Origin of the sequence: Enterobacter sp. 22466, from assembly GCF_052044775.1 — a bacterium.
GTDB lineage: Bacteria > Pseudomonadota > Gammaproteobacteria > Enterobacterales > Enterobacteriaceae > Enterobacter > Enterobacter dissolvens.
Genome location: NZ_JBQENX010000001.1, coordinates 804,528 through 859,993, shown reverse-complemented (window position 1 = coordinate 859,993; position 55,466 = coordinate 804,528). Strand labels below are relative to the sequence as shown.

The 55,466-nt window shown below is 57.7% G+C and carries 58 protein-coding genes, 2 tRNA genes, 1 pseudogene and 1 riboswitch (2 of these 62 cut by a window edge); of the genes and pseudogenes, 26 read left to right on the top strand and 35 right to left on the bottom strand.

All coding sequences use genetic code 11. From position 1 onward, the window contains the following. The 6 genes in view from rutB to rutG are tightly spaced (at most 21 nt apart) and all read left to right on the top strand, a layout consistent with a single transcriptional unit that may run on beyond the window. Nucleotides 1-269 carry the final stretch of a pyrimidine utilization protein B gene (gene rutB / locus ACTJJI_RS04055; RefSeq protein WP_014831387.1) on the top strand. It extends 421 nt beyond the left edge of the window, so only the last 269 of its 690 coding nucleotides appear in the window; its start codon lies off the left edge, out of view; its stop codon occupies nt 267-269. An 11-nt stretch (nt 270-280) separates the two neighbouring features. Then, nucleotides 281-667 carry a pyrimidine utilization protein C gene (gene rutC / locus ACTJJI_RS04050; RefSeq protein ID WP_013097195.1) on the top strand — a complete coding sequence of 129 codons (387 nt, stop codon included), beginning with the start codon at nt 281-283 and terminating at the stop codon, nt 665-667. A gap of 7 nt (nt 668-674) precedes the next feature. Beyond that, nucleotides 675-1,475 carry a pyrimidine utilization protein D gene (gene rutD / locus ACTJJI_RS04045; protein WP_047024040.1) on the top strand — a complete coding sequence of 267 codons (801 nt, stop codon included), beginning with the start codon at nt 675-677 and terminating at the stop codon, nt 1,473-1,475. 9 nt (nt 1,476-1,484) lie between these two features. Beyond that, nucleotides 1,485-2,075 (top strand): malonic semialdehyde reductase, encoded by a 591-nt coding sequence (locus tag ACTJJI_RS04040; RefSeq protein WP_334751802.1) that lies wholly within the window; start codon nt 1,485-1,487, stop codon nt 2,073-2,075. Between the two features lie 9 nt (nt 2,076-2,084). Next, the gene (gene rutF, locus ACTJJI_RS04035) at nt 2,085-2,579 is read left to right on the top strand and encodes an NADH-dependent FMN reductase RutF (RefSeq protein WP_047024038.1); all 495 of its coding nucleotides are present in this window, start codon (nt 2,085-2,087) and stop codon (nt 2,577-2,579) included. Nucleotides 2,580-2,600: 21 nt separating this feature from the next. Further along, nucleotides 2,601-3,929, top strand: coding sequence for a pyrimidine utilization transport protein G (rutG, locus tag ACTJJI_RS04030; protein ID WP_048972202.1), 1,329 nt, complete (start codon nt 2,601-2,603; stop codon nt 3,927-3,929). A 35-nt stretch (nt 3,930-3,964) separates the two neighbouring features. On the opposite strand, the gene ACTJJI_RS04025 is transcribed toward rutG, so the two are convergent. Together ACTJJI_RS04025 and ACTJJI_RS04020 are read right to left on the bottom strand one after the other, a co-directional pair. Then, nucleotides 3,965-4,858, bottom strand: a complete 894-nt coding sequence (locus ACTJJI_RS04025) for a DMT family transporter (protein ID WP_440653131.1) — start codon at nt 4,856-4,858, stop codon at nt 3,965-3,967. 117 nt (nt 4,859-4,975) lie between these two features. After that, the gene (locus ACTJJI_RS04020) at nt 4,976-5,146 is read right to left on the bottom strand and encodes a general stress protein (protein WP_013097201.1); all 171 of its coding nucleotides are present in this window, start codon (nt 5,144-5,146) and stop codon (nt 4,976-4,978) included. 391 nt (nt 5,147-5,537) lie between these two features. On the opposite strand from ACTJJI_RS04020, the gene wrbA reads away from it, so the two are divergent. Next, complete coding sequence (gene wrbA, locus ACTJJI_RS04015) at nt 5,538-6,134, top strand: NAD(P)H:quinone oxidoreductase (RefSeq protein WP_013097202.1); 597 nt, start codon at nt 5,538-5,540, stop codon at nt 6,132-6,134. Between the two features lie 18 nt (nt 6,135-6,152). Then, a complete protein-coding gene (locus ACTJJI_RS04010; protein ID WP_008499832.1) occupies nt 6,153-6,380 on the top strand; it encodes a YccJ family protein in 228 nt (75 codons plus the stop codon). A 32-nt stretch (nt 6,381-6,412) separates the two neighbouring features. On the opposite strand, the gene agp is transcribed toward ACTJJI_RS04010, so the two are convergent. Next, nucleotides 6,413-7,654: a bifunctional glucose-1-phosphatase/inositol phosphatase gene (gene agp, locus ACTJJI_RS04005; protein ID WP_014831381.1), complete on the bottom strand. Its 1,242-nt coding sequence runs from the start codon at nt 7,652-7,654 to the stop codon at nt 6,413-6,415. Nucleotides 7,655-7,806: 152 nt separating this feature from the next. Between agp and ACTJJI_RS04000 the strand changes: the two genes are divergently transcribed. Together ACTJJI_RS04000 and ACTJJI_RS03995 are read left to right on the top strand one after the other, a co-directional pair. Next, a complete protein-coding gene (locus tag ACTJJI_RS04000) occupies nt 7,807-8,250 on the top strand; it encodes a winged helix-turn-helix transcriptional regulator (RefSeq protein ID WP_013097204.1) in 444 nt (147 codons plus the stop codon). A 125-nt stretch (nt 8,251-8,375) separates the two neighbouring features. After that, entirely contained in the window at nt 8,376-9,170 is a 795-nt protein-coding gene (locus ACTJJI_RS03995) for an SDR family NAD(P)-dependent oxidoreductase (protein ID WP_046889744.1), read from the top strand. 1 nt (nt 9,171) lies between these two features. Here ACTJJI_RS03995 and ACTJJI_RS03990 read toward each other — a convergent pair whose 3' ends face one another. Then, a complete protein-coding gene (locus ACTJJI_RS03990) occupies nt 9,172-9,531 on the bottom strand; it encodes a winged helix-turn-helix transcriptional regulator (protein WP_014831379.1) in 360 nt (119 codons plus the stop codon). Nucleotides 9,532-9,631: 100 nt separating this feature from the next. Here ACTJJI_RS03990 and ACTJJI_RS03985 point away from each other — a divergent pair, with 100 nt between their 5' ends. Continuing rightward, nucleotides 9,632-10,381: an SDR family oxidoreductase gene (locus tag ACTJJI_RS03985; protein ID WP_014831378.1), complete on the top strand. Its 750-nt coding sequence runs from the start codon at nt 9,632-9,634 to the stop codon at nt 10,379-10,381. 1 nt (nt 10,382) lies between these two features. Here ACTJJI_RS03985 and ACTJJI_RS03980 read toward each other — a convergent pair whose 3' ends face one another. Further along, on the bottom strand, nt 10,383-10,886 hold the full coding sequence (locus ACTJJI_RS03980) for a DedA family protein (RefSeq protein WP_192544232.1): 504 nt from the start codon (nt 10,884-10,886) through the stop codon (nt 10,383-10,385). Between the two features lie 156 nt (nt 10,887-11,042). Next, nucleotides 11,043-11,212: riboswitch (M-box (ykoK) riboswitch) on the top strand. A 59-nt stretch (nt 11,213-11,271) separates the two neighbouring features. Between ACTJJI_RS03980 and ACTJJI_RS03975 the strand changes: the two genes are divergently transcribed. Beyond that, nucleotides 11,272-12,273 carry a magnesium transporter gene (locus tag ACTJJI_RS03975; protein WP_046889746.1) on the top strand — a complete coding sequence of 334 codons (1,002 nt, stop codon included), beginning with the start codon at nt 11,272-11,274 and terminating at the stop codon, nt 12,271-12,273. A 42-nt stretch (nt 12,274-12,315) separates the two neighbouring features. Here the strand turns inward: ACTJJI_RS03975 and ACTJJI_RS03970 are convergent, their stop codons facing one another. Next, a complete protein-coding gene (locus ACTJJI_RS03970; protein ID WP_063411297.1) occupies nt 12,316-13,392 on the bottom strand; it encodes a LacI family DNA-binding transcriptional regulator in 1,077 nt (358 codons plus the stop codon). 269 nt (nt 13,393-13,661) lie between these two features. On the opposite strand from ACTJJI_RS03970, the gene ACTJJI_RS03965 reads away from it, so the two are divergent. Then, nucleotides 13,662-14,927 carry a maltoporin gene (locus ACTJJI_RS03965; protein ID WP_043951598.1) on the top strand — a complete coding sequence of 422 codons (1,266 nt, stop codon included), beginning with the start codon at nt 13,662-13,664 and terminating at the stop codon, nt 14,925-14,927. A gap of 102 nt (nt 14,928-15,029) precedes the next feature. On the opposite strand, the gene ACTJJI_RS03960 is transcribed toward ACTJJI_RS03965, so the two are convergent. The 6 genes from ACTJJI_RS03960 to ACTJJI_RS03935 form a co-directional block, all read right to left on the bottom strand. Further along, nucleotides 15,030-15,272, bottom strand: coding sequence for a PTS transporter subunit EIIB (locus ACTJJI_RS03960; RefSeq protein WP_014831373.1), 243 nt, complete (start codon nt 15,270-15,272; stop codon nt 15,030-15,032). Nucleotides 15,273-15,812: 540 nt separating this feature from the next. Then, nucleotides 15,813-17,870 carry a beta-galactosidase gene (locus ACTJJI_RS03955; protein WP_440653124.1) on the bottom strand — a complete coding sequence of 686 codons (2,058 nt, stop codon included), beginning with the start codon at nt 17,868-17,870 and terminating at the stop codon, nt 15,813-15,815. 29 nt (nt 17,871-17,899) lie between these two features. Next, nucleotides 17,900-19,102, bottom strand: a complete 1,203-nt coding sequence (locus ACTJJI_RS03950; RefSeq protein WP_440653122.1) for a glycoside hydrolase family 53 protein — start codon at nt 19,100-19,102, stop codon at nt 17,900-17,902. A 2-nt stretch (nt 19,103-19,104) separates the two neighbouring features. Then, nucleotides 19,105-19,956, bottom strand: coding sequence for a sugar ABC transporter permease (locus tag ACTJJI_RS03945; RefSeq protein WP_050860760.1), 852 nt, complete (start codon nt 19,954-19,956; stop codon nt 19,105-19,107). Nucleotides 19,957-19,967: 11 nt separating this feature from the next. Further along, entirely contained in the window at nt 19,968-21,272 is a 1,305-nt protein-coding gene (locus tag ACTJJI_RS03940; protein ID WP_014831369.1) for a carbohydrate ABC transporter permease, read from the bottom strand. A gap of 57 nt (nt 21,273-21,329) precedes the next feature. Continuing rightward, nucleotides 21,330-22,544, bottom strand: coding sequence for an extracellular solute-binding protein (locus tag ACTJJI_RS03935; RefSeq protein WP_014831368.1), 1,215 nt, complete (start codon nt 22,542-22,544; stop codon nt 21,330-21,332). Between the two features lie 321 nt (nt 22,545-22,865). Between ACTJJI_RS03935 and ACTJJI_RS03930 the strand changes: the two genes are divergently transcribed. Continuing rightward, nucleotides 22,866-23,981: an ABC transporter ATP-binding protein gene (locus tag ACTJJI_RS03930; RefSeq protein ID WP_334751791.1), complete on the top strand. Its 1,116-nt coding sequence runs from the start codon at nt 22,866-22,868 to the stop codon at nt 23,979-23,981. Here the strand turns inward: ACTJJI_RS03930 and hpxK are convergent. The 7 genes from hpxK to hpxU form a co-directional block, all read right to left on the bottom strand. Continuing rightward, complete coding sequence (gene hpxK, locus ACTJJI_RS03925) at nt 23,978-25,216, bottom strand: allantoate amidohydrolase (protein ID WP_440653119.1); 1,239 nt, start codon at nt 25,214-25,216, stop codon at nt 23,978-23,980. The genes ACTJJI_RS03930 and hpxK overlap by 4 nt on opposite strands. Further along, nucleotides 25,213-26,454, bottom strand: a complete 1,242-nt coding sequence (locus tag ACTJJI_RS03920; protein WP_063425034.1) for a pyridoxal-phosphate-dependent aminotransferase family protein — start codon at nt 26,452-26,454, stop codon at nt 25,213-25,215. Before ACTJJI_RS03920 ends, hpxK begins: the two co-directional genes overlap by 4 nt. Nucleotides 26,455-26,467: 13 nt before the next feature. After that, nucleotides 26,468-27,205, bottom strand: coding sequence for an amino acid ABC transporter ATP-binding protein (locus ACTJJI_RS03915; protein ID WP_046889772.1), 738 nt, complete (start codon nt 27,203-27,205; stop codon nt 26,468-26,470). Next, nucleotides 27,186-27,842, bottom strand: a complete 657-nt coding sequence (locus ACTJJI_RS03910; protein WP_014831364.1) for an amino acid ABC transporter permease — start codon at nt 27,840-27,842, stop codon at nt 27,186-27,188. Before ACTJJI_RS03910 ends, ACTJJI_RS03915 begins: the two co-directional genes overlap by 20 nt. Beyond that, entirely contained in the window at nt 27,842-28,507 is a 666-nt protein-coding gene (locus tag ACTJJI_RS03905) for an amino acid ABC transporter permease (protein ID WP_014831363.1), read from the bottom strand. Before ACTJJI_RS03905 ends, ACTJJI_RS03910 begins: the two co-directional genes overlap by 1 nt. Before the next feature lie 4 nt (nt 28,508-28,511). Next, the gene (locus ACTJJI_RS03900) at nt 28,512-29,294 is read right to left on the bottom strand and encodes a transporter substrate-binding domain-containing protein (protein ID WP_046889770.1); all 783 of its coding nucleotides are present in this window, start codon (nt 29,292-29,294) and stop codon (nt 28,512-28,514) included. Nucleotides 29,295-29,486: 192 nt separating this feature from the next. Further along, entirely contained in the window at nt 29,487-30,326 is an 840-nt protein-coding gene (gene hpxU, locus ACTJJI_RS03895) for a MurR/RpiR family transcriptional regulator HpxU (protein ID WP_046889769.1), read from the bottom strand. Nucleotides 30,327-30,471: 145 nt separating this feature from the next. On the opposite strand from hpxU, the gene hpxW reads away from it, so the two are divergent. Genes hpxW through hpxZ form a run of 4 tightly spaced genes read left to right on the top strand, consistent with a single transcriptional unit; the run spans nt 30,472 to nt 34,034 of the window. Beyond that, entirely contained in the window at nt 30,472-32,055 is a 1,584-nt protein-coding gene (gene hpxW / locus ACTJJI_RS03890) for an oxamate amidohydrolase (protein ID WP_047362245.1), read from the top strand. Between the two features lie 10 nt (nt 32,056-32,065). Continuing rightward, a complete protein-coding gene (gene hpxX, locus ACTJJI_RS03885; RefSeq protein WP_014831359.1) occupies nt 32,066-32,254 on the top strand; it encodes an oxalurate catabolism protein HpxX in 189 nt (62 codons plus the stop codon). Beyond that, nucleotides 32,251-33,648: an AtzE family amidohydrolase gene (locus ACTJJI_RS03880; protein WP_440653115.1), complete on the top strand. Its 1,398-nt coding sequence runs from the start codon at nt 32,251-32,253 to the stop codon at nt 33,646-33,648. The genes hpxX and ACTJJI_RS03880 overlap by 4 nt, the downstream gene beginning before the upstream one ends. Next, entirely contained in the window at nt 33,645-34,034 is a 390-nt protein-coding gene (gene hpxZ, locus ACTJJI_RS03875) for an oxalurate catabolism protein HpxZ (RefSeq protein WP_219279233.1), read from the top strand. Before ACTJJI_RS03880 ends, hpxZ begins: the two co-directional genes overlap by 4 nt. A gap of 228 nt (nt 34,035-34,262) precedes the next feature. Here the strand turns inward: hpxZ and ACTJJI_RS03870 are convergent, their stop codons facing one another. From ACTJJI_RS03870 to ACTJJI_RS03850, 5 genes and pseudogenes are all read right to left on the bottom strand, one after another. Then, a complete protein-coding gene (locus ACTJJI_RS03870; RefSeq protein ID WP_219279232.1) occupies nt 34,263-34,469 on the bottom strand; it encodes a DUF4926 domain-containing protein in 207 nt (68 codons plus the stop codon). 9 nt (nt 34,470-34,478) lie between these two features. Beyond that, the gene (locus ACTJJI_RS03865; protein ID WP_440653112.1) at nt 34,479-35,609 is read right to left on the bottom strand and encodes a DUF6883 domain-containing protein; all 1,131 of its coding nucleotides are present in this window, start codon (nt 35,607-35,609) and stop codon (nt 34,479-34,481) included. Nucleotides 35,610-35,799: 190 nt separating this feature from the next. Then, nucleotides 35,800-36,699 (bottom strand): allantoinase PuuE, encoded by a 900-nt coding sequence (gene puuE / locus ACTJJI_RS03860; RefSeq protein ID WP_254893513.1) that lies wholly within the window; start codon nt 36,697-36,699, stop codon nt 35,800-35,802. Further along, nucleotides 36,617-37,493: pseudogene (gene hpxA / locus ACTJJI_RS03855) on the bottom strand (allantoin racemase). Before hpxA ends, puuE begins: the two are co-directional and overlap by 83 nt. Then, nucleotides 37,493-38,209, bottom strand: coding sequence for a GntR family transcriptional regulator (locus ACTJJI_RS03850; RefSeq protein WP_083021130.1), 717 nt, complete (start codon nt 38,207-38,209; stop codon nt 37,493-37,495). Before ACTJJI_RS03850 ends, hpxA begins: the two are co-directional and overlap by 1 nt. A gap of 144 nt (nt 38,210-38,353) precedes the next feature. Here ACTJJI_RS03850 and ACTJJI_RS03845 point away from each other — a divergent pair, with 144 nt between their 5' ends. Both ACTJJI_RS03845 and guaD read left to right on the top strand, forming a co-directional pair. Beyond that, the gene (locus tag ACTJJI_RS03845; RefSeq protein WP_440653110.1) at nt 38,354-39,862 is read left to right on the top strand and encodes an NCS1 family nucleobase:cation symporter-1; all 1,509 of its coding nucleotides are present in this window, start codon (nt 38,354-38,356) and stop codon (nt 39,860-39,862) included. Then, nucleotides 39,862-41,178 carry a guanine deaminase gene (gene guaD, locus ACTJJI_RS03840; protein WP_096928484.1) on the top strand — a complete coding sequence of 439 codons (1,317 nt, stop codon included), beginning with the start codon at nt 39,862-39,864 and terminating at the stop codon, nt 41,176-41,178. Before ACTJJI_RS03845 ends, guaD begins: the two co-directional genes overlap by 1 nt. Here guaD and uraH read toward each other — a convergent pair. Further along, on the bottom strand, nt 41,158-41,481 hold the full coding sequence (gene uraH, locus ACTJJI_RS03835; protein ID WP_013097234.1) for a hydroxyisourate hydrolase: 324 nt from the start codon (nt 41,479-41,481) through the stop codon (nt 41,158-41,160). The genes guaD and uraH overlap by 21 nt on opposite strands. Continuing rightward, nucleotides 41,478-41,978 (bottom strand): 2-oxo-4-hydroxy-4-carboxy-5-ureidoimidazoline decarboxylase, encoded by a 501-nt coding sequence (gene uraD / locus ACTJJI_RS03830; RefSeq protein WP_203462098.1) that lies wholly within the window; start codon nt 41,976-41,978, stop codon nt 41,478-41,480. The genes uraH and uraD overlap by 4 nt, the downstream gene beginning before the upstream one ends. 240 nt (nt 41,979-42,218) lie before the next feature. Here uraD and hpxO point away from each other — a divergent pair, with 240 nt between their 5' ends. Genes hpxO through ACTJJI_RS03815 form a run of 3 tightly spaced genes read left to right on the top strand, consistent with a single transcriptional unit; the run spans nt 42,219 to nt 45,378 of the window. Further along, nucleotides 42,219-43,373, top strand: a complete 1,155-nt coding sequence (gene hpxO, locus ACTJJI_RS03825) for an FAD-dependent urate hydroxylase HpxO (protein ID WP_046889761.1) — start codon at nt 42,219-42,221, stop codon at nt 43,371-43,373. Between the two features lie 17 nt (nt 43,374-43,390). Further along, nucleotides 43,391-44,425: a molybdenum cofactor-independent xanthine hydroxylase subunit HpxD gene (gene hpxD, locus ACTJJI_RS03820; RefSeq protein WP_096928482.1), complete on the top strand. Its 1,035-nt coding sequence runs from the start codon at nt 43,391-43,393 to the stop codon at nt 44,423-44,425. Nucleotides 44,426-44,436: 11 nt separating this feature from the next. Further along, the gene (locus tag ACTJJI_RS03815) at nt 44,437-45,378 is read left to right on the top strand and encodes a PDR/VanB family oxidoreductase (protein WP_440653107.1); all 942 of its coding nucleotides are present in this window, start codon (nt 44,437-44,439) and stop codon (nt 45,376-45,378) included. Nucleotides 45,379-45,437: 59 nt separating this feature from the next. Here ACTJJI_RS03815 and ACTJJI_RS03810 read toward each other — a convergent pair whose 3' ends face one another. Genes ACTJJI_RS03810 through ACTJJI_RS03795 form a run of 4 tightly spaced genes read right to left on the bottom strand, consistent with a single transcriptional unit; the run spans nt 45,438 to nt 50,355 of the window. Next, entirely contained in the window at nt 45,438-46,013 is a 576-nt protein-coding gene (locus ACTJJI_RS03810; RefSeq protein ID WP_440653105.1) for a DJ-1/PfpI family protein, read from the bottom strand. Between the two features lie 22 nt (nt 46,014-46,035). Then, a complete protein-coding gene (locus ACTJJI_RS03805) occupies nt 46,036-47,226 on the bottom strand; it encodes a glycoside hydrolase family 88 protein (RefSeq protein WP_047362256.1) in 1,191 nt (396 codons plus the stop codon). Nucleotides 47,227-47,239: 13 nt separating this feature from the next. Continuing rightward, entirely contained in the window at nt 47,240-48,520 is a 1,281-nt protein-coding gene (locus ACTJJI_RS03800; protein ID WP_014831344.1) for an oligosaccharide MFS transporter, read from the bottom strand. Further along, nucleotides 48,517-50,355, bottom strand: coding sequence for a DUF2264 domain-containing protein (locus tag ACTJJI_RS03795; protein ID WP_440653102.1), 1,839 nt, complete (start codon nt 50,353-50,355; stop codon nt 48,517-48,519). The genes ACTJJI_RS03800 and ACTJJI_RS03795 overlap by 4 nt, the downstream gene beginning before the upstream one ends. A 228-nt stretch (nt 50,356-50,583) precedes the next feature. Here ACTJJI_RS03795 and ACTJJI_RS03790 point away from each other — a divergent pair, with 228 nt between their 5' ends. Beyond that, nucleotides 50,584-51,450 carry an AraC family transcriptional regulator gene (locus ACTJJI_RS03790; RefSeq protein WP_014831342.1) on the top strand — a complete coding sequence of 289 codons (867 nt, stop codon included), beginning with the start codon at nt 50,584-50,586 and terminating at the stop codon, nt 51,448-51,450. Between the two features lie 54 nt (nt 51,451-51,504). Here ACTJJI_RS03790 and ACTJJI_RS03785 read toward each other — a convergent pair. The 3 genes from ACTJJI_RS03785 to ACTJJI_RS03775 form a co-directional block, all read right to left on the bottom strand. Continuing rightward, nucleotides 51,505-51,592, bottom strand: a tRNA-Ser gene (locus ACTJJI_RS03785). Between the two features lie 133 nt (nt 51,593-51,725). Further along, nucleotides 51,726-51,813, bottom strand: a tRNA-Ser gene (locus ACTJJI_RS03780). Between the two features lie 144 nt (nt 51,814-51,957). Continuing rightward, nucleotides 51,958-53,586, bottom strand: a complete 1,629-nt coding sequence (locus ACTJJI_RS03775) for an ABC transporter substrate-binding protein (RefSeq protein WP_046888180.1) — start codon at nt 53,584-53,586, stop codon at nt 51,958-51,960. 269 nt (nt 53,587-53,855) lie between these two features. Between ACTJJI_RS03775 and yccA the strand changes: the two genes are divergently transcribed. Further along, the gene (yccA, locus tag ACTJJI_RS03770; RefSeq protein ID WP_013097244.1) at nt 53,856-54,515 is read left to right on the top strand and encodes an FtsH protease modulator YccA; all 660 of its coding nucleotides are present in this window, start codon (nt 53,856-53,858) and stop codon (nt 54,513-54,515) included. A gap of 87 nt (nt 54,516-54,602) precedes the next feature. After that, on the top strand, nt 54,603-54,932 hold the full coding sequence (gene tusE / locus ACTJJI_RS03765; protein ID WP_013097245.1) for a sulfurtransferase TusE: 330 nt from the start codon (nt 54,603-54,605) through the stop codon (nt 54,930-54,932). Here tusE and yccX read toward each other — a convergent pair. Together yccX and ACTJJI_RS03755 are read right to left on the bottom strand one after the other, a co-directional pair. After that, a complete protein-coding gene (yccX, locus tag ACTJJI_RS03760; protein ID WP_221346125.1) occupies nt 54,929-55,210 on the bottom strand; it encodes an acylphosphatase in 282 nt (93 codons plus the stop codon). The two genes, tusE and yccX, sit on opposite strands and share 4 nt — an antisense overlap. 11 nt (nt 55,211-55,221) lie before the next feature. Continuing rightward, nucleotides 55,222-55,466, bottom strand: partial view of a helix-turn-helix transcriptional regulator gene (locus tag ACTJJI_RS03755; protein WP_440653098.1) — the 3' end only. Its footprint extends 544 nt past the window's final position; only the last 245 of its 789 coding nucleotides appear in the window; its start codon lies off the right edge, out of view; the stop codon is at nt 55,222-55,224.

Here is a 55,466-nt window from a genome sequence, read left to right as displayed (position 1 = left end):
ACACCCCGCTCGACAGCCTGCTGCGCAGCCGCGGTATTCGTCATCTGGTCTTTACCGGCATTGCCACCAACGTCTGCGTGGAGTCGACCCTGCGCGACGGCTTCTTCCTGGAATATTTCGGCGTGGTGCTGGAAGACGCCACCCATCAGGCGGGGCCGGAATTTGCCCAGAAAGCGGCGTTGTTCAATATCGAAACCTTTTTTGGCTGGGTCAGTAACGTCGCCGATTTTTGTGACGCCCTGACGCCACCGTTAGCCCGTATCGCCTGAGGAGAGAGACCATGCCGAAATCCGTGATTATTCCACCGGGCACCAGCACGCCGATTGCGCCGTTTGTCCCCGGTACGCTCGCCGATGGCGTGGTGTACGTCTCCGGCACCCTGCCGTTTGATAAAGACAACAACGTGGTGTTTATCAATGACCCAAAGGCGCAAACGCGCCACGTGCTGGAGACGATCAAGACCGTGATCGAAACCGCGGGTGGCACGATGGAGGATGTGACGTTCAACAGCATCTTTATCACCGACTGGAAAAACTACGCCGCGATTAACGAGATCTACGCGGAGTTTTTCCCCGGCGATAAACCGGCCCGCTTCTGCATTCAGTGCGGGCTGGTGAAGCCGGACGCGCTGGTTGAAATCGCCACCGTTGCGCACATTGGAAAGTGAGGCTGCCATGAAGCTCTCCGTCTCACCGCCCCCGTTTGACGGCGCGCCCGTCGTGGTGCTGATTGCCGGACTCGGCGGGGGCGGCAGCTACTGGTTACCCCAGTTAGCCGCGCTGGAACAGGAGTACCAGGTGGTCTGTTACGACCAGCGTGGCACCGGCAATAACCCTGACACCCTGCCGGAAGATTACACCCTGGCGCAAATGGCCGGTGAGCTGGCACAGGCCCTGGCCGCTGTAGGGATCGCCCGCTACTGCGTGGTCGGCCATGCGCTGGGGGCGCTGATCGGCCTGCAGCTGGCGCTCGACAACGCCGATGCCCTCACAGCGCTGGTGTGCGTCAACGGCTGGCTGACGCTGAATGCTCATACCCGACGCTGCTTTCAGATCCGCGAACGGCTGCTGCATGCCGGTGGCGCGCAGGCGTGGGTAGAGGCACAGCCGCTGTTTCTCTATCCGGCAGACTGGATGGCCGCCCGCGCGCCGCGTCTGGAGGCGGAAGAAGCGCTGGGGCTGGCGCACTTTCAGGGTAAAACCAACCTGCTGCGCAGGCTGAACGCGCTGAAAAAGGCCGACTTCAGCCGCCATGCCGCCCGCATTACCTGCCCGGTGCACCTTATCTGTTCCGCCGACGACATGCTGGTGCCGTCTGTTTGCTCGTCCGAGCTGCAGGACGCGATCCCGCACAGCCGCAGCGCGGTGATGCGCCAGGGAGGGCATGCCTGCAACGTCACCGAGCCTGAGACCTTTAACACCCTGCTGCTGAACGGGCTTGCCAGCCTGCTGCACAGCCATGAACCCGCTTTATAAGGAGTTTAGATGAGCGAAGCCATTACCTCTGCCGCGCTGGATTCACTGTTCACCGGCGCACGCACCCACAACGGCTGGCTGGACATACCGGTCAGCGACGAGACGCTGCGCGAGATCTACGACCTGATGAAATGGGGGCCCACCTCCGCCAACTGCTCCCCGGCCCGTATTGTGTTTGTGCGCAGCGCAGAGGGAAAAGAGAAGCTGCGCCCGGCGCTCTCCAGCGGCAACCTGGAGAAAACCCTCACCGCACCGGTCACCGCGATTGTGGCGTGGGACACGGAATTCTATGAGCGTCTGCCTGAACTGTTCCCGCACGGGGATGCGAAGAGTTGGTTTACCACCAGCCCTGCGCACGCTGAAGAGACCGCCTTTCGCAACAGCTCCATGCAGGCCGCTTATCTCATCTTGGCCTGTCGCGCCCTGGGGCTGGACACCGGCCCGATGTCCGGTTTTGACCGGCAAAAAGTCGACGAAGCCTTTTTCACCGGCACGCTGCTGAAAAGCAATCTGCTGATCAATATCGGCTATGGCGATGTGGGCAAACTCTACGGCCGTCTGCCGCGCCTGGCCTTTGAAGACGCCTGCGGGCTGGCGTAAGGAGCCATCATGACGACACCCGATAAACAAACCTTTCGCGATGCCATGGCCTGTGTGGGCGCGGCGGTCAATATCATCACCACCGACGGCCCTGCTGGCAGAGCGGGCTTCACCGCCAGCGCCGTATGCAGCGTCACCGACTCGCCCCCGACGCTATTGGTGTGTCTTAACCGCGGCGCGTCCGTCTGGCCGACGTTTAGCGAAAACCGCACCCTGTGCGTCAACACCCTGAGCGCCGGACAGGAGCCACTCTCCAACCTGTTTGGCGGCAAAACGCCGATGGAAGATCGCTTCGCCGCTGCCCGCTGGCAGATGGGTGAGACGGGCTGCCCGCGTCTGGAGGAGGCGCTGGCCTCGTTTGATTGCCGTATCAGCCAGGTGGTCAGCGTCGGCACCCACGACATTCTGTTTTGCGACATCGTGTCCATTATCCGCCACCCCGCCCCGCAGGGGCTGGTGTGGTTTGACCGCGGCTACCACGCGCTTATGCGACCCGCCTGTTAACCTTTCTTAAGGAAGCAGCTCATGGCAATGTTCGGATTTCCCCACTGGCAGTTGAAATCGACCTCTACAGAACCTGGCGTGGTCGCGCCGGATGAACGGCTCCCGCTCGGGCAAACCCTGGTGATGGGCGTCCAGCACGCGGTTGCCATGTTTGGTGCAACGGTGCTGATGCCGATGCTGATGGGCCTTGATCCCAATCTCTCCATTCTGATGTCGGGTATTGGCACCCTGCTGTTCTTTTTTGTCACCGGCGGGCGCGTGCCCAGCTATCTGGGCTCCAGCGCCGCCTTTGTTGGCGTGGTCATCGCCACCACCGGGTTTAACGGTCAGGGGATCAACCCCAACCTGGGCGTCGCCCTCGGCGGCATTATCGCCTGTGGTCTGGTCTATACCCTGATTGGCGTCGTGGTGATGAAGATCGGAACCCGGTGGATCGAGCGAATGATGCCGCCAGTGGTTACCGGCGCGGTGGTGATGGCGATTGGCCTGAACCTGGCGCCAATTGCCGTGAAGAGTGTCTCCGGCTCGCCGTTTGAGAGCTGGATGGCGGTGATCACCGTGCTGTGTATCGGTCTGGTGGCGGTATTCACCCGCGGCATGGTTCAGCGTCTGCTGATTCTGGTCGGGCTGATTGTGGCCTGTCTGATCTACGCCCTGCTGGCCAATGTCTTTGGCTTCGGCAAGCCTGTCGACTTTACCCTGCTCCATCAGGCTGCCTGGTTCGGTCTGCCGCAGATCACGTCGCCAACCTTTAACACACAGGCCATGATGCTTATCGCCCCTGTCGCGGTGATCCTGGTGGCGGAGAACTTAGGGCATCTGAAGGCCGTGGCGGGCATGACCGGGCGTAGTATGGATCCGTATATGGGGCGCGCGTTTGTCGGGGATGGCCTGGCGACGATGCTCTCCGGGTCGGTGGGCGGCAGCGGTGTCACCACCTACGCCGAGAACATTGGCGTGATGGCGGTAACGAAAGTCTACTCCACGCTGGTGTTCGTGGCGGCGGCGGTCATGGCGATGCTGCTCGGCTTCTCACCAAAATTTGGTGCGCTGATCCACACCATTCCCTCGCCGGTCATCGGCGGCGCATCGATTGTGGTGTTCGGGTTGATTGCCGTGGCGGGAGCGCGCATCTGGGTACAGCATCGCGTCGATCTCAGCCAGAACAGTAACCTGATTATGGTGGCGGTCACGCTGGTGCTGGGTGCAGGTGATTTTGCCCTGACGCTGGGCGGATTTACGGTTGGCGGGATTGGTACGGCGACCTTTGGGGCGATCCTGCTTAATGCCCTGCTGAGCCGCCGGAAGGGGGATGAAGCGCAAGGGGAAGCCATCACCCCCTCCACCTGATATAAAGGCCCCTTTCTTGCCGGGTGACGCTGCGCTTACCCGGCAATCGCCTTACGTCGTTTTTTGAGCTTTAGCTCACTCACCAGCACCCCAACAACGATAAACGCCGCGCCGACCAGCGCCAGCAACGGTAAGCGTTCTCCGGCAATGCGTCCAAAAATCCCCGCCCAGACCGGTTCACCGGTGTAGATGACCGTCGCCCGCGTCGGCGACACGCTGCGCTGTGCCCAGTTCATGGTCACCTGAATAATGGCGCTGAAAATACCCAGCCCCAGTGCCACCACCACCAGCCCGGCAGACATCGGCGGAACCGACTCCCCTGCCGGAACCATCGTCGCGAACGCCACCAGCGACGCCGTGGCAAGCTGTACCACCGTGACGCGCTTTACGTCGACCTTCCCGGCCCAGGCACTGATGAGGATAATTTCTGCGGCAATCGCAATGGCTCCCACCAGGGTAATGATCTCGCCCGGCCCCAGCGCCAGCAGGTTATTTTCCGGCCCGGCCAGCAAAATCAGGCCGATAAACGCCAGCACAATACCAATGCAGGACATCACACCCGGCAGGCGTCCCAGACACAGCCATTGCAGTAGTGGCACCAGCGGCACATACATGGCGGTGATAAAGGCCGATTTACTACTGGAGATAGACTGCAATCCCCACGTCTGCAGGCTATACCCCATGGCAATCGCCACGCCAATCGCCACCCCAGCCTGTAGCTCTTTCAGGGTCAATCCGCGCAGGGTTTTCAACGAGATTAAGCCCACGGCAATCGCTGCCGTCGCAAAGCGCAGGCCGACAAAGAAGAACGGATCGCTCAGGGTGACCGCATACTGGACGGCGAGAAAGGTTCCGCCCCAGAACATGGTGATCAGAATGAGGATCGCTTCCTGAGGTTTGACGGAGAAGGTAAAACGCGAAACGGACATGAGGCACCAGAGCAAAGGGTCAGAAGTGTAGTGTGCGATGCCTTTGGTTACAGTTCAATGTTGCAAAAATAAAAAAACCGCCGGGAAACCCGGCGGCAGGGAGATCAACCCGGCGAACTACTTATTGCCGCCATGGCTGTTTTTACCCCCTTTTTTGCCAGCCTCAGATGCGCGCTGAGGGTCATTTTTAAAATTACCCCCGCTATGCTGGCCACCTTTACGGCCTGCTTCTGATGCTCTTTCACGATCTTCGGCGAAATTACCTGAACCACCACGATGGTTTGCCATCTCTAACCTCCAGTGTGTGAAACATTAGACATCATATTGCATTCAGTAAAAGAGGATCCTTTCACCTCGCGGCTAAAGGACATTGCCTTTATCTGTGCCGCGTGAAACTAAGCTTAGTGGACTGAGGGTATCCGGCAAGCTGTAGTTAATATTCTGCAACATCATCTCAGTCTTTCGGGTGAGAATACGTGACGGTCACTCATAAGCCTTTCTTATCATTTTAAAAATCGTCGCGCGGAAAAATGTTTCATTTTGCTACAAAGCGCTTTTGCCAGCATATTGTTATAAATCAAAGAAATGCCGTTCATTTTTGCAGTCTGGCTGTGATGTCATATCTTTAAATGAACGCAGCGATTCGCTGTCAGAAAAAACAAACGAGGAGTGATGCAAAATGGCTAAAGTTCTGGTGCTCTATTATTCCATGTATGGACACATTGAAACCATGGCTCACGCGGTAGCAGAAGGTGCAAACAAAGTGGACGGCGTCGAGGTTGTGGTAAAACGCGTACCGGAAACCATGCAGGCAGAAGCGTTCGCCAAAGCCGGGGGCAAAACCCAGAATGCGCCGGTCGCCACGCCTCAGGAGCTGGCGGATTACGACGCCATTATCTTCGGCACCCCCACCCGTTTCGGCAATATGTCAGGTCAGATGCGCACCTTCCTCGATCAGACGGGCGGGCTGTGGGCCTCTGGCGCGCTGTACGGCAAACTGGCCAGCGTGTTCAGCTCCACCGGGACCGGCGGAGGCCAGGAACAGACGATTACCTCAACCTGGACTACCCTTGCTCATCATGGGATGGTGATTGTACCGATTGGCTATGGCGCGCAGGAACTGTTTGATGTCTCTCAGGTACGTGGCGGAACACCTTACGGTGCAACCACCATTGCCGGTGGCGATGGATCCCGACAGCCGAGCAACGAAGAGCTCGCTATCGCCCGCTATCAGGGTGAATACGTCGCGGGTCTGGCCAAAAAACTGAACGGCTAACTCAACAGGAGGACAAGCATGCCAACTCAAGAATCCAAAGCTCACCACGTGGGCGAATGGGCAAGTTTACGCAATACCTCTCCGGAGATCGCCGAAGCCATTTTTGAAGTCGCGAAATACGACGAAAAACTGGCAGAGCAGATTTGGGAAGAAGGCAATGATGAAGTGCTGGTACGCGCCTTCGAAAAAACGGACAAAGACTCGCTCTTCTGGGGTGAGCAAACCATCGAACGTAAAAACGTCTGAACGTTTCCCCCCGCCTGCGCGGGGGGATTATCTTATTTCGCCGCGTCGTTCATCACCGTATTAAATTTATCGATCGGGCAAAAACCGTTCGCATCCACCGGACACCCCTTCAGTTCCAGCGTCACGCGCTGCGCCGGAGACTGCAGCGACAGCACGCTGGCGTTACGCAGCTGCTCTGAACTCTGATACACATACTCAATTTTCATCAGCTCGCGGTTGGCGTTTTTGTCATGCCAGCGCTGGAAGACAATTTTGCCGCCGATTGGGGTGCGCTCCTGCTGGTCATGCAGCTGGTACGGCTTGAAGTCCAGCGCCGTCAGCAGAGAGGCGATGTTGGAGTCATGCCCCACCAGCAGGGTGATTTTCGGCGCTTTCGCCTGATCGGTTACCAGGGCGTTATCGATATACTTCACCAGCGGTTTGGCGACGTTTTGCGCCACCTCGGTAGAGGTAAACAGCGAGTCCTGATATCCGTTTTTCAGCTTCGACAATACGCGCCACTGCTGGTCGGTTTTGATCTCTCCCCAGGCCACCTGGTCGGCCGGGAAGCCTTCGTAATACTGCAGCGTGAACGCATCCACCAGCGAGTTGCCCACTTTCAGCGGCCCGGAGACGCCCGGTTCTTTTTCATAGTCGGCGCTGAAGGTATCTTTCGCGTCAGCCAGCGAGCAGACTTTTTTCTCTTTGCACGACGGTGAATCGGCGTAGTTCGTCATCTGCTCCAGCAGCTTATAGCTTTCGCCAAGCTGCATTTTCTGCCGCTCGGACTCCATCGCCTTCAGCGCTTTTTCGCGGAATTCCGGCGAGTTATCGGTAATTACCGGATTAAAGGTTGGGTCCATGGTGCCCATTTTGTCCTGATGATGCACAGGAACATCGCACCCCGGGAACGCGCCGGTAATGAAGAACTGCGCGGTGGCGACGGTGCGCTGCAGACTGTTGGCGTAAGCATAAACACTCTCCGCCGGCGGACATTCTCCCGTCTTCACCATCCCCTGCTGGGCCAGCCACTCGCGCATGTAGTGCCCCATATAAACCTCCAGCACGCCACCTTTGGTGGTGAGCTGGCCGCCCGGCACTTCCCATTCAGGCCACTGCTTCGGCGTGGATTGCTCCAACACGCTGCCGTTATTGGCGAGCGGCGCGCGCAGGTTGTGACGGCTCATGATTAAAACTTGCTCCAGCTGATACCCTTCCGGCGTCTCTTGCGCCTGCACCCCGGAGGCTGCTGAAAAGAGACCGGCCACGGCCACCGCAAGTAGTGCTTTTCTCATCCCTAATTCCTCACTCGTTTTAAAATGTCGCGTTCAGTGTGACAGACTGGTGACAATTTTCCGGGAAGCATTTCTCAAACTGATGAATAACACGCTTACCCGGTGAGCAAATTAGTTTTATAATAAAACCACACCCTCCCGGAGATTTGCCTGTGAAACGTACCCGCCTTGAAGAGAGCACCTGCCCTGTCGCCCGTTCGCTGGATATCATCGGCGACTGGTGGTCGCTGCTGATTGTGCGTGACGCACTGCGCGGGATTAAACGCTTCGGCGAGTTCCAGAAAAGCCTCGGTATCGCGAAAAACATGCTGACCGCGCGGCTAAAATTGCTGGTCGACGAAGGCATCCTCCGGCTCCAGCCCGCCTCCGACGGCAGCGCCTGGCAGGAATACGTTCTGACCGACAAGGGACGCGCGCTCCAGACGGTGCTGGTTGCCCTGTCCCAGTGGGGCAATGAATTCCTGTTTGCGGAAAACGAATGCGGCACCGTTCTCGTTGATAGCGAACAGCGCAAACCGCTGCGTAAACTGCTGCTTATCGCCGACGATGGCCGCGAACTTACCCCGGAAGAGATCGTGGCCAAACTCCCCTCCTGATCGTTCCCGACAACAAAAGCACAAAATGATCACCAATATGGTTGCATTATAAAACCAAATAGCAGACAGTAAATTCAGTTTCATATTGAAACCAAATAACTCACTTTCCTTTGAGGTAACACACGATGACTACGCAAATCACTACCGCCCTGATTACGGGTGCTTCTTCCGGGATTGGTGCCGTCTATGCCGATCGCCTTGCCGCGCGCGGTGCTAACCTGGTCCTGGTCGCCCGCCGCGAGGATCGCCTGAAAACCCTCGCCGCCGACCTGCGTGCACGCTATGGTGTGGCCGTCGATATTCTGGTGGCCGATCTCACCGATGAAGCCGGGATCCGCGCGGTGGAAGACGAACTGCGCAGCAATACCGCTATTGATACGCTGGTCAACAACGCCGGCACCGCGCAGATGGCGCCGTTCCTCGCGGGCGATGTGGCGCAGCATCAGGCCATTAACACCCTGAATACCACGGCGCTGATGCGCCTGACCTATGCGATCCTGCCGCGCCTGGCGCAGAATAACCACGGTACGCTTATCAATATCGCCTCGGTGTTGTCCCTGCACGTGCGTGCCGGCAGCGCGCTGTACAGTGCCACCAAAGCCTGGGTGCTCAGCTTTACCCGTGGGTTACAGGAGGAGTTTGCCGACAGCAACCTGCGTATTCAGGCCGTGTTACCCGCCGCGACGGCAACAGAAATCTGGCAGCATTCCGGTGTGACGGTGAACGATCTGCCGGAAGGCTCGGTGATGACCACTGACGATATGGTGGATGCTTCGCTGGCGGGTCTGGATCAGGGCGAGCTAATTACCATTCCGCCAATGCATGATGCCAGCCTGTGGGATCGCTACGAAACGGCACGTCTGGAACTGTTTAACAGCGCACGCACCGGCATCCCGGCGCCGCGCTACGTAAAACAGTAGGCTAACGCTCAAGCTGGTCGCCGTACTCACTCATCCAGGCGGCCAGCGGAGAGAGCGCCCCTTGCAGGGTTAACCCCAGCCCCGTTATCTGGTACTCCACGCGCGGCGGGATTTCCGGGTAGACCGTTCGCGTCACCAGCCCGCGCTGTTCGAACAGCCTGAGTTGCTTCGTTAACTCTTTTTGCGTGATGGGAGCGGTAGCGCGCAGCAGATCGCCAAAGCGTACCGGCGCATTGAGGATAATCAGGCGATAAAGAACAGGGATCGCCCACTTACCGGAAATCAGGTTCACAAACTGCGTCATCGGGCAAACATAAACCTCAGAATTTTTTTCACAACGGATATTGAGTAATTCCGCCATAGCACACCTCTTGCCGCATTAGTATCCAATTGGTACCTGGTTTCCTTTCGATACTAACGTTTCTATAGTGCTTTCTCCAGAGACATTTCAGGAGAAGAACATGGGTCGTTTAGCAGATAAATATACGCTGATTACCGGCGGAACCAGCGGCATTGGCCTTGCCACTGCGCAGGTGTTTCTCGCCGAAGGGGCGCACGTCGCCGTCACCGGTCGTAACCCGGAAACGCTCGCCGAAGCAGCGCGCATTCTGGGCGATAAGGCCTGGGTGATCCCGACCGATGCGGGAGATATTGCTTCGCAAAAAGCACTGGCGGAGACGCTTGCCGCCCGCTGGCCACGCCTGGACGCGGTGTTTCTCAACGCCGGCGACGTGACGCACGCGCCGCTGGAAGCATGGCAGGAAGAGGCCTGGGATCGTCTGATGGGCATCAACCTGAAGGGACCGTTCTTTTTAATTCAGGCGCTGCTGCCTCTGCTGAATAATCCGTCCTCGGTGATCCTGTGCGGCTCCGTAAGCGCACGCATCGGCCTGCCCACCAGCAGCGTGTATGCCGCGAGCAAGGCCGCCCTGCTGTCGCTGGCACGCACACTGTCGGCAGAGCTGTTGCCGCGCGGCATTCGCGTTAACGGTCTGAGCCCCGGCCCGGTAGAAACCCCGGCCTTTACGAAAACGGGCTTAAGCGAAGAAACGCTTAACGCGATGATGGCGGAGATCATCAAGCTTGTGCCGCTGGGCAGAATGGGCTCGACGACGGAGCTGGCAAAAGCCGCGCTCTATCTGGCCTCCGACGAATCCAGCTACACGGTAGGAACGGAACTGCTGGTCGACGGCGGAATGGGAAGTTTGTAACTCAAAAGGCGCTGATGCCGGTGACAATGCCGACATACAGCGCCGCCCAGACGGCGGCTGAGGCGAGACTGACCGCGTAAACCTTCAACATGTTGAGCCTGAGCATGCCCGCTGCCAGCGGCACGATATAGCGCAGTACCGCCAGAAAACGGGCGGTGAACAGCACCAGCACGCCGTTTTTCTGCAACTGATGCTGCACCCGCAAAAATTTATCGGCATGTTTTGAGGTCATGCGCGTCACCAGTCGCGTATGCCCCATCAACTGACCGATATGATAGTTCAGCAGCGAGCCGAGCGTGGCCCCCATCACCACCGCCAGCCACGTCAATGCCGGATGCAGGCTCGCCTGGCTGACGGTGATCCCGGTCAGCAACATCACCGAGGCGGGCGGCAGCACGGAGGAGATCAGCACCGTGGATTTACTCAAAGCCAGCACGAAGAGCAGCGCAAAGAGATGCGTCGGATAATGCGCAAAATGATTGAGCAGATTGTCAAACCACGCCACATTGCTCTCCTCGTGAATATTTACCCTGCCATTAAAGTCGAGCAAGTTTAAATAAAGGCTCAACGCGTCATGAATAATGACTACATAAACATTCCCTAAACATTTTTTAAATTCCAGAGCGGGAAAATAAAATAAGCGTATTATCCCGCTGGTTTACAACGATCTCGTTATGGCGAGGCTCCTGTACAAATACACGTTATCGCTCTGGCAGGTTCGAGAGAACCCGCACAGGGTAAAACAGGCACTGTCGAATCAAGGCTTTGTCAGTATAACTTCCCTTACGGGATACGGTGTACAGTGCTGAACCCAGGACGTGGGGATCTCCTCTTCGACATGCCCTGTCTTGCTCGCCCCTGAGAGATTTTTTATTCAAAGGGAATTCACTATGTCTTACGCTATTCACAACCAGAACCCGGTATTCAATGACAGCGCCATCGCGCAATATATGAATACCGATTTTATCGTCCTCGATATTTCATTATGCGTGGCGCTGGCGCGCGAGCAGTTTTTTGAAAAATTAAAAGACGATGATATTCCGTCGCATATTTTCATTGAAGATCAGGGTCGCCTCGCGGGCATGATTGCGGTACGCAAATTGCTGCAAACCACCGATACCGTACAGCCGGTGAAATCGCTGATGCTGTCGCAATTTCTGCAGGTCAAACCGGAAGATGAGCGGGCCGATGTCGCCGGACTGCTGGCCCACGGCGGTGCGGATGTGGTGCCCGTGGTCACCCACGGCAAGCTGGTTGGCTGCCTCACCGAGCGCGAAATTGCTCACCTGCTGGAAGACGATGTCACCGAAGATGCCCAACGCCAGGGGGCAACGTTACCGCTGGAAAAACCCTATCTGGAGACCAGCGCTTTTAGTCTGTGGAAAAAACGCTCCGTCTGGCTGCTGCTGCTGTTTGTCGCGGAAGCCTACACCAGCTCGGTGATCCAGCACTTTGAAGAGGCGCTGGAATCCGCCATCGCGCTGGCGTTCTTTATCCCGCTGCTGATTGGTACCGGCGGCAACAGCGGAACGCAGATCACCTCCACGCTGGTGCGTGCGATGGCGCTGGGGGAAGTCCACCTTCGCGACGTCGGGCGCGTGCTGCGCAAAGAGATGACCACCTCGCTGATGATTGCCGTCACGCTCGGTATTGCCGGGTGCATCCGCGCATGGATGATGGGGATTGGGCTGGAAATTACCCTTATCGTCAGCCTGACGCTGGTGTGCATTACGCTGTGGAGCGCCATAGTCTCGTCCGTTATTCCCATGGTACTCAAGCGCTGCGGCATTGACCCGGCCGTCGTCTCCGCGCCGTTTATCGCGACGCTTATCGACGGTACCGGGCTGATTATCTACTTCAAAATCGCCCAGTATACGCTGGGGCTGGAGTAATCTTGCGAGCACCTCTTTCCTGTGATTGAGGTGCTCACTTCGCTATACATCACCCAGTTGATGCGCAATCTCGCGCAGCTGCTGGGCCAGCGCCTGGAAGTTTTTTCCCTTCTCCCCTTTCGGCCCGGTGGACTGACGCACCACCAGACGGGCAGGTAAAATCGAGGACATGCGCAGGGCACTCTCTTCACCGCTGTCCAGAATACGGCGCACCGCCTCTTTACCCTGCAGATCTAAATCCAGTGAGACCGTCGTCAGCGCCGGGTAGAAGAACGAGCTTTCGTAGGTGTCATCGTAGCCAATCACCGACTTCTCGCCCGGAATGGAAATCTGCTGCTGGTGGAAGGCGCTCAGTACGCCCAGCGCCATCTGGTCGTTGGCCACCAGCACAGCGGAAAACTGCGGCGTTTCGCGCAGCATCTGCAGCGCACCGGCATACCCGCTCTGCGCATCCCAGTTGCCGCGGATGACCGATGCTGGCTCCAGGCCGTAGCCCTTCAGGGTCTCGATCCAGCTTTTCAGCCTCAACTGTGCCGACACAGAGGACTCCGGCCCCGCCAGCAGGGCGATGTCGCGATGGCCCAGCTCGTAAAGGTATTTAACGCTGGCGCGGGTGCCGTCCGCCGGGTTAAACGAAACGTTAAACACGGAACTGTACGGGTCCACGTCGAGGAACAGGCAGACAATGTCATCGTTGTCGGTGGCGATTTTCTGCGCCGCTTCAGCCTCCAGCGGCACGTTGATGATCACTTTGCTCACCAGCTGGGATTTCAGCTCGTTGATGGAATCCTGGATGCTGTGGTTGACGTTCTCATCAATCATTGAGATCAGTACCTGGTATCCCTCCACGTTCGCATAGCGTTTCACCGCCGCCGCCACCTGAGAAGGCGCGTGCAGCGCCAGTGAAATGGTGACCAGCCCAACGGTCTGGCTCTGCTTGCCCACCAGCTGCTGAGCCAGTCGGTTGGGTACATACCGTAATAACTCTATGGATTTCTCCACCTTGTGGCGCGTGGCCTCGGATACATTGGCAGATTTATTCAGTACCCTGGACACGGTCTGATAGGAGACGCCCGCATGGCGTGCCACGTCCTCTAACGTTGCGCTTTTCGACTTCATGGTCCGGTTCCTTATGTTGTTATGCGCTGATTGTAACAGGGGTGCTGAAAAAAAACGCTTACCACCCTCTCGCTGCGGGCATAACGCCATCAAAAAGTATGACGCTCACAATGCCATAATTTGTGTTCAATCTCATTACTCGTAACAAAATTGTCTATTTTATTTGCAGTTAATCACACATTTAGGATCGTGCAATTGCCAGTTAACGGGTTTAGGCATTTTATGACAGCGGATTTGTGAACGTATTACAAAACAATAAGAGGGTTACAATGAACACGACGATCCGCTCTGTATCTGTTGCGTTGGCTGCCGCGTTAGCGTCTCCATCGCTGTTTGCAGCGTCTTCAGTACCGATTGATTTTCATGGCTATCTTCGCTCCGGCGTGGGCGTCTCACGGGATGGTGGGATGGAGGAGTGGCAAAAAAACAAAATTGGCCGTCTGGGTAACGAGGCCGATACCTATGGCGAGCTGGAACTGGGCTCTGAGGTCTACAAAAAGAACGACGTCAGTTTCTATCTCGACAGCATGGTGAGCATGGTCTCAGACGGCTCCAACGACAATGAAACCACCTTAGATGACGATGCCCAGTTCGGCCTGCGCCAGCTTAACCTGCAGATCAAGGGGCTGATCCCCGGGGATCCCAATGCGGTGATTTGGGGCGGTAAGCGCTACTACCAGCGCCATGACCTGCACATCATTGATACCAAATACTGGAACATCTCGGGATCCGGTGCAGGTATTGAGAACTACACGCTTGGCCCGGGCGCAGTCTCCGTTGCGTGGATCCGCGGCGATGCCAACGACGTGGACTACCGCGTGGATGGCGACAGCGACGTTAACATCAACTACATCGACCTTCGCTATGCGGGCTGGAAGCCGTGGGCAGGCGCGTGGACGGAAGTGGGTATTGATTACGCCATGCCAAACCCGACCAACAAGCAGAAAGAGTACGGCGGGCTGTACGAGGCCGATAACGGCGTGATGGTCACCGGTGAGATCAGCCAGGATATGTTTGGCGGCTATAACAAGCTGGTGCTGCAGTACGCCAATAAAGGTCTGGCACAGAACATGGTGTCACAGGGGGGTGGCTGGTACGACATGTGGAACTATGTGAACGATGCCAGCGGCTACCGCGTGATTAACACCGGCTTAATTCCCATTACCGACAAGTTCTCCTTTAACCACGTCCTGACCTGGGGCTCGGCAGACGACACCACGCAGTATACCGATAAATCGCGCCTGATTTCACTGGTGGGCCGCGCGCAGTATCAGTTCACCGAGTACGTGCGTCTGATTGGTGAAGTAGGCGGGTTCTACCAGAAAGATACCTATACTGACGGTTCTAACTACAAGCAGAGCGGTGAGAAGTACACGATCGCCTTAGGTCTGGCGGACGGACCTGATTTTATGTCACGTCCCGAGCTACGCGTGTTTGCCTCTTACCTGAATGATTCCGAACATGGGAAATCCTTCGAAGACGGTACCGCCAGTAATACCTGGAACTTCGGCGTGCAGGTTGAAGCCTGGTGGTAATGTTTATTTCTAAAATGCGTTAATCGTTATTGTATCTCCAACACCTGGTAGTTTATTCGCCTGTTTCGGGATAGCCATTATTTTGGCTATCCCTTTTTTTATTTACTGATTAAAATGTTCATCTAATAACTGACGTAAGGCATCAGACTGCCTGCCAAATATGGCATGCACCTGCTGGCCAATAATAATTACGCCCAGCGCCCCTTCATTCTGTAACGCCTCTGAGTCAACTTTATTTAAATCTTTTACCGTCACGCGCAAGCGGGTAATACAGGCTTCAACGTGCTCGATATTATCGTCGCCGCCAAATGCGGGAATTAAACGCTGGGTAATTTGACTGTTCATAATACGCCTCTCTGTTATGCAGATAAAAAAATGCCCGCTCGTAGAGCAGGCGTTCTGTGCCTTTTTTGCCCGGACGGTGCGGTCTGATGCCCTCACCCCAGCCCTCTCCCACAGGGCTGAGGGTTCCCCAGTAATTTTTTTACCGAAAGCGACGAATGTTGCTTCAGGAAAATGAACGACTTACAGCGACGCCCTGGTCCGGCTGTAAATCGCTGAGGCGTTTCCTGCAGGCCGGGGCGAGGCGCAGGGATGCGCCGAGAGGGCGGATTTACAGGGATGTTACCTCCGCCCGTCCCCGATAAGCCGGAAGGAATAAGCCGAAGGCACCGCGAAGCGGCGATTTACCGCCGGGAGCCCGGGTCGCCAGGGCGGCCCGCCCTGGCACGTTCACAAGTCATGCCGTTACAGAGTAGCAAGGAACATAAAGTGAACGGAATGACCTCTACAGCCATATGTTCCCCCTCACCCCAACCCTCTCCCTCAAGGGAGAGGGGGTCCTCCGTGCAGGCATTATTTTGTGGGGAACCCTCAGAAAATTAACTACGCTTTGCGCCTGAGCACCCGACAGTCCCAGGGCAACAGAGCGGTATCGCCCGCAGCGGCGGCATCGGTCATGCAATCGGTGTAGCCACCCGGCAGCGTGATGATCTGCTGCTGGGCCGTGTAGTTCTGCACAAAAACCCAGGTCGTTTCGCCGTCCGTGCGCGCCGTCGCAACCACTCCCGGAGGGAAATCGCCGTCAATGGCGCGCGGCAGAGCCAGTTCGTCGATAATGGCGGCAAAGAAATCGCGCTGGAACGGCAGATCGTTGCGCGACGCCACGTGCCAGGCTTTGCCTTTGCCAAAACGGTTGACCGTTACTGCCGGCCGTCCGGCGTAGAAATCATCCCGGTAGGTCGCCAGCGCCTGGGCGGTTTCGGTGTGGATCAGCTCGCACAAATGACGAACCTGGTATGGCCCCTGCAGACCTGCGGCATTGCCCGCCAGCCCCTGAACCAGGTTTCGCTCCCCCTCGCCCAGGCAATCAATCTCTTCCGCCCAGATGCCGAGGAGCTTGCGCAGCGGGCCCGGGAAACCGCCCAGATGACAGAGATCGGTCTCATCCACCACGCCGGTCCAGTAGGTCGTCACCAGATGCCCGCCCGCGGCCACAAAGGCTTCCGCCCGCCCGGCGAAACCTTCGCGCACCATGTAGAGCATGGGGGCAATAACCAGCGCGTAGCAGCTCAGATCGCCGTCAGCGTCAATGACATCCACCGCGATGCCTTTTTCCCAGAACGGACGATAGTGCTCGTTGACGGTTTTTTCGTACTCCATTCCCATATTGCGCGGGCCTTCCGCATCATCCAGTGCCCAGCGGTTTTGCTGGTCAAAGATTATGGCGACCCGGGCGTCGGTACGGCAGCCAACCACGCCCGGCAACCGCGCCAGCATCTCCCCCAGGCGCGTCACTTCACGCCCGACGCGGGTATCCAGATGACCCACGTGGTCGATAACCGCGCCGTGGAATTTCTCCACCGACCCGCGGCTTTTACGCCACTGGAAGTACTGCACCGAATCCGCTCCGTGCGCCACCGCCTGCATTGACGAGAGAATATGCATCCCCGGCTTTTTCAGCTTGCTGGTTGGCTGCCAGTTGGTGGTGCTCGGTGTCGATTCCATCAGCACGAAGGGCTTACCGCCCTTCAGGCTACGCATCATGTCGTGATACATGGCGGTGTAGCAGGCAAGCGCCGTTTCGTCTTTCTCCCTGTGCCACATCGGGTAGCTGTCCCAGGAGATAAAGTCGATCGCCTTCGCAAGCTGCCAGTAGTCGTAGTCGTAGAAATACTCCATAAAATTGGTGGTTACCGGCAGTTCCGCATTCGCTACTTTTAGCGGGGCCACTTCATGGCGGCAGAAATCAGTCACCTGTGCGGTATTGAAGCGACGCCAGTCGAGGTTGAGGCCGTGAATCGACACTTCTCCCTGCGGCGCAGGGGACTCTATCTGCGACCAGTCGGTGTAGGTGTGGCTCCAGAAGGTGCTCCACCACGCATGGTTCAGCGCGTCGAGAGTTTTGTAGCGCGCCTTTAGCCAGTCGCGGAAGCGTTCCTGGCACAGGCTACAGTGGCATTCGCCGCCGTACTCATTGGAGATATGCCAGCCCAGCACCGCCGGATGATGCGAATAACGCGCCGCCAGCAGGCTGTTAATTTTCATCGTCTTTTCGCGGTAGACCGGAGACGACATGCAGTGGTTATGACGCCCGCCGTGCAGCGCGGGGACGCGGTTGCGCCCGACGCGCAGCACTTCCGGATATTTTTGCGACATCCATGCCGGACGCGCCCCGCTCGGCGTAGCAAGGAAAATATGAATTCCTGCCGCATAAAGTTTATCTATAACGTTATCCAGCCAGGCAAAATCAAATTCCCCTTCACGCGGTTCCAGTTTCGCCCAACTAAATATCCCTACCGACATGACATTACATTTCGCCTGCTGCATCATGGCGATATCTTTTTCAATAATACCGGGATAATTTTCCCATTGCTCCGGGTTATAGTCGGCGCCATGCAATAACGCCGCGACCTTAGGGCTTAAAGGCGCAAATTTATTCATATTAAAAACGTCCTGAATGAAGATAAAAATTACTTAAATACGGTTATTGACGGAAGCACTTTGCCCTGGCAATCAAATAACGCCTGATTCTCGCGAGCATTCCCCTCTTTCCATTCGTCATGGATATATTTCATGCCGGCTTTGGTCGCCCACGTGGTGCCCGGTACGGCAATCCAGGTCGGCTCCCAATAAAAGATGCCTTTGCCACGATGGCCCGGCACGTCAATAACGGACTGCATCAAATCGTGAATATAATCGTACTGGCCCTGAACAGTACCCGGATAGCCGCCGTCTTTTTCTTCTTTCGCCTGGAAGCTGTTTTCGGCGTTATCGCAGTTGTCCAGCGTATAGCCGTAGGCCGCTTCCACCACAATCACGTCTTTGTTATAGCGCTTGCTGATGTCATCCATATTGGCCTTCAGCGCGCTTATCGGGCCGTTCCAGTAGGTGTACATCGACAGCCCGATGATATCGAACGGCACGTCGCGCTTCGCGATCTCATCAAACCACCAGCGAAAGGTGTCATTTTTGGTTCCTTCCGCCAGGTGCAGCATGATTTTCACCTGCTCGCCGCCGGTCAGATTCTCTTTTAGCCCGCTAATCGCGGCGTTGAGCAGTCCGGCCAGACGGTCAAATTCGCCGCCGCCCTGCCCCCAGCTTTTGCCTTCCGGCCACAGCATGCCGCCGTTGATTTCGTTACCGATCTGCACCATGTCCGGCAGGACGCCCTCTTGCTTAAAGCGGGCGATGGTGTCGCGGGTGTAGTCATGGATCGCCGTTTTGAGCTGCGGGTAGTCCATCTTCTCCCAGGCTTTCGGCTTGAACTGTTTGCCCGGATCGGTCCAGAAATCGCTGTAGTGGAAGTCGAGCAGCAGCTTCAGGCCCTGCGCCTTCACGCGCTTCGCCAGCGCAATCGTATTTTCCTGGTTATTGCTGCCACCGCCATAGGTCTTGCCGTCAGCATCCTGCGGATCTACCCACAAGCGCAGACGCACATAGTTCACGCCGTTGGCCTTCAGGATCGCAATCGCATCCTGCTGCTGGCCGTTCTGGTTATAGAATTTCGCGCCGTGTTGTTCGGCTTCCAGCAGGGTCGAAATATCCGCCCCCTTAATAAAGTCCGCGGGCATGGCGTTAAACGGACGCGTTTTCACCGCGTCGGCAGCAAAAGCACTCGCGGCAAGGCCACATGAGAGGCAAACGGCGAGCAAAGCGGGTTTGAGTCTTTTCATGGTTATCCTTTGGTACTCCCGGAGGTCAGGCCGGAGACGAAGTATTTTTGTAACGCCAGGTAGAGGATCGCCACCGGCACCGCAATCAGGACCGCGCCTGCCGCGTAGGTGGTGTAGCTGGCACCCATTTTTTGCGCCACCAGGTTATAAAGCCCGATGGGTAAGGTGTATTTGTCCGGGGTGCGCAAAATGGTGCTGGAGAGGATGAAATCCCCCAGCGGCCCGGTGAAGGAGAACAGCGCCACCACCGCCACAATCGGCTTCGAAAGCGGCATGATAATTTCGATGAAAATCCGGAAATTACTGGCCCCGTCCATGCGCGCGGATTCATCCAGATCTTTCGGGATGGCATCGAGGTAGCCTTTCATCAGGTAAGTGTTCATCGGGATCATGCCGCCCACGTAGATCAACACCAGCGCCAGATGGCTATTGATAAGGCCCAGCAGCTGCGACAGCACGAAGATGGCAATCAGCGCCGAGAACTGGGGGATCATCTGCAGCAACAGGAACAGCATCAGACCGTTCTGGCGCCCCTTAAAGCGAAAGCGCGAAAACGCGTAGGCGGTAAAGCTGACGCTGATTAAGGTCAGTACCATGGTCAGGAAGCTGATTTTCATTGAGTTCCAGTACCAGGTCATGTAGTTCACCTGGCCGTTGAACAGGTCGGCATAGTGCTGCACCGAGAAGTTCTGCGGAATAATCGACGAGCTCAGCAGGCTATTACCCGCGTTAAACGACGCACCGACCGTCCATACCAGCGGGTAAATGATGACTATCGAGACCAGCACGATAACCAGCCAGGAGAGCGAGAGGCGAACCCACTTCTCACGTTTAATACTTTGTGATTGAGCCATTGTTACGTTCCTTACGCCATGTCGTCATTTTTGAACGATTTCGTGGCGCGGAACTGCCACAGCGCCAGCCCGACGACAAAGATCGACAGCAGGATAGTGATGGTCGCCGCAATCGCATATTGCGAAGAGGACATCGTCAGTTTGTAGATCCACGACACCAGGATATCCGTCCCACCCGCATTCGACCCTACCACCGCCGGTCCGCCGTTATTAAACAGGTAGATGATGTTGAAATTATTGAAGTTGAAGGTGTATTGCGTGATCAGAATCGGTGCAATCGAGTACAGGACCAACGGCAGCGTGATGGTACGCAGCTTAGTCGCGCTGCTGGCGCCGTCCATGGTCGCCGCTTCGTACAGATCGTCCGGAATGGCCTGCAGCACGCCGGTGGTCATGGCAAAAACAAACGGGAAGCCGAGCCAGGTCTGCATCATAATCAGCGCCGTTTTGGTCCAGAACGGATCGGTCATCCACGCTTTTGGCGCGATGCCGAAGAAGGCCAGGATGGCGTTGTTGATCACCCCAAAGGAGTCGTTGAACATTCCGGCAAACACCAGGATGGTGACAAAGCCCGGCACCGCCCAGGGCAGAATGAAGATGGTGCGGATCAGCGGCTTAAAGCGCAGATCTTTCTGGTTCACCAGAATGGCCAGCAGCACGCCTACCGAACATTGCAGCGTAGTGGCGAGCAGGGTCCAGACCACCGTCCACTGCAGCACGTCGAAGAAGGTCGAACGCCAGATAGAGAGCGTGAAGATATTGATGAAGTTCTTAAACCCAACCCAGTCCACCAGCCTGGCCGGCGGCGTGTGATAGAGGTTGTAATTGGTAAAGGCGATGGCAAAGCCGAACAGGATCGGGAAAACCACCACAAACACCAGCAGGATAAAGCCGGGCGTGATCATCAGATACGGGAAGCCGTCGCTCAGCAGCATCTGGTACTGCTTGCGCACGCTGTTAAGCGCAAGCCCCGCATCGCGTTTTCTGCCATTCACCCACGCATCACGCATCGACAGGTACCAGACCATCACGCCAAACGCGGCGATCAGCACGCTGATGATCCCCTCAGCCAGCAGGAAGATGGAGTTGTCCCGCGGCACCTCCTCACCCAGCGTCACCAGCCCCCACAGCCCTTCGCGCAGAAAATCGGCAAATACGCCAATAAAACTGATCAGCAGTACCAGGAAGATGATCCCTTTCAGCCACTGACGATGGTAGAACTGGCCGAAGCCGGGAATGAACGCCAGCAGCAGGCCGGTCCAGGCATGGCGCCCGGCCCCGTGCGGTCTGGCAAAATTTTCCGGGATGATACTCACAGACAACTCCTTTCAAAAAAACGGGAGAGAGTCCTCCCGTTTTGCGACGGCAGAAAATTACTGGTTGCTGGCCTGCATGGCTTCGATTTGCATCTGGACCTGTTTTTCTGCGCTATCCAGCGCGGCTTTAGGATCCTGTTTGCCGGTCAGGCTCAACTCCAGCGCGGCGTTGGCTGGCCCCCAGACTTCACCCATTTCAGGGATGCCTGGCATGGCAGTTGCGCGCGCCGACTGTACCGCGACGGCACTCGCTTTTTCGTCGTTTTTGATAACCGGATCGTCAATCATCGCGGTAAGCGGCGGGATCTCACGCGTGGCGATGTAGCGTGTTTTCACATACTGCGGCTGGTTGATGAATTCGATAAATTTCTGCGCCAGGGCTTTGTCTTTGCTCCACGTGGAGACAACGTAGCCTTTCACGCCAAGGAATGAACTCATAGGCTTGCCGTCGGGCAGCGTTGGCAGCGGCGCAACGCCGTAGTTGATCCCGGCCGCTTCATACGGCTGGAATGCCCACGGCCCATTGATCACGGCTGCCGCTTTCTTCTCGGTGAACAGGGAGTCAATGGCGTTCAGGCCGTTGTCACCGAGTATCCCGGCCGGGAAGATCCCGTCAGCGTAGAATTTTTTAAGGTACGTCACGGCCTCTACCGCACCCGGCTTGTTCAGGCCAACGTCGCTGGCGTTATAGCCGCCCTTGTCGTTATGACCGAAGATGTAGCCGCCCATTGGGGAAATTGCCCCCCAGCTGTAGTAAATCTGGTCGAATTTGGCGAGCAGGCCGTACTGGTTTTTCGCGCGCTGCTGTTTCGAAAAGTCATACCAGTCCTGCAGCGAGTTGAGGGGCTTGTCGATGAGGTCTTTGTTGTAGATCAGCACCAGCGTCTCGACCGCTTTCGGTACGCCGTAGAGGGCATTATCCATTTTGAAGGCATTGATTGAGGCCGGGGTGTACTGTTCGGTCTGCTTAGCCTCCAGATTCAGGGGGGTCAGCAGCCCTTGCACCACGGCACCGCCCAGCTGATCGTTAGGGATCACCAGCACGTCCGGGCCAATGCCCGCCGGGCCATCCAGACGCAGTTTTTCCAGCTGCTGGGCGTAAGGTGTCTCCTGGACGTTGACCTTAACGTCGTACTGTTTTTCAAAGTCAGCCACCGCATCCTTTATACCGGATGACTTCTTGATGTCTTCCCAGACGTTAAGCTGCGTGGTGGCATGTACCTGCACCGAGAGCGTAGAGAGGATCAGAGCGGCAAGTAGGTTCTTTTTCATTACAAACCTCATGTGAAGGTATAACAATTTTATGGTTGTTATGACATTTAACGCCTTACTTACCTCATCCAAAATTCAGCAAAATCAGATGCTGTACGTATGACATCAAATAGCTTTGGTTTGGTATACGCTACCCTTCACATCATGATAACTCTACAAAAAACTGTAAGTTGTGTGATCGTCATAACATTAATGGAAAATCTGTATAGGGCGCGTGAATACTGGAAGTTATAGTCAATGCAGACAAATTGCACCGTCCAGCTATGTTTAACCTAATTGTTATACGTAAAACATAGACAGCGGTTTACTCGGGGAACACTGATGTCAAACATACAGTTAAGGAATGTCACCAAGCGCTTTGGCGACACCGTCACCTTGCACAACGTGAATCTTGAAATTGAAGACGGGGAATTCGCCGTCTTTGTTGGCCCTTCCGGCTGCGGTAAATCGACCATGCTGCGCATGATTGCCGGTCTGGAGGAGATTAGCGAAGGTGAAGTCTTAATCGGTAATGAGGTGATGAACGACGTCGCGCCTTCCCACCGCGGCGTGGCCATGGTGTTTCAGTCCTACGCGCTCTATCCGCACATGACGGTCGCCGAAAACATGGGCTACGGGCTGAAGGTGAATAAGGTCCCAAAAGAACAGATCCGTCACCAGGTGGAGATGGTGGCAAAAACGCTGCAGCTCTCCCACCTGCTGGACCGCAAACCTAAACAGCTCTCGGGTGGGCAGCGCCAGCGCGTGGCAATAGGCCGCGCCATCGTGCGTAACCCGCGCGTCTTTATGTTTGATGAACCGCTCTCTAACCTGGACGCCGAACTGCGCGTCGAGATGCGTCTGCACCTTGCCCGCCTGCACCAGGAGCTGAAAACCACCATGGTGTATGTCACCCACGACCAGATCGAAGCGATGACCCTGGCCGACAAGATCGTGGTCATGAACTATGGCAAGGTTGAGCAGATGGGCGCCCCGATGGATCTCTATTACAAACCGGCAAATAAGTTTGTCGCCGGGTTTATCGGTTCTCCGAAGATGAACTTTCTCCCGGCGACCGTTGAAGCCTGGCAGCCAGGTAAGCTTAGCGTCAGGCTCTCACAGCAGAAGTCGCTCACGCTCGCGATGACCACCACACCGCTGCAGCCGGGCAGTCAGGTCACGCTGGGCATCCGTCCGGAACATTTAACCACCGACCTTCACAGCGGCACACGGCTGGAATTTAACTGTGAAGTGGTGGAGCGACTGGGAAACAATACTTACCTGTTTGGGCAATGCTATGGCCATGACAACGTGAAGATCTTGCTGCCGGGCGACGTGAAGTTCGCGCCCTGGCAGAAGATAGACGTGGCGTTTGACGACCATCACTGCATGGTGTTTGACGACCAGGATGTACGGGTGAGCGCTGATATCGAAGATGCGGTGCGTTCGGTGGCTTAACGCGCGCCACCGTCAGCCAGCGCTCTCACCGCCCGCCCAAACGTCTCAACCGCCAGGGCAACATCCTCAGCCATCACCGACTCCGCCGGATGGTGGCTGATGCCCCCCTTGCAGCGCACAAACAACATCCCCACCGGCCAGCGTTCTGCCAGCGCAATGGTGTCGTGCCCGGCACCGCTCGGCAGCGATAGGGTGCGGCCCTGAACCGATGTCACGGCCTCCCCTAACAACGATTGCAGGCTGGCATCGCACGGCGTGGCGGCGATCCGGTAAAACTCCTCGGCGTTGAAACGGAGCCCACGCCGGGCGGCGATCTGTTCCGCCTGAATGAGCAGTTCAGTGAGCAGTGCGTCCAGCGGGGCATCCTGCGGGCCGCGAATATCCAGCGAGAGCGCCACTTCGCCGGGAATAACGTTGACCGCGCCGGGCAGACAGCGTAACGCCCCCACCGTGGCAACCAGATTGCCGCCGCGCTGGCGGGTGGTGTTTTCAACCTGCACCATCCATTCGGCAGCCGCGGCCAGGGCATCTTTACGGTGCGCCATCGGCACGGTTCCGGCATGCCCGGCTTCGCCGGTAAAGTGACAGTTCAGACGCCGCGCACCGTTAATGGCTTCCACCACCCCCAGCGCCAGCCCCTCCTGCTCCAGGCACGGCCCCTGTTCAATATGCAGCTCCAGACAGGCGCTGAAGTCCTCCTGCCGCCGTGCGGCAAGCGCCACCCGTGCGGGATCCAGCCCCGCCTGCACCATCGCCTGCGCCACGCTTATGCCACTGGCATCACAGGTATCAAGCCAATTCTCCGGCCAGGTGCCCGTCAGGCCGCGACTGCCTAACAGCGTAATGCCGAAGCGGGTCCCCTCTTCGTCGCAGAAACCAACAATCTCGATGGCCTGCGCCAGGCGCACGCCCTGCTGATGCAGGCTGTCCACCACCTCAATGGCGGTGAGCACGCCGAGCATGCCGTCGTAGCGCCCGGCATTGCGCACGGTATCCAGATGCGAGCCAAGCAGTACCGCCGGCGCGCCCTCCTGCTGCGCCTCATAGCGCCCGCAAATATTCCCTACGCTGTCCTGCCAGACGGTCATGCCCGCCTGGCTCATCCACTGCCCGACCAGCTGGTTGGCCTGCAGATGCTGCGTGGAGAGATAAACCCGCGTCAGGCCGTCCGGGGTTTCGCTGATGGCGGCCAGCGCATCGGCACGGGCCATCACCCGCTCTGCCGCCGGGCTCATTGTGACGTCTCGCGGCGATAATGATCCCACGCGGCCTGCATCGCCGCCCCCTGGGGGGTGGTAAATTTCAGGTAGTTCAGCACCGACTCCAGCGCGCTCAGGGTGGTCATTACGCAATCTTTACGGGCGTTATAGCCCATGGTCCCTATGCGCCACACTTTGCCGTGCAGCGGGCCAAACGAGGTGCCAATTTCGATACCGAAATCTTCCAGCATCAGCTTACGCACCTGATCGCCGTTAACGCCCTGCGGGATCACCACGCCCAGCACGTTGTTCATCTTGTGCTTCAGGTCACCAAAGGTCTCCAGCCCCATCGCCTGAATGCCTTTCAGCAGCGCATCGCCGTGCAGCTTGTGCCGGGCGATGCCGTTGTCCAGCCCCTCCTGCAGGATCAGCCGCGCGCATTCGCGGGCGCCAAACAGCGCGGTGGTGGCTTCAGTGTGATGGTTCAGCCGCTCCGGCCCCCAGTAATCCATCACCATGCCGAGATCGAAATAGTTGGAGTAGATCATCTCCTCGTCGCCGTCGCGATGAGCGTCGGTGCGGATCCCCTCCTCGACGCATTTGCGGCGGCGGATCGCCTCTTCCATGCGTGCGCTCAGGGTGATCGGTGACGTGCCGGACGGGCCGCCAAGACATTTCTGCATGCCAGCGGAGACGGCATCCAGCGCCCAGGCATCGGTTTCCAGCGCGTTCCCCCCGAGCGACGCGGTGGCGTCGGTGTAAAACAGCACGTCATAACGGCGGCAAATCGCGCCGAGCTCGGCCAGCGGCTGCAGCATGGTGGTGGAGGTATCCCCCTGAACGGTCAGCAGCAGACGGGGACGAATACGTTTGATGGCATCCTCCACCTGATCCGGGGTAAACACCTCGCCCCACGGCACCTCGATGGTATGCACTTCCGCCCGGCAGCGGCGGGCAATTTCGCACAGCAGATGACCAAAGCGGCCAAAGACCGGCACCAGCACTTTATCGCCCGGGCGAATGGCCGACACCAGAATCGCCTCAATGCCCGCGCGGGAGGTACCGTCCACCAGCATCGTCCAGCGGTTTTCGGTGCGGAACACCCCGCGATAGAGCGCCATCACCTCGTTCATGTAGTGGGTCATGGCCGGATCGTACTGGCCGATCAGCTGGCTCGACATGGCGCGCAGCACGCGCGGGTCGGCGTTGATCGGGCCCGGCCCCATCAGCAGGCGCTGGGGCGGATTGATTTGCGGAAAGCGTGCGATATCCATTGTTAAGTCCTTATCAGTTGAGGCCGCGCACGGAGGAGATGAACTGCTTCAGTTCCGTGGTCTGCGGGTTGGCGAACAGCGTTTTGCTGTCGCCCTGCTCCCAGACTTTCCCCTGGTGCATAAACACCACGCGGTCGCCCACTTCGCGGGCAAAATTCATTTCATGGGTCACGAGAATCAGGGTCATCCCTTCTGCTGCCAGCTGCTCCAGCACCTTAAGCACTTCACCCACCAGTTCCGGGTCGAGCGCGGAGGTGATCTCGTCACAAAGTAAGACTTTTGGCGACATCGCCAGCGCACGGGCAATCGCCACGCGCTGCTGCTGGCCGCCGGAGAGGCTCGACGGGTAGTAATCCAGACGATCGCCGAGGCCGACTTTCTCCAGCATCTGCTGCGCCAGCGCCCGGCATTCGGCGGCGCTTTTCTTCAGTACACGACGCGGGGCCAGCATCACGTTTTCCAGCGCCGTCATGTGCGGGAACAGGTTGAAGCTCTGGAACACCATCCCGACCGAGCGGCTGATTTCACGCGCCTGAGAATCCCGGTCGGTAATGGTCATGCCGCCCAGCTTGATGCTGCCGTCCTGATACCCTTCCAGCCCGTTGATGCAGCGCAGCAGCGTGCTTTTGCCCGACCCGCTGCGCCCGATAATGGAGATCACCTGGCCCATGTCGATATCCAGATCGACGCCCTTGAGCACGTGGTTTTCGCCGTAGTACTTCTGCACCTGATTAATGGTGATGAGAGGCATTGAATTTCGTCTCCAGATAGCGGCTGTAGCGCGACAGCGGATAACACAGAATAAAGTAGCCGAGCGCCACCAGCGCAAAGACCTTAAACGGCTGATACGTCACGTTGGTCAGCATCGTCCCGGCCTTGGTCAGCTCGATAAAGCCGATGATCGACGCCAGCGCGGTGCCCTTGATGACCTGCACGGCAAAACCGACCGTCGGGGCGATGCCGATGCGCAGCGCCTGAGGGGCGACCACGCGAAACAGGGTCTGGCCAAAGGTCAGCCCCAGACAGCGCGACGCTTCCCACTGCCCTTTGGGCAGCGCGCGAATGCTGCCAAACCAGATATCAAGCAAAAATGCGCTGGTGTAAAACGTGAGGGCCAGCGATGCGGCGGTCCATGGCGAGACATCGATGCCGAACAGCGCCACGCCGAAGAACGCCAGGAACAGCTGCATCAGCAGCGGTGTACCCTGAAACAGCTCAATATAGCCACGGATCAGGCGCATGATCATTCGCCCGCCAGTGAGGCGCAGCAGCAGCAGCGGCAGGGTCACCACCGCGCCGCCGACAAACGCCACCAGCGACAGCAGTATCGTCCAGCGCCCGGCCAGCAGCAGGTTGCGAATAATGTCCCAGTCGGTAAAGGTGGTCATCATGCCTGCACCCCCAGCCATTTGCGTCCTGCCGCCATCATCAGCTGACGCAGGGTAATTGACAGCGCTAAGTAAATCCCGGTTGTCACCAGATAAACCTCAAAGCTCAGAAACGTTCTGGACTGGATCAGGTTGGCGGCAAAGGTCAGCTCTTCATACGAGACCTGCGACACCACCGACGAGCCGAGCATCACGATAATGCACTGGCTCACCAGCGCCGGATAAATACGCTGTAGCGCAGGTGGCAACACCACGCGGATGAAGGTCTGGGTACGGGTCAGCCCCAGCACGCGTCCGGCCTCCCACTGCCCTTTTGGCGTCACCTGAATGCCCGCCCGGACGATCTCGGTGCTGTACGCGCCCAGATTGACCACCATCGCCAGCAGTGCCGCCTCACCCGCCGTCATCTTCAGCCCCATATTGGGCAGGCCGAAGACGATAAAAAACAGCTGCACCACAAACGGCGTGTTACGGATAATCTCCACGTAACCGCCCCAGATCCGGCTAAACCACGTCGCCCGCCCGCTGCGAATGGCCGCCCCGAAAATACCAATCGCCAGACCGCCCAGGGTCGCCATCACCGTCAACTGAATGGTGACCCACAGCCCGGCCAGCAGCGCCGGCCAGTGCGGCCAGAGCTCAGAGAAATGGAGTTGCTCTGTCATTGCCTTACACGCCAAGGCTTGCCGGCAGCGGCGCCTTGAGCCACTGCTCAGAGAAGCCGTTCAGAGTGCCGTCTTTAATACCCTGTTCAATCAGCGCATCCACTTTCGCCTTCAGCGCCGGTTCATTTTTCTTCAGACCGATAAAGCACGGTGAATCTTTCAGCATAAAGCTCGGCACCGGGGCTTTCTCCGCGTTCTGGCGCGAGATGGCCGCCACCACAAGGTTGCCGGTGGCCACATACTGCACTTGTCCGGACAGATACGCCGACAGCGTGGTGTTGTTGTCCTCATAGCGTTTTACATCTGCGTCTTTCGGCGCCAGGCTGGTCAGCACCATGTCCTCCACTGCGCCACGCGTCACGCCGATGGTTTTGCCACTCAGGGCGGCGGCATCTTTCAGTTCTGCGCCTTTCGGGCCAAACACGCCGAGGAAGAACGGCGCATAGGCGCGGCTAAAATCGATCACCTTTTCACGTTCCGCATTCTTCCCGAGGCTTGAGATCACCAGGTCCACCTTATCGGTTTGCAGATACGGCACGCGGTTGGCGCTGGTCACCGGGACCAGTTGCAGCTTGACCTTCATCTGTTTGGCCAGATAACGCGCCATATCGATGTCATAACCCTGCGGCTGCAGATCGGTCCCGACCGAGCCGAACGGCGGGAAATCCTGCGGAACGGCAATGCGGATGGTGCCGCGTTTCTCGATATCCTGAAGCTGGTCCGCCTTTACAGGCAGGTTAGTGAACAGACAAACGGCCCCGGCCAGTGCAATCAACAATTTTTTCATGGTGCTTCCCCGTAACGTTAACATGAAACAAAAGATTCTTTGAATTGGATTTTGCAACTAATGTGCCAGTTAAAGCGAAACGCGGGATTTTGTTGTAATGCCTGATAAAACGAGGACGGGGCGGAAAAGCTGTCTCTTTTTCGCCCCGTTTCACTGCACCATTTCAATGCAAAGCACCACGCTGATGCCCCATTATCGTTGTTCGAGTTCGTCCAGATGCTGATACAGGGTGGCGATCTCATGAATGCGCGGACGGCCTTTATCGAGGATTTCATGCAGGAAGGCATTCGCCAGCAGGTTGATCAGGCTATTGACCGAGGCGTAGCTGTCATAGGCCGAGACGCTGTCCAGCGGGGCACAAAGCTGCCAGCTCGCCAGCGGGAACAGGCTGTGCGCCTGCGGCTCGCACATCAGCAGCACCGGGATACCGCTGCCCTGAAGCTGCTGCAGCAGCGGACGGATAATGCGCGGTCGGCGGCGAAAGGCCATCATCACCACCAGATCGTCGGGGGTGAGATCCACCAGCTCTTCGCTCAGGCTCTGCCCCGGTTGCGGCAGTACCAGCACCTGCCCGCGCGCCTGCAGCAGTTGCTGACGCAGGTGCAGCGCCGCCGGATAGGCGTTACGCATCCCGATAATGACAATGCGTCGCGCCTTTACCATGCACGCCATCGCGTCGGCGAACTGCTGGGCATCCAGGGCATTTACCCACTGGGTCAGGTTCGCCATCTCCTGCTTGTAGTGGCGCGCCAGCAGCGTGTTGCCCTGCACCGCGTCGCGGTTGTCGGTCAGCGGCATACCGCTCTGGCGCAGGGTACGCAGCTCATCACGCATGTCCTTATACTTCTCATAGCCCAGACGCTTAAACAGGCGGCTCACCGTGGCTTTCGACACCCCGCTCAACTGCGCCAGCTCGGCGCTGTTGTAGCTGATCAGATCGTCGAAGTGGTCGAAAATAAAATCCGCCACCCGCTGCTCCTGCGGCGATAGGGACGCGTATTGTGCTTTCAGTCGTTCATCAAGCTGTTCCATAACGCCTCTGTAACGTTTGTTTCATCTCTCGCTCTCTATTCATTAAGCATGCCAGCATATCAGCCGGGATAACATGAAACTTTTCATTCATACCTGGAACAGCTTTTGCAGCGCCTTGTGACTTTCAGGGTTATGAGGACTGTTCATGCAAAGTAATGTCTCCGTACACGGAATGGCGGTTGCCCCCCATCATCTTGCCAGCCAGAGCGCACTGTCGGTGCTGCGCGACGGCGGTAGCGCGATTGAAGCGATGGTCGCGGCGGCGGCCACCATTGCCGTGGTCTATCCCCATATGAATGGCCTGGGCGGCGATGGCTTCTGGCTTATCGTCCCCCCCGGCGGCGAACCGATTGCCATCGATGCCAGCGGCGCGGCGGGATCGCTGGCGACGCTTGCCGCCTATGGCGATCTGACACACATTCCCCACCGCGGGCCCCGTGCGGCGCTGACCGTGGCGGGTACCGTCAGTGGCTGGGAGGAGGCGCTTAAGGTCTCACACGCGCTGACGGGCAAGGCCCTGCCGCTGACGCGTCTGCTGGCAGATGCCATTGACTATGCCCGCAACGGCACGCCGGTCACGGCCTCGCAGGCCAGCGCCACCGCCAGTAAATTCGACGAACTGAAAGACCTGCCCGGCTTCGCGGAAACCTGGCTGGTTGACGGCAAACCACCGGAGGTCGGCAGCCGGTTTTATCAACCGGCGCTGGCCTCCACGCTGACACAACTTGCCGAAGAGGGTCTGGAGAGCTTTTATCGCGGCCCGCTGGCGGCGCGTCTGGCCCGTGGGATGGAGACGCTCGGCCTGCCGATTACGCTGGCCGATTTGAACGCGCATGTCGCCCGGCGCACCACGCCGCTGAAATTAGCACATCAGCAGGGTGAGGTCTGGAACCTCGCCCCGCCGACGCAGGGGCTGGTATCGCTTGCGATCCTCGGCATTACCGACCGTCTGGCAATGGCCGATGCCGACGACGCCGGGACGGTTCATCGTATTGTGGAAGCCACCAAACTGGCCTTTGGCCTGCGAGATGCCCACATCACCGACCCGCGCGAGCTGAAAACCGATATTCAGAGCCTGCTGGATCCTGCGGCGCTTCAGGCGCTCGCCGACCGGGTTGACGATAACCATGCCGCGCCGTGGGGCACCGGCAAAGGCCCCGGCGATACGGTGTGGATGGGGGTGATGGATAACAGCGGCCTGGCCGTGTCGTTTATCCAGAGCATTTATCACGAGTTCGGCAGCGGCGTGGTGCTCCCGGATACCGGTATCGTCTGGCAGAACCGGGGAGCGTCGTTCAGCCTCGATTCCGCACATCTTCTGGCCCTCGCGCCGGGCAAACAGCCGTTCCATACCCTGAATCCGGCCGCGGCGCGTCTGAACGACGGACGGGTAATGGTCTACGGCTCCATGGGCGGTGACGGCCAGCCGCAAACCCAGGCCACGCTCTTTACCCGCTATGTGGTGCAGGGTCTGCCGCTGCAGGAGAGCATCTCCCGTCCGCGCTGGCTGCTGGGGCGCACCTGGGGACAAACCTCAGACACCTTAAAAGTGGAAGGCCGCTTTTCCCCTGAGACGATCGCACGCCTGCAGGCGCTCGGCCACGAGGTGGAGATCTTCCCGGACTTTAGCGAAGCCATGGGCCACGCGGGCGCGATTGTCCGCCACCCGAACGGGCTGTTTGAAGGCGCGTTCGACCCGCGCAGCAACGGTGCCGCCGCCGGATACTGAGGAGAGAAGAATGACAACACAACAACCTGACTGGCATGCCTACCTGGCGCAGATGGAGGCCGTGCTGGGCGTTGAGCTGGATGACGCCCGCCGCGCGGAGCTTCAGCTGCAGTTTAGCCGCATTGCCGCCATGGCCGCCCCGCTGATGGCGCTGCCGCTTGATGACCGTCTGGAGATCGCAGGAGTATACAAAGCATGAGGCTACACGAGATGAGTATCAGCGCGATCCAGCAGGCGCTGAGTGCAGGCGAGTTAAGCGCCCGCGAGATCGCCCGTCAGACGCTGGAGGATATTGCGCGCATCAACCCGCAGATCAACGCCTGGACGGCGGTGACCGACGCGCGGATGCTGGCCGAGGCAGAAAATATCGACACCCTGCGCCGGGAAAAGCGCCCCCTGCCGCCGCTGGCGGGCGTGCCTTACGCGGTAAAAAACCTGTTTGATGTGGCCGGGCACACCACCCTCGCCGGAGCCGAGCTGTTCAGCAAGCGTTCCGCTGCCAGCGCAGACAGCTTTGCGGTTCGCCAGCTACGCAGCGCGGGAGGACTGTTGTCCGGGATGGTCAATATGGATGCCTATGCCTACGGCTTTACCACGGAAAACAGCCACTACGGCGCCACGCGTAATCCGCACAATCTGACGCGCATTGCAGGCGGCTCCTCCGGTGGCTCTGCCGCCGCCGTCGCCGCCGGGCTGGTCCATTTTTCACTGGGTACCGACACCAACGGGTCGATTCGCGTCCCGGCATCCCTGTGCGGAATTTACGGCTTAAAACCGACCTTTGGCCGCCTGTCACGCTCCGGCAGCCACCCGTTTGTCGCCAGTCTCGATCATATTGGTCCGTTTGCCCGGCGCGTGTGCGATCTGGCGTCCGTGTACGATGCGCTGCAGGGACGAGACACTAGCGACCCTTTTCAGGCGGAGTCCTCCCGCGAGCAGACGCGTCCCTTGCTCGATCGCGGTCTGGATGGATTGCGTTGTGCGGTCCTCGGCGGCTATTTCAGCACGTGGTGTAATGATGATGCCCGGGAAGCCGTCGCGCGCGTGGCGCGTGCTCTCGATGTCCAGGAGGAGCTTCAGTTCCCTGATGCGGAACTGGCCCGCTCTGCCGCATTCATCATCAGCGCCTCCGAAGGGGGGAACCAGTACCTGCCGTCTCTTCGCCGTGAGCCGGCGCGTTTCGAACCACACTCCCGCGAACGCCTGTTGGCTGGGGCGATGATCCCTTCCGCCTGGTATATTCAGGCCCAGCGTTTTCGCGCCCACGCCCGACAGGCCTGTAAAGCGCTGTTTGAACAGGCCGACGTGCTGATCGCCCCGGCAACGCCGCGCAGCGCCACGACGATCGGCGAGCAGACCATGGAGATTAACGGGGAGCCACTGCCGGTGCGTGCCAGCATGGGGATGCTGACGCAGCCGATTTCGTTTCTGGGTTTGCCCGTCACCACCGTTCCGCTACGCACCGCCCAGGGGGCACCGATTGGTCTGCAACTCATCGCAGCGCCGTTTAATGAACAAGCCTGCCTGCGCGTGGCGCGGGTCCTGGAAACGAGCGGGATAACCGATGCCCGTCCTGCGGAGATGGCACCATGATCAATCACGACGACATTAACCTTCCCTGGGTGGTGGCGGATGTCACAGCCGCATTTTACCGCTACGAAGATGCGCTGGTGAGCAACAACATTGCGGTGCTGGATGAGCTGTTCTGGCACGACAAAAACACGGTGCGACTGGGCGCGGGGGAAAACCTCTACGGCATTGATGAAATCCGCGCCTTTCGCGCGGCACGGCCCTCCGCCGGGCTACAGCGAACGTTGCGCAATACCGTGATCACCACCTTCGGTGAGGATTATGCCGTATGCAGCACCGAGTTTACCCGCGAGGGCACGGAACGCATTGGCCGTCAGCAGCAGACGTGGGTGCGATTTGCTTACGGGTGGCGCATTGTTGCGGCACAGGTGAGTGTGATGGTGTCATGAAAAGATGCGTAGGGTTGCATAAGTCCCTCTGCTTACTATGGAAAAATCATTGTAGTCATTTTACAAACGGTAGTCATATATCCGGGTGAATAGTCATTCATGACCTCATAAATTTACCAGACGCGTCGGGGTATTTACGGGGGAATGCATATGCTTTTGCAGTTCAGGGCGGGAAATCGCCCTGAGTATTTTTTAGCAGTGTACGTAACGAGCATATGATAAATCAGATCATTCTTGCGGAATATAATCCGTTATTTGCTCAGGTAAAAGAGAAGGCATTGCAACAGTGCGGCCTTCATCATCAACAAATTCAACCATGTAAGCCAGATGTGGTTTTTCATGTATGAATACGATGGCACCTATCATGCCTTTAGTTAACCCTTCATCCGGCAAATCTTCCGCTAACACAACCACTTCAAACTCTTCTCTTCTCATGGTCTGATCTCACTTAACCAAAATCGTCGTCATGCGTGGAACAACAGCATCAGTTTCATATATCCAACCGCTGCGCACTATCACTGTCTCACCGTTTAGGCCTAATATCGGCATCTCTACAGCCATTCGCTGCCCGTACTGGTCCGCGTTCAAAATTTTAGCTGGGGCAGTTAGTATGCCCTCTCGGACTCGATCTGCTAACACGTCAGAATTTGTCGGGTTATAACCCAGTGCCGATTGGAATACTCTGGCCTTATGCCCGCCGACTGGGTGGTTAACATCTAAAGAGTAAGTTGATAGCTTTCTGTAATCTACAACGGCGTGTTCGGCATTAAGCAATGTGCCTGACTCCGAGGTAAACCCCTTTAAAGCTGGTGATTCAAACTCTGGGATTTTGCTTAATGACGATAACTTTTCCAGTTCTCCGGTGATGTTAATTTTTCCCATTCTTAGTCCGGCAGCAACAGAAGCGCCAGCAATGATGAGCCCTTTGTTGTCCATAACCTGATCGTAACCTGCTGGAGCTTCGCCGCCTAGCTGCTGTACGGTCTTATGAACCCCCTCTATGTTGCCGTTGTAGATGCCGCCCGCAGCAAGAAGCCTTCCCGCTGCTTTGTTGTTGATAGTTTTTGCGGCCTGAGCGTGTTGTATCGGGGCATCGGAATAGTGCTCCTTAACGGTCGGAGGCGGCTTCCTGCCCTGGTGTTCGTTGAGGGCGTACTCGTAGATTTGACGCACAACCTGCGGGAAGCTCTCGCCGTAGGTATCCATGAAGCAGTCATAAACCAGATTACCTTCGCCATCAAAGGAGAACGGATTGCGGAACTTATCCCACTTTTCCCCCGTGTCCACGCCGACCATCCAGCCGTGCTCAAGATTCCATTCCACCTCATCATAGAGTCCGTCGTACTCCGGTCTGTGCTTGCGTCTGTAGGGCTGAGCTGCATGACGGTGATGACCCCCTTCCCGCCTTCTCGGAACACTATGACGGTGAAAAGGGTAACGCTGGTCGTATTCCTGGTAATCCAGTTCGTAAAATATGCTCGCCATCTCAAGTGATTCACGTGGCGTGAGGATGAACTGAATATCAGCCGGAGCCAGTTTCCGCCTGGCTTCCCATTGCATGTAGAGTGTGAACATCCGGTGTCTGCCTTTCCCTTTAAAAGTGCAGGGATTTTCCGGATAAAATGATGAAAAATCAATCGCTCAGATAAAGAAAATCTAATGCCCCGTGGCAGCGCATGTGAGTTTGATGGTGTAACGCCAACGGGCATGCGACGTCCTGTAGGCCGGGAAAGGCGCAGCCGCAACCCGGCAAAATACGGCTCAATTATTTCTGAAACGGATGCACCTCCCGCCAGTGCTCAGCAATCTGCTGGCGGGTACAGACCCAGACCCGCTCGTGCTGTTGCACATAATCCAGGAACCGCTGCAGCGCGCGAAAACGCCCCGGACGCCCCAGCAGACGGCAGTGCATGCCGATGGACATCATCTTCGGCGCACTTTCGCCCTCTTCATACAGCACGTCAAAGCTGTCTTTCAGGTAAGTATAAAACTGCTCAGCGGTATTAAACCCCTGGGCGGTGGCGAAGCGCATGTCGTTCGCATCCAGCGTGTAGGGAACGATCAGGTGCGGTTTACGGCTGCCATCGCTGCAGGTCACTTCCGTCCAGAAGGGTAAGTCGTCGCCATAGTAGTCGCTGTCGTAGTCAAAACCGCCCTGCTCCACCACCAGCTGGCGCGTGTTGGGGCTGTCGCGCCCGGTGTACCAGCCCGTAGGCGGTTTGCCAAACAGATCGGTCAGCACGTGCACCGCTTTCTGCAGATGCTCACGTTCCTGGTTGATATCCATGTTCTGATAGTGGATCCAGCGCCAGCCGTGGCTGACCACGTCGTAATCCGCCGCCTTGATCGCCGCGACAATTTCCGGATGACGCGCCAGCGCCATCGCCACGCCAAAGACCGTCAGCGGCAGGCCGCGTTTCTGAAATTCATTGTGGATCCGCCAGAACCCGGCGCGGCTGCCGTATTCGTACAGGGAGTCCATGGACATATGTTTGTCCGGATAGCTGGCCGCTCCAATGATGTCCGAGAGAAATTGTTCCGACCCGGCATCGCCATGCAGGACGTGGTTTTCTGCCCCCTCTTCATAATTGAGCACAAACTGCACGGCGATGCGTGCCTGATCCGGCCACTGCGCATGCGGCGGGTTGCCGGCGTAGCCTCGCAGATCCCGCGGATAACCCTCTTCAAAAAGCCCCATTGCTACCCCCCAAAAAATTAAAATGGATTCAATGCCTGAAAATGTCCGCTTAACGGTTTGTTCTCCGGGAAGGCCAGATCCCCGTGCTTGCTGGTTGACAGCCCCAGCGCCACCAGCGATTCCACCATTTTCACCGCCGCGCTGACGCCGTCGATCACCGGCACGCGCAGCTCGCGCGTCAGCTCCTGCGCCAGCGTTGCCATCCCGCCACAGCCCAGCACAATGGCACCGCAGCCATCCTCTTTCAGAGCCTGTATACAGCGCGCGCGCACTTTCTCCTGCGCCAGACCGGTGCCATCTTCCAGCGCCAGCACCGGGAGATCTATCGCGTGCAGGGCCGCGCAGCGATCGTGAAAGCCATACTGGTGCAGCAGATGACGAGCAATGATCAGCGTGCGCGGCAGCGTGGTGACAATGGAAAAGCGCGTCGCCACCAGCGTGGCCATATGCATGGCGGCTTCGGCAATGCCGACAACCGGCCCTTGCGCCAGCTCGCGCGCGGCCAGCAGCCCCGGATCGCCAAAGCAGGCAATCACGTGACCCGCCACCCCCTGCTCTCTGCCTTTTTTGATCTGTTCAAGGACACCCACGGCGGCAATGGCCTCATCAAAATGACCTTCGATTGAGGGCACACCTGCACCGGGGCAGACCGCGAGGATCTCCGTGCCCGGTGCAGCCACCGCGCGGGCGGCCGCGCCGATGGTTTCGGTCATCGCGAGGCTGGTATTGGGATTAATGACTTGTATACAGACAGACGACATTACGACTCCTTGTGGCTGGCGAACAGCCGGGCAAAATCAGGCAGGCACTCACCCGCCCGTTCGAAACAGAGGCTGGCAACGATATGTTCAAAATGGTGCATCAGGGCATCGCTCAATGGCTGCAGCGCTTTCTGGCGCAGCAGCTCCACAAGCTGTTCATGATCGTTGCAGCGGCACCCCTGACGCCACGGCGCGCCCCAGGTGGCAATCACCAGCGAAGAGCGCTGGCTCAGGCGGGTCACCATCTCCGTCAGGACCTGATTGCCGGAGATGGCCTGCAGCTGAATATGGAAATTCGCGGAGTGGCGGATCGCCGCCGGGCCGTCGTAAGCTTCATGCGCCTGCTGCTCCTGACGGATGATTGACGCCAGCGCCGCCAGATGCGGCGGCTGACAGTGCGCCAGCACGTCTGGCAGATTGGCGACCTCCAGCAGCGCGCGGGTGCGGAAGATCTGCCGGGCCTCTTCGACCGTCGGGCTGGCAACGTGTGCACCACGTTTGGGCGTTAAGGTGACCATTTGCACAGCGGCGAGTCGCTGCAACACCTTACGGATGCCCGTACGGCTCACGCCAAAGACCTCCGCCAGCGCCTCTTCCGGCAATTTGCTTCCCGGCAGCAGCTGATGTTCGACAATCGCGGTCATCAGCGCCTGAAAGATGGATTCGTCTTTGTCTTGCAGGTCTGGCGCGGCGTGCAGACTGTTCACGTAGTTCATTAACCACTCCACTTTTTACTTTTCGCTATCGAATCGTATACATAAAAATAAAATATTGCATACAAGATTTATTATTTTGGCCTGGATCCTGCAACACCGTCTGCACTCCCACTCATCGGGTTTTCATTCACAGGAGCAGGTTTCATGCCAAACAGTCAAAATACGCAACACGGTACGGCCGCTGATTCCGGTGCGGTTTACAGCCCACGGCTTTGCAATGAGGATCTGGCACCAACGCGTGACCAGAACTGGAGCTGGTACAACATCTTTTCGTTCTGGATGTCGGACGTCCACAGCATGGGGGGATACGTTGTCGCCGCGAGCTTCTTTACGCTCGGGCTGGCGAGCTGGCAGGTGTTGCTGTGCCTGCTGGTGGGGATTTGCATTGTGCAACTGTGTGCCAACCTGGTGGCGAAGCCGAGCCAGATGGCGGGCGTACCGTATGCGGTCATCAGCCGTCAGGCCTTTGGCGTCTTCGGGGCGAACATTCCGGCGGTGATCCGCGGGCTTATCGCCTTTGCCTGGTACGGCATTCAGACCTATCTGGCCGCTAACGCCCTGATGCTGGTGGCGCTGAAGTTCTGGCCGTCACTCTCTTCGCTCACCACCGGCGCGTTTCTCGGGCTGTCGCACCTGGGCTGGATCTGCTTTGCCATTATGTGGGTATTGCAGGCAATGGTCTTCTGGCACGGCATGAATGCCATCAAGCGCTTTATCGATATCGCCGGCCCGGCGGTGTATGTGGTGATGCTGGCGCTGGCAGGATGGATTGTATACAAGACCGGATTCGACGGGATCTCCTTCACCCTCGCCAGCAAATCCCTGAGCGCGGGCGAGCAGACCTGGCAGATGATCACCGCCACGGCGCTGGTGGTCTCCTACTTCTCAGGCCCGTTGCTCAACTTTGGGGATTTCTCCCGCTACGGCAAAAGCATGGGGGAAATCCGCCGTGGTAACCGCTGGGGCCTGCCGTTTAACTTCCTGCTGTTCTCCATCGTGACCGTGGTGATTGTCTCCGGTACCCAGTCGCTGTTCGGCCGCATGATCACCGACCCGATTGAAACCGTCAGCCGCGTGGGCAACGATCTGGCCGTGGCGATTGGTCTGCTGACCATGATCACCGCCACCATCGGGATCAACATCGTGGCCAACTTTGTCTCCCCGGCGTTTGATTTCTCTAACTGTTCCCCGCAGAAAATCAGCTTCCGCACCGGGGGCATGATTGCCGCCGTCGGCTCGATCCTGTTAACCCCGTGGAACCTGTTTAACTCCCCGGAACTTATTCATTACACCCTGGACGTACTGGGGGCATTTATCGGCCCACTGTTCGGGATTCTCATTGCCGACTTCTACCTGATTAAGCGTGGCAAGGTATCCGTGGACGACCTGTTCGATGACACGCCAGAAGGGAAATACTGGTACCGCAACGGCTTTAACCCGAAAGCCATCGGCGCGCTGATCCCCTCGGTTGCCGTCGGGCTGGTGATAAGCTTCATCCCGGCGCTGCATGAGGTGGCAAACTTTAGCTGGTTCATTGGCGTGTTCCTTGGCGGGGTAACCTACCGCTGGCTGGCGCGTGAAGAGCGCGAAGGGGCGTCCGCCGCTCACTTCACGGCACGCGAAGCCACGCAAACCATCAGACAGGAGCCGTGATGGATTACCAGACTGCGATACGCGGTGCATTTTTCGATATCGCCCGGGTCTGCGACAGTGCAGACCTGATTGCCGACCATGCGCGCTACCAGGAGGACGGCCTGCTGTTTATTCACCACGGGAAAATCGTGGCGCTCATGGCCTGGCAGGAGGGAGAGCAATATCTTGACCCGCACAAGAGTTACACCGACCTGCGCGGCAAACTGCTGTTGCCCGGTTTTATCGATACTCACGTTCATTATCCGCAGACGGAGATGATCGGCGCCTTCGGCGAGCAACTGCTGGAGTGGCTGACCACCTACACGTTCCCGGTGGAGAGCCAGTTTGCTGACGAGAGCTACGCAAAAGAGATCGCGGAATTTTTCATAAATCAGCTGGTGAGCCACGGCACCACCACCGCACTGGTGTTTTGCACGCTGCATCCTGAATCGGTCGATGCGCTGTTTACCGAGGCGTCGCGCCTGAATATGCGCCTTATCGCCGGGAAGGTGATGATGGACCGGCACACCCCGGACTACCTGACCGAAACGGCACAACAGAGCTACCGGCAGACACGGGAGCTGATCCAGCGCTGGCACCACCATGGACGGCTGGGGTATGCCATTACGCCACGCTTTGCGCCCACCTCATCACCGGAACTGCTTGCGGCGGTGCGTTTACTCCGAGAGGAGTTTCCGGACACCTGGCTGCAGACCCATCTGAGCGAAAACCCGAACGAAGTGGCCTGGGTTAATGACCTGTGGCCGGAGCATGAACGTTATCTGGATGTGTACCACCACTACGGCCTCACCGGTGAACGCAGCGTGTTTGCTCACGGGATCCATCTCCACCACAGCGAGTGGCAGTGCCTGCATGACACCGGTTCGGCGGTGGCGTTTTGCCCAACGTCCAACCTGTTTCTTGGCAGCGGGCTGTTTCGGTTACCCGCCTGCTGGCAGCACAAGGTGCGGATGGGTATCGGCACCGACGTTGGCGCGGGCACCACCTTCAGTATGTTGCGCACGCTGGGGGAAGCTTACAAGGTGGGTCAGTTGCAGAGCTATCGCCTGCGCGCCAGCGAGGCCTTTTATCATGCCACGCTGGGTGGCGCGCATGCCCTGCGTCTGGATGACAACATTGGCAACTTCGCACCGGGCAAAGAGGCCGATTTTATCGTGATCGACCCGGCCGTCACCCCGCTTCAGCGCCTGCGCAGCGGGCGCTGCAAGGATATCTACGAGCAGCTGTTTGTGCTGATGACCCTGGGCGACGAGCGTAATATCAGCCAAACCTGGGTCAACGGCGAGCCAGTGTGGTCAGCTGCCGCGGTAGGTTGACCAGCCGCCAGGGGCAATCACAAACGGCAGATGGAAGTGTTCATCTGCCGTTTCGCCGATAAGAAAATCAATCTGCGCACAGGGATAGAGCGTGTCGCGCCCCGTTTCGCTAAACCAGGCGCCAGTCTCGGCCACCAGCCGATAGCGGCCCGCAGGCAGGACGGGAACAAACTCGGTGATGCGGCCCTGCGCGTTGGTCACGCCAGTTGCGATGATCTCCGCGTCCTGTTCAAGGCGTACCGTAACCCCCTGCGCGGGTTTGCCCGTCGAGATATCCAGAATATGTGTACTGAGCGTGCTCATGCGCCAATGACTCCTTCCAGTCGTAATAAGGTAATTTCCCGCAGCTGATCCAGTGCGGCCTGCACCTCCTGCGCATCGCTGTTTTCCAGCCGCGCGTTCAGGGCCTGGAGGATCGCCTCTCCGCTGCGGCCTTTGGCGCGGATCAGAAAGACGCGCCCGAAACGGCTTTCGTAGCGGGCATTGCCTGCCCGCAACGCCTCAGCAAGCCGCGCATCATCATGATTCACCGCTCCCTGCTCCTGACGCGACAGCGCCGCCTCCGCCTGCGTGCCCATGGGCTTCTCACCGATGCGCGGATGCGCGCTCAGAGCCTCCGTGAGCGCGTGTTCATCCCAGCTTTTCGTCAGCGCCTGGGCCGCATCAAACAGATCATCCCGGCTCGGATAAGGCCGCCCGGCGACCAGCGCCTCGGCCCAGCCGGGGATGGCCACGCAAGGGTGTAATAGCGTAAGCACCTCTTCCTGACTCCGTTGATTAAAATCGTCCAGTGTTATCATGGTTCCTCCCGTGACATCATCGTTCCTGAGCCTTGCACAAAGCACGCCACTCTTGACTGAGACCTGAAACAGTCGATTCCTGATCCTTAAACCGGAAATTATTGATTCATAAAAAGGCATTCTCACCGCGATAACGCACCTTAGCAGTGCAAACATCCCTCTCACAACGCCCTTTTCGCCACTCTGCAGCCTGGTACGCAAATTGCTGATGCTAATGACACCCTGCAAAAGGAGAGAAGCATGAAAGCAATCGTCATTGGCGCAGGCATTGGTGGCCTGAGCGCCGCTGTCGCGCTGGAAAAGGCGGGCATCGACTGTACCGTGTTTGAGGCAGTAAAAGAGATCAAACCCGTTGGCGCGGCCATCTCCATCTGGCCTAACGGGGTAAAATGCATGCAGCACCTCGGCATGGGCGACATCATTGAGACATACGGCGGGCCGATGCGCTTTATGGCCTACAAGGATCACCGGCGCGGCGATACGCTGACCCGCTTTAGCCTGGCCCCGCTGGTGGAGCGCACCGGTGGGCGTCCCTGCCCGGTCTCGCGCGCTGAGCTTCAGCGGGAGATGCTGGACTTCTGGGGTCGCGAGCGGGTGCAGTTCGGCAAGCGCGTCGAACATGTTCGGGAAGATGACGCTGGCGTCACCGTGACCTTCACCGACGGCAGCATGGCGACAGGCGATTTTCTGATTGCCGCCGACGGTAGCCACTCTGCGGTGCGCCCGTACGTGCTCGGGTATACGCCCGAGCGTCGCTACGCGGGCTACGTTAACTGGAACGGGCTGGTGAAGATTGATGAAGAAATTGCCCCTGCCCATCAGTGGACCACGTTCGTTGGAGAAGGCAAGCGCGTGTCGCTGATGCCCGTCTCCGGTGGCCGCTTCTATTTCTTTTTTGATGTCCCGCTTCCCCTCGGTCTGGCGGAAGATCGCACCACCCTCAGGGCCGATCTCACGGGTTACTTCCGCGGCTGGGCGCCGCCGGTGCAGAAGCTGATCGCCGCGCTGGATCCGGACACCACCAACCGCATTGAGATCCACGACATTGAGCCGTTCGACAGCCTGGTGCGCGGCCACGTGGCGCTGCTGGGCGATGCGGCGCACAGTACCACGCCGGATATCGGCCAAGGCGGCTGCGCGGCGCTGGAAGATGCGGTGGTGCTGGGAGACTGCCTGCGCGAAAACCACAACATTACGCTGGCGCTGCGGCAGTACGAAGCCCTGCGCTGCGACCGGGTACGCGACCTGGTGCTGAAGGCCCGCAAGCGCTGTGACGTCACGCACGGTAAAGATATGGCGTTAACCCGAGCCTGGTATCAGGAACTCAGGGAGGAGACCGGGGAGCGCATTATCAACGGTCTGTGCGACACCATTCAGGGCGGACCATTAGGCTGAACGTAAGAGGGATACACATGAATAAAGCACCTGTACCACCCGCCCATTGTACGTTTGAGCCAGAGGACTGGCTGCGCCTGGCAAAGTGCTGGCATCCGGTTGCACGCGCCTGCGACATCGGTGCGGCACCGGTCAAAGCGACCCTGCTGGACGAAGCGCTGGTTATCTACCGCGTAAAAGACCAGGTCGTGGTCGCCCGCGATGTTTGTCCGCATCGCGGCGTGCCGCTGTCGCTGGGCTTTCATGATGAACACGGGATTATCTGCCCCTACCATGGCCTGCGCTTCGGGGAAGATGGCCGCTGCAACCGCATTCCCTCCAGCCCCGATCAGCCGGTACCGGCGAAACTCAACCTGATTAACTACGCCGTGGAGGAGCGCTTTGGCTTGATCTGGACGTGTCTGGCGTTTGACCCGGACAACCCGATGCCGCTGCCCACTATGCCGCACTGGGATGACGATGGCTTTCAGCAGATCAACTGCCCGGCGTTTGAGGTGAATGGCTTCGCTGGCCGCCAGGTGGAAGGCTTTCTGGATGTGGCGCATTTCGCGTGGATCCATACCAGCACCTTTGCGGACCCGGATAACCAGCTCGTCCCGACCTATCAGCCACAGGAAACACCGTTTGGCTTTGTCGCGGATTACTGGAGTTCGGTGAGCAATTATCCTGCCAGCTCTGACGTGCAGGCGCCGGAAGGCTTCCAGTGGCTGCGCCATTTTGAAATGCACTTGCCGTTTACCGCCACCCTGACGATCCATTTTCCGGGTGAATCCCGGCTGGTGATCATGAACGCCGCGTCACCGGTCTCATCACGCGTCACCCGCATGTTCGCCCCCATCGCGCGCAACTTTGACCTGCATATTCCGGTGGAAGAGGTGCATGCCTTTAACCTGCGAATTTTTGAGGAAGACCGTTTGATGGTTGAAACCCAGCGCCCGGAAAGTTTGCCGCTGGATCTGACCCTGGAAGCCCATATTCCCGCAGATAAAAGCTCAATTGCCTATCGCCGGGGGCTGAAAAAAATGGGCTTTGGCGAATTTTTCCTGGTATGACGGAGGCCCGTATGTTGAGCGTGATTGTTGATGGACTGTGGCGTCAGGGGAACAAGAGCCTCGCGGTCAGGCTGGTAGCAGAAAACGGTGAAGCGCTGCCAGAGTGGCAACCCGGCGCGCATATTGACGTGCACCTGCCCTGCGGGGTTATTCGCCAGTATTCCCTGACCGGCAGCTGCGAAAATGAGGGTTATCTGATCTGCGTGGGACGGGAAACCGCCTCGCGCGGCGGGTCACGCTATATTCATGAGACACTGCGTCCCGGTCAGAAGCTGCTGATCTCTGCGCCGCGCAATCTGTTTGCCCTGCAGGAGGCCGAACGGGTGTTGCTGCTGGCTGCGGGGATCGGGATTACGCCACTGTATGCGATGGCCCTGGCGCTGGAGGCAGCTGGAACCCCGTTCACCCTGCACTATTATGTCAGACAGGCTGAAAGCGCGGCTTTCGCCCACGAACTGGCGCAGGTTGAACATGGTAATTGCGTTATTCATACCATCAGCCCGCGCACTCTGCTGGCAGAGCATATCCCGGTGGCTACGGCGGGGCTTCACGCCTGGGTCTGTGGCCCGGCAGGGTTTATGGAAAAAGTGCGTGACGTCGCCACGGCGAAGGGCTGGGATGAAGCCCACCTTCACAGCGAGGCGTTTCAGCCCGCTGAGCCTGTCAGTGGCGGAGAAGCCGGTGAGATCTTTACGGTCAAACTGGCCTCCACCGGCGAGCGCTGGCCGGTACCTGCAGATAAAACTATCGCCCAGGTGCTGCAGGAAAATGGCGTGGACGTTCCGTTGTCCTGCGAGATGGGGATCTGCGGTGCGTGTCTGACGCCGGTGATTGACGGCGTGGTGGATCACCGGGATAGCGTGCAGTCGGATGCGGAAAAAAACGGCCCGGACCAGCAAGTGGCGCTGTGCTGCTCGCGGAGTCACTCCGGGGAGCTGGTGATTGGACTGTAAAACGAAATAAATATCCTCCGGCATAGCCGGAGGTTTTCAGATGTGCCTGTAAGGCTCTGTTACCAGCCGCGTCCCGACTGCCACGCATAATCAATATGACTGGCCTGCTCGCGGGCCAGTGCTTCATCGCCCTGCAAGCGCGCCGCCAGGGTTAAGGCGAAATCGAACACCTTGCCCAGCCCGCGACCGCTTAGCAGATGGCCATCTTCCACCACGTCGGCATCGACGTACTGGCCATCGCTGACTGTTTTCCACACATCGCCGGAACAGACATAGCGGCGCCCCTTTAGCAGCCCGTTGCCGCCCAGCACACGGGCAGCGGCGGAGCAAATCGGGCAGATATATTTGCCCGCTTCATCATGGCGGCGAACGAAGGCGATCGCCTCCACGCTTTTCGCCAGGTTGACGCTGCCTTCCGGGCCGCCCGGTAACACCACCGCGTCAAAGGTCTGATCGAGGCTAGCTTTCAGGGTCCTATCCGCCACCATGGGGATGGCGTGGTAGCTCACCACTTCACGACTTTCACCACAGGCAATCGTCTGCACCGTAATATTCAGGCGGCGCAGGATATCGATAGTGACGATCGCTTCCCCCTCTTCAAAACCGGGGGCTAATAACACGGCTACGCTTTTCATTTTGCTCTCCATGGCTTCAGGGTTACCAGTACGGGTACCAAACCTGTCGCAGCCGCGCCAGCAGCTCAAGATAGAAATAGTCCCCCCAGCTACAGCACTGATCGACGCCCTTGCCGCTGCCCATATGATAAACCGAGTGCTGCAGCAGCCCCTCAGTCGGGTCGTCGTCATGGGCCAGGTAATTGTCGGTCAGCGACAGCGCAATGCGCAGCGCCATCTCTTCATAATATGCACGGTTTGCGTCGAGCGTCGGCAGCGCCCTGACCAGCTCCAGCAAACCACAGGCGGCAATCGCCGCCGCTGAACTGTCGCGCACGGCGTCAGTACCGAGCAGCGCCAGATCCCAGTGGCAAACATCATCTTCCGGCAGTCGGTTGAGGAAGTAGTGCGCCAGGCTGCGTGACAACTCAACCATCTGCTTATCGCCAGTGTGCTGATAGCTCAGCAGGAAGCCGTAAATGCCCCACGCCTGGCCGCGCGACCAGCACGAGGTATCGCTGTAGCCCTGATGGGTGTTGCCAAAGCGCGGCTCACCCGTCTGCACATCCATATAGTAGGTGTGATAAGTCGAAGCATCTTCACGCACGATATAGTTCGCTGCCTGCCCGGCGTGAGCCGTCGCCGCTTGCGCGTAACGTGGGTCGCCGGTCTGCTCGCTGGCCCAGTACAGCAGCGGCAGGTTCATATTGCAGTCGATGATCATTCGCCCCTGCTGTTCCGGGTCGTTTAAATCCCCCCATGCCTGAATGATGTTGGCCGTCGGGTTAAAACGCTCCATCAGGCGATCGGCAGCCAGCAGCGCCGACTGGCGAGCGGCTTCGTTGCCGGTGAGGCGCCAGGTACTGACGCAGGAGAGCGAATAGAGGAACCCGAGATCGTGCGTTGCGGTGTCAATACGCTGCTCAATACGCCGGGCGAACGAGGGTAAATAGCGCTCGGCGGCTTCGCGATAATGCGCTTTGCCGGTCATCTCCCACATCAGCCACAGCTGGCCCGGCCAAAAACTGGTTGTCCACTCCACGTTATCGGTACGCGGCCAGACCCCCTTCTCACAGGCTTCGCCGGGGAACTTATCGCCGAAGGCGACAATATTTTTGTCGAGCTTGCGCGTTACGCGGGTTAAGGCCGCTTCCAGCGTCTGGCTCAGTGCCAGCCGATCGACCTGATGCAGTTCGATCGGCCGCAGCGCTTCGGTGATAACAGATTTGGTCATAACAACTCCTGAATTAATGTTTGGCCGGTTCAACCGGGGCGGTGTCTAAAGCCGGAGCAAAAGGTCGTGAGGCATCGCGTTTCGACTGGCAGCGCGACAGCGTAAAAGCGGAAATCAGCGTAAAAAGCAGAGCGCAGCAGCCCATCAGCAGATAGGTATGCTCGAAGCCTATCTTGTCGTACAGATAGCCAGCAGGTGGCGCGACCACAATCGAGCCGACGTAAATCATCGCCTGGTACCCCAGCAGGTACATCGTGGCGTTAACCCGACGATGGAAATGTTCGGCGATGTATTTGAAGACCGAAATCAGCAGCAGCGCGATCTCAACGCCGTAAAACGGTTTGATGATGGAGATAACAATCGGATCGCTGGTCAGGCCGGATGCGATCAGCCGTGCCCCTACCACGCAGCCGCAGAACAGCAGTCCGCGCTTAGCGCCGTAGTGGTTCACCAGCCACGGGATAAACATCATCATCACGAACTCCATCCCCGACTGGACGGTGCTCAGGTAGCCGTACCAGGCGTTGCCCTGCTCTTTGGTAGCGAAGAACGACACGAAGTAGCGCGGGAACTGCTGCTCGGCGATAAACATCATCCAGGCCACCCCGGCGACGTAAAGGCTAAACATCCAGAATTTACGGTTTTTCAGCAGCATCAGCACATCGGCAAAGACGATCTTATTAGCGGAAATGACGCTGTTGTTGCGCAGCTGCTCATCGCCAATTTTGAGGCTAATCAGCACCAGCAGCATCAGTACCGAGGTCCCGCTGCTGAGCAGAAAGTTGGCCAGCGGCGTGACGTTAAACAACAGCCCGGAGACCGAGGCCGCCATCGCCCAGCCCAGCGAACCCCACATTCTGATGCGGCCAAACTCCAGCCCGTACAGGCGGCTAAAGCGGTCGGCGTAGGATTCAGAAGCCGCCACCCCGGCGTACCAGCCCAGACTCAGATACAGCGCGCCGATGATAATCCCGGCCATCGCATGGCTTTGCAGCAGCGGTTGGTACACCAGCGAGAAAAACGGTGCCATCAGCGCTGAAATGGCGCAGACAAAATAGAGCAGCCACTTGCTCATGCCGATTTTATCCATGATGTAGCCGTACACTGGCTTCAGGACCACCGCGAAGACGCCATTAATGGCGAACACGCTGCCAATGGTGATGCTATCGAGGCCCACTTTCTGGCTCAGCCACAAGGCATACAGGCCAAAGCTGGATGACCAGGTGAAGAAGTAAAGAAAAATAAAGGTACTCATTTTGTACTGCGCAGCACGTACGGACGATGATGTGCTCATAGCGATGCCTCCGGGGCCAGAACGAGCGTCGTTTCTTGTCGTGCCGTCACGAAGCGTACCGCGTCATCGCTTATGAAGGCCTGCGGGCAATGTTGCGGATCGAAGTCGGCGGCATTTCCCGCCCACACCGCGCTTATCAACAAATGGGTGCCGGGATCGAGCTCGTCACGCAGCACCGGCACCGCCGCGCGATCGGCGAACAACAGATTACTGTTTGGCGGCGTCACCACCGTCTCGCCGCGACGGGCATGCGGATGTAAAGCGAAAATCGCCGATACATCGCAGGCGTTGCGTAACCAGCAGCCGCCATCACTCTCCTGCATCTGCGGCAGTGGGCGGTTCGCCAGACTAAAGCCACCCTCCGCGCAATCGAGCGCGCGCCGGGTATTGATACGATGGACGCGCAGTTGCCAGTCACCCAACGCCAGCAGCCAACTGTCAATCACCACGTCGCGCCACGGCAGCCAGCGGCTGTAAATGGTGCCATCAGCGGTGACCACATGCTGGCATTCGCGGCGGCCGCGCCAGTAGTTATCCTTTTCAGCCAGCAGCAGCATCGAATCGGGGGCGGCGTGGTTCAGGCCGTAGCGTCCGCGTTCGATGGTGAAGCCAAAGCGGGTGGAATAGGCAAACTTGCAGTATTTCGCTTCGGTATTTACGAAGTTGTTCAGCTCAAGCTGACCAGACGTCAGCATCCACAGGTGATCGGCCTGATGCACTATCACTTGATCCGCGTGGACTATCGTGTGTTGCGCGGGCAGCGGCGGCAGCGGCAGTTCGGCCGACTGCCAGAAGGCATCGCCCTCATCTAACGCCAGTACCAGAAGGGTCTTCAGGCCCCAGTACGGCGAACCCGGCGCGTTGTAGTCTTCCGCCATCGCCAGATTCGGGTAGCTGTAACCGACGCTCAGCACGCCGTCGCGATCGAATATCGGCTGCGTCAGCCACCAGCGCAGATGGCGCAGAACGATGCCCTTCATCACGCCAGGCGAAAACACCTCCAGGCCAGCAAAGGCCGCCGCACTCCAGAACGCAGCCTCGGCAAAGCGGTAGGTCAGGCTACGGCCAAACGGGATCGCCGCGCCGTCTTCGGCAAAGAAATGGATGAAGTCAGAGGAGAAACGTGCGGCCCGGTGACGCAGCGTTGCACTACGCCTTGGATCGACATCGGCCATTAACTTCGCGTAAATCAGGCCATAGAAATGGAAGCCCATCGAGATGTAGTAGTCGCGCGGCCGGCCCGGGCCATCGGAGTACCAGCCATCGCCGAGATAGTAGTGCTCCATGGCCGCAAAATTTTCTTCCAGCGCCTGCGGGTTGGTTGGCATGCCGCAATAATGGAAGCCGACCTGCACCAGAATCGGAAAGAAGTGCCAGTTGTTATCGGGGATGTCCTGGGTCTCGCACTGCTTTAACCAGCGCCATAAATTCGCTTTCTCCGTCTCAGTGAAGTGTGCCAGCACGGTTTCGCCCGCCAGCGCCAGCAGCAGCCCGTAGGCCGCCATTTCGACGATTCGCTGATCGTAAGGTGCGACGTCGCCCCAGTAATCAGCGTGCTGCGGATTGGTGCCGTTTTTTATCGCCTGTAAATAGAACGAGAAATGTTGCGACTCACTGCCGCCAGCCAACAACGGCGTCACGCCCCACAGCAGGCGGGAAAACGTTTCCATGCTCGCGACCTGCTGGCCGTAATGCGCGGTAAAGTTCGCTAAATCAATGCGGCTGGCGTCGTTTTTAAACCAGGGCGCCACCGCGTTCAGCATGTCATTGACCAGCCGCAGCACCTCTTCCCGGCTTGTCAGTGGATTATCCAGATTGATGTTTTCAGGTTGCACAGGGTCCTCCCGCATAACACGAGGGTAGAGATAAGTTATTGTTATTAGGCTTTTTCAAGCCACGCGTGCGACGTCTGGATGAAGGGTAACTGCTTTTATTCAGGGTGCTGAGTGAGCAGACTCACAAAATTAAACCGCCATTTCATTTTCGCTGGATTTTGTCCTCCACGAGGGGGATAAATTACAACTGATGGCCTAAAAATTTAAATCTGTTGTCCTGGAGGTCAAATGGGTGAAACGCAACTGCTGGAACGCATCACGCTCGATCGGCAGGCCATTTCATTTAACCGCATGTACAGCACCAGCGCGATTTACTACCACTGGCATCAGTGCGTTGAATTGCTCTATATTTCCAGCGGCTACGGCATCGTGGTGGTGGATAATCAGCACTACACCGCGCGTCCGGGGCGATTATTTATCTTCCCACCCTTCCGTTTGCATAAAGTGCAGGTCGATCATAGCGATAAAAACCCCTATCACCGCACCACCATGCACATTGAGCAATCGGTCGTCGAGAGTGCGCTCAGCGCCTTCCCGCGTCATCAGGCCCGGTTCGCCGCGCTGGCCGCCAGCAATCTGCCGGCGCAAATTTACGATCTCAGCAACCACGCAGCGTTTATCGAAAGGATCCTTGAGCAGTTTCAGTGTCTGGAGGGTAACGAGCAGACCGCGGCCTGCGAGGTGGCGTTTCTGGTGATGCAGCTCATGACGTTTCTGCCCGAGCAGCCGCAGCGCTTCCCGCCGCGCCAGCAGACCATCGCCTCGCGGATTATGAGCTGGGTCGAAGCCCACTATGCCAGCAAGTTTTCGCTCGACCAGCTAGCCCAGGACATGGGGCTTTCGCGCAGCTATACCTCGCGAATTTTCCGCCAGCAGACCGGCGGGAGCATTCACGAATATTTACTGACCCGGCGGATAAAGAGCAGCTGCGATCTGTTACGGTACAGCGATGAGAGTATTGATGCCATTGCGCTGGCCGTCGGGTTTAGCGAGGTGACCTATTTCATTACCTGCTTTAAAAAGATGATGCGTCAGACACCGCTGCAGTATCGACGCAGTATCCTGAGTACCAGAACGTCCTGTTCCTGTATTTGACTGTCATTAGCGCATAAAAAAACCCAGGTCGCATAACGACCTGGGTTTCGTATTTGGCGGAAGCGTAGAGATTCGAACTCTAGAACCCTTTCGGGTCGCCGGTTTTCAAGACCGGTGCCTTCAACCGCTCGGCCACGCTTCCAAAGTGAGGCGCACTATAAACATCTATTAGCACCTTGTAAAGCAGGAATTTTTCTATTTTTGCGCGGATGCGTTTACCCGTGCCTCAGATGGCAAAAAACCCTGCGATATTGCTATCGCAGGGTTTTCGAATTTGGCGGAAGCGTAGAGATTCGAACTCTAGAACCCTTTCGGGTCGCCGGTTTTCAAGACCGGTGCCTTCAACCGCTCGGCCACGCTTCCTAAGTGAGGCGAACTATAAACACCTCACCGCACGCTGTAAAGAGCACGCGCATTCGTTCGCTTTAAAAATAGCCAAATTATGTTTAATCGGTTGAATAGACAACATATTGGCCATTTTCCCAGCATAAGATTCAGCGATTACGCTTAGTGCTTTTTGATGTACATATCTTTCGTGTAGTAGTACCCGAGCTTATCCGGCGTAAAACCACCGACCCACGGTTTTACCAGGTGCGTACGAACGTAGTGATACACCGGGATCGCCGGCACATCGCGCCCCAGCAGATCTTCCGCCTGCTGGTAGAACTTGCCGCGCTCGGCCGTGGTTTTGGCTTTTGCAGCGTTAACCAACGCCTGGTCATACTCCGGATTGCTGTACTGGCTGGTGTTTTCGCTGTCACCGGTGCGGAAATTGTTCAGGAAAGTGGCGGCGTCGTCGTAGTCCGCAATCCAGGCGTAGCGCACCGCGTCAAAGTTATGGGTGTGCATGGTATCGAGCATCGTTTTCCACTCCTGGTTTTGCAGCTTCGCCTCGACACCCAGATTTTTCTTCCACATCGAGCTGGCGGCAATCGCGATACGCTGGTGCGTTTCAGAGGTGTTGTACAGCAGATTAAAACTCAGCGGGTGGCTGGCGTTGTATCCCGCCTCTTCGAGCAATCTCTTCGCCTCGGCAAGTCGTTTTTCCCTCGGCCAGCTGGCGTAATCCGGGTTCTGTAGTTTGACCCCACCAATATCCGGCTGGCTGATGAGCCACGCCGGACGCTGTCCCTGCCCCATCACTTTATCTGCGATGATATCTTTATCGAGCGCCATATTGAGCGCCTTACGCACGCGGGGATCGTTGAACGGCGCGCGGGTGGTATTAAATTCGTAATAGTAGGTGGCAAGCTGAGGGGAGACATCCAGCTGGCTACCCAGCGTTTTCTTAAGCAGGGCGAACTGGTTGACTGGCACCGTGTAAACAATATCGATTTCACCCGCTTTGTAACGGTTCACATCTGCGGCCTCGGAGGTGATCGGCAGATACGTCACCTTGTTGATCACGGTATGGTCATTATCCCAGTAACGCGGGTTACGCTCCGCCACTATGCGTTCGTTGACCACCCACTGGGACAGCTTATAAGCCCCACTGGTAACGATATGTTCAGGCTTGGTCCACTTGTCGCCAAAGCGGCCAATCAGCACTTTGTCCACCGGCACCAGCGACGGGTGCGCCAGCATTGCCAGGAATGCCGCATTTGGCTGAGTCAATGTCACTTCCAGCGTGGTGTCGTTAATCGCTTTCACGCCCAGCGTATCGGGGGCTTTTTTCCCCTGCGCAATATCCGCACCATTCACAATGTGCATGTTGCCTGGATAGCTGGCATACGGTGAAGCGGTTTTAGGATCAACCAGACGCTGCCAGCTCCAGACCACGTCTTCCGCGGTGATGGCCGTGCCGTCGCTCCAGGTGATACCCGGACGCAAATGGAACGTCCAGACGGTGTTGTCCTTGTTCTCCCATTTTTCCGCCAGCCGTGGCTGAATGTCCCCCGCCGGGGACACACTGACCAGCCCATCGAATAAATCGCTGATAATATTGAATTCGACATCGCTTTCGACTTTATGTGGGTCGAGCGAAGCGGGCTCATTACCGTTGTTCCTGACCAGTTCCTGTTTATCGGCCAGCTGCGTTCCTGCCGGCACGTTAGCCGCCCAGGTTCCCGTGCTGGCGCACAGGATCCCGGCGGCTAATAAAGAGAGTGTAAAATGAGTGCGTGTTTGTGGTTTCATTTCCTTCGCCTTATTGTCTGTTTTGTGACGATCCGGAAATAACTCTTAGCGGCCTTATGGTAATAAGGCAATATTTTTCAGTAACCTATAAGAGCTTGATCTGATTAATTGCGCCAAACCGCTGTTCATACTGATGAAACGTCTTTCTGCAGAAGAAATAACCAGCTCCGGCGCTAACCTGCTGAGTAAAGATGGGTAAAACCACTTTGAGACTGGCGCGCCGTTTCCTATTCTTTCCGTTAATTACATCTGTCATAAGAGAGTGACTCATGGATCGTATAATTACTTCCTCACGCGACCGCACATCGCTACTCAGCACCCACAAGGTGCTGCGCAATACCTATTTCATGCTCAGCCTGACGCTGGCGTTTTCGGCGATCACCGCCACCGCCAGCACCGTGCTGATGCTGCCGTCTCCGGGGCTGATCCTGACGCTGGTGGGGATGTACGGTCTGATGTTCCTGACCTACAAAACCGCTGACAAACCGGTCGGTATTCTTTCCGCGTTCGCCTTTACCGGCTTCCTGGGTTACATCCTGGGGCCAATCCTGAACGCGTATCTGTCTGCCGGCATGGGTGATGTGATCGGTATGGCGCTGGGCGGCACCGCACTGGTGTTCTTCTGCTGCTCCGCCTACGTGCTGACCACCCGCAAGGACATGTCTTTCCTCGGCGGTATGCTGATGGCAGGTATCGTGGTGGTGCTGATTGGTATGGTGGCTAACATCTTCCTGCAGCTGCCTGCCCTGCACCTGGCAATCAGCGCGGTGTTTATCCTGCTGTCATCCGGCGCGATCCTGTATGAAACCAGCAACATCATTCACGGCGGTGAGACCAACTACATCCGCGCCACCGTGAGCCTGTATGTGTCGCTGTACAACATCTTCGTCAGCCTGCTGAGCATCCTGGGCTTTGCCAGCCGGGATTAAGCCAGAGTGCTGTGAACCGAGCCCCGCTTATGCGGGGCTTTGTTTTTTGGTACACTGCGGCGGTTTTGGACTGATGCGTGAATAACTATGTTGAGCTTTGAAGGTAAAGAGATCGAAACCGATAACGACGGTTATCTGAAAGACAGCCACCAGTGGAGCGAGGCGCTGGCGGAAGTGATTGCAGAAAAAGAGGCGATCGCGCTCTCCCCCGAACACTGGGAAGTGGTGCGCTTTGTGCGCGAGTTTTATCTTGAATTCAACACCTCTCCGGCCATCCGGATGCTGGTTAAAGCCATGGCCAATAAATTCGGTGAAGAGAAAGGCAACAGCCGCTATCTGTATCGTCTGTTCCCCAAAGGCCCGGCCAAACAGGCCACCAAAATTGCCGGCCTGCCTAAACCTGTGAAGTGCATTTAGTAGCGAATACCGAAGTTAACGTATTCCCGGCCGGGTTGGTGCGGTTCCGTTAAGACCTTATCAACCCGGGCACTGCGCGGCCCGCCCGCTTTCAGCCACGCTATCAGTTTTTCAACCTGCTCTGCCTCGCCACAGGCGACCACCTCAACGCTGCCGTCATCCATGTTTCGCGCGTATCCCGTTAGCCCAAGCGCAATCGCTTCGCGCTGGGTGCTGTAGCGGAACCCGACGCCCTGAACAACGCCGTGGACCCAGGCAATGGTGCAGATTTTTGACATTTTTCTTCTCCTTAACGTAGCGTTTTCGGTAAACAGCCATAGTGTTGCCGGAAACGGGCGGTGAAACGAGAGCTGGAAAGATAACCACATTGTAATGCGATTTCGCCAATCGGTAATCGGGTCGACTGCAGCTGTGACAGCGCCACGGCCATCCTCACCTCCTCCACAATCTGGCGAAACCCCTGTGACTCCTCGCGTAAGCGTCTGCGCAACGTCGGCACGCTTAAGGCCAGACGGCTGGCGACGTCCTGCGCCG

Bases quoted from the DNA above. Each gene is read 5' to 3' on its own strand.
- rutC (WP_013097195.1), top strand. From the start codon at position 281: ATGCCGAAATCCGTGATTATTCCACCGGGCACCAGCACGCCGATTGCG.
- rutD (WP_047024040.1), top strand. From the start codon at position 675: ATGAAGCTCTCCGTCTCACCGCCCCCGTTTGACGGCGCGCCCGTCGTG.
- ACTJJI_RS04040 (WP_334751802.1), top strand. From the start codon at position 1,485: ATGAGCGAAGCCATTACCTCTGCCGCGCTGGATTCACTGTTCACCGGC.
- rutF (WP_047024038.1), top strand. From the start codon at position 2,085: ATGACGACACCCGATAAACAAACCTTTCGCGATGCCATGGCCTGTGTG.
- rutG (WP_048972202.1), top strand. From the start codon at position 2,601: ATGGCAATGTTCGGATTTCCCCACTGGCAGTTGAAATCGACCTCTACA.
- ACTJJI_RS04025 (WP_440653131.1), bottom strand. From the start codon at position 4,858: ATGTCCGTTTCGCGTTTTACCTTCTCCGTCAAACCTCAGGAAGCGATC.
- ACTJJI_RS04020 (WP_013097201.1), bottom strand. From the start codon at position 5,146: ATGGCAAACCATCGTGGTGGTTCAGGTAATTTCGCCGAAGATCGTGAA.
- wrbA (WP_013097202.1), top strand. From the start codon at position 5,538: ATGGCTAAAGTTCTGGTGCTCTATTATTCCATGTATGGACACATTGAA.
- ACTJJI_RS04010 (WP_008499832.1), top strand. From the start codon at position 6,153: ATGCCAACTCAAGAATCCAAAGCTCACCACGTGGGCGAATGGGCAAGT.
- agp (WP_014831381.1), bottom strand. From the start codon at position 7,654: ATGAGAAAAGCACTACTTGCGGTGGCCGTGGCCGGTCTCTTTTCAGCA.
- ACTJJI_RS03995 (WP_046889744.1), top strand. From the start codon at position 8,376: ATGACTACGCAAATCACTACCGCCCTGATTACGGGTGCTTCTTCCGGG.
- ACTJJI_RS03990 (WP_014831379.1), bottom strand. From the start codon at position 9,531: ATGGCGGAATTACTCAATATCCGTTGTGAAAAAAATTCTGAGGTTTAT.
- ACTJJI_RS03985 (WP_014831378.1), top strand. From the start codon at position 9,632: ATGGGTCGTTTAGCAGATAAATATACGCTGATTACCGGCGGAACCAGC.
- ACTJJI_RS03975 (WP_046889746.1), top strand. From the start codon at position 11,272: ATGTCTTACGCTATTCACAACCAGAACCCGGTATTCAATGACAGCGCC.
- ACTJJI_RS03970 (WP_063411297.1), bottom strand. From the start codon at position 13,392: ATGAAGTCGAAAAGCGCAACGTTAGAGGACGTGGCACGCCATGCGGGC.
- ACTJJI_RS03965 (WP_043951598.1), top strand. From the start codon at position 13,662: ATGAACACGACGATCCGCTCTGTATCTGTTGCGTTGGCTGCCGCGTTA.
- ACTJJI_RS03960 (WP_014831373.1), bottom strand. From the start codon at position 15,272: ATGAACAGTCAAATTACCCAGCGTTTAATTCCCGCATTTGGCGGCGAC.
- ACTJJI_RS03955 (WP_440653124.1), bottom strand. From the start codon at position 17,870: ATGAATAAATTTGCGCCTTTAAGCCCTAAGGTCGCGGCGTTATTGCAT.
- ACTJJI_RS03950 (WP_440653122.1), bottom strand. From the start codon at position 19,102: ATGAAAAGACTCAAACCCGCTTTGCTCGCCGTTTGCCTCTCATGTGGC.
- ACTJJI_RS03945 (WP_050860760.1), bottom strand. From the start codon at position 19,956: ATGGCTCAATCACAAAGTATTAAACGTGAGAAGTGGGTTCGCCTCTCG.
- ACTJJI_RS03935 (WP_014831368.1), bottom strand. From the start codon at position 22,544: ATGAAAAAGAACCTACTTGCCGCTCTGATCCTCTCTACGCTCTCGGTG.
- ACTJJI_RS03930 (WP_334751791.1), top strand. From the start codon at position 22,866: ATGTCAAACATACAGTTAAGGAATGTCACCAAGCGCTTTGGCGACACC.
- hpxK (WP_440653119.1), bottom strand. From the start codon at position 25,216: ATGAGCCCGGCGGCAGAGCGGGTGATGGCCCGTGCCGATGCGCTGGCC.
- ACTJJI_RS03920 (WP_063425034.1), bottom strand. From the start codon at position 26,454: ATGGATATCGCACGCTTTCCGCAAATCAATCCGCCCCAGCGCCTGCTG.
- ACTJJI_RS03915 (WP_046889772.1), bottom strand. From the start codon at position 27,205: ATGCCTCTCATCACCATTAATCAGGTGCAGAAGTACTACGGCGAAAAC.
- ACTJJI_RS03910 (WP_014831364.1), bottom strand. From the start codon at position 27,842: ATGACCACCTTTACCGACTGGGACATTATTCGCAACCTGCTGCTGGCC.
- ACTJJI_RS03905 (WP_014831363.1), bottom strand. From the start codon at position 28,507: ATGACAGAGCAACTCCATTTCTCTGAGCTCTGGCCGCACTGGCCGGCG.
- ACTJJI_RS03900 (WP_046889770.1), bottom strand. From the start codon at position 29,294: ATGAAAAAATTGTTGATTGCACTGGCCGGGGCCGTTTGTCTGTTCACT.
- hpxU (WP_046889769.1), bottom strand. From the start codon at position 30,326: ATGGAACAGCTTGATGAACGACTGAAAGCACAATACGCGTCCCTATCG.
- hpxW (WP_047362245.1), top strand. From the start codon at position 30,472: ATGCAAAGTAATGTCTCCGTACACGGAATGGCGGTTGCCCCCCATCAT.
- hpxX (WP_014831359.1), top strand. From the start codon at position 32,066: ATGACAACACAACAACCTGACTGGCATGCCTACCTGGCGCAGATGGAG.
- ACTJJI_RS03880 (WP_440653115.1), top strand. From the start codon at position 32,251: ATGAGGCTACACGAGATGAGTATCAGCGCGATCCAGCAGGCGCTGAGT.
- hpxZ (WP_219279233.1), top strand. From the start codon at position 33,645: ATGATCAATCACGACGACATTAACCTTCCCTGGGTGGTGGCGGATGTC.
- ACTJJI_RS03870 (WP_219279232.1), bottom strand. From the start codon at position 34,469: ATGAGAAGAGAAGAGTTTGAAGTGGTTGTGTTAGCGGAAGATTTGCCG.
- ACTJJI_RS03865 (WP_440653112.1), bottom strand. From the start codon at position 35,609: ATGTTCACACTCTACATGCAATGGGAAGCCAGGCGGAAACTGGCTCCG.
- ACTJJI_RS03850 (WP_083021130.1), bottom strand. From the start codon at position 38,209: ATGAACTACGTGAACAGTCTGCACGCCGCGCCAGACCTGCAAGACAAA.
- ACTJJI_RS03845 (WP_440653110.1), top strand. From the start codon at position 38,354: ATGCCAAACAGTCAAAATACGCAACACGGTACGGCCGCTGATTCCGGT.
- guaD (WP_096928484.1), top strand. From the start codon at position 39,862: ATGGATTACCAGACTGCGATACGCGGTGCATTTTTCGATATCGCCCGG.
- uraH (WP_013097234.1), bottom strand. From the start codon at position 41,481: ATGAGCACGCTCAGTACACATATTCTGGATATCTCGACGGGCAAACCC.
- uraD (WP_203462098.1), bottom strand. From the start codon at position 41,978: ATGATAACACTGGACGATTTTAATCAACGGAGTCAGGAAGAGGTGCTT.
- hpxO (WP_046889761.1), top strand. From the start codon at position 42,219: ATGAAAGCAATCGTCATTGGCGCAGGCATTGGTGGCCTGAGCGCCGCT.
- hpxD (WP_096928482.1), top strand. From the start codon at position 43,391: ATGAATAAAGCACCTGTACCACCCGCCCATTGTACGTTTGAGCCAGAG.
- ACTJJI_RS03815 (WP_440653107.1), top strand. From the start codon at position 44,437: ATGTTGAGCGTGATTGTTGATGGACTGTGGCGTCAGGGGAACAAGAGC.
- ACTJJI_RS03810 (WP_440653105.1), bottom strand. From the start codon at position 46,013: ATGAAAAGCGTAGCCGTGTTATTAGCCCCCGGTTTTGAAGAGGGGGAA.
- ACTJJI_RS03805 (WP_047362256.1), bottom strand. From the start codon at position 47,226: ATGACCAAATCTGTTATCACCGAAGCGCTGCGGCCGATCGAACTGCAT.
- ACTJJI_RS03800 (WP_014831344.1), bottom strand. From the start codon at position 48,520: ATGAGCACATCATCGTCCGTACGTGCTGCGCAGTACAAAATGAGTACC.
- ACTJJI_RS03790 (WP_014831342.1), top strand. From the start codon at position 50,584: ATGGGTGAAACGCAACTGCTGGAACGCATCACGCTCGATCGGCAGGCC.
- ACTJJI_RS03775 (WP_046888180.1), bottom strand. From the start codon at position 53,586: ATGAAACCACAAACACGCACTCATTTTACACTCTCTTTATTAGCCGCC.
- yccA (WP_013097244.1), top strand. From the start codon at position 53,856: ATGGATCGTATAATTACTTCCTCACGCGACCGCACATCGCTACTCAGC.
- tusE (WP_013097245.1), top strand. From the start codon at position 54,603: ATGTTGAGCTTTGAAGGTAAAGAGATCGAAACCGATAACGACGGTTAT.
- yccX (WP_221346125.1), bottom strand. From the start codon at position 55,210: ATGTCAAAAATCTGCACCATTGCCTGGGTCCACGGCGTTGTTCAGGGC.